This is a genomic window from Acetobacter sp. P1H12_c (assembly GCF_018811975.1).
GTDB lineage: Bacteria > Pseudomonadota > Alphaproteobacteria > Acetobacterales > Acetobacteraceae > Acetobacter > Acetobacter persici.
The window spans coordinates 1-57671 of the sequence record NZ_JACRVR010000014.1 but is presented as its reverse complement, the minus strand read 5'-3'; the positions used below and the strand labels follow the sequence as shown (position 1 = coordinate 57671).

Sequence of the window (57671 nt, the reverse complement as noted above, 5' to 3'; positions counted from 1 at the left end):
TCCAGAATGTTCCGCTGGATAACGGCAGGCAGGATGGTGCCGTAATAGCCCTGCCCGATGAGAGACGTCATGACCTGATTCTGCCCGGCCAGTTCCCGCAGGCGGGCCAGCACGGCACTTTCTGTCCAGCCTGCACCAATACCCATCGGCTGTGTAGCGCGAATGGCGGCCGGAATGGTTTCCGCCGTCAGAGCCTCCAGAGAGGACGCCCCCACAGTTTTGAGCATAACGGCCAGATCCGCCTCTGTCGGGCCGATATGGCGCCCCACAAACGGCCCGGCCTCCGGCTGAAGGCCCGCGAACGCTGGCAGAGTATCAACAGAAGGACCAGTCACGCGGGCCGAACCGGAAGCAATGGAAAACATGCGGGGGTATCCTGAAAAAGCTGAGCAGTAGTAATGACGTTTCCCGTGGCAGCCTGATCAGGCGATCAGGGCGGCGTAGGCGTCTGCATCCATCAGGGCGGAAAGCTGATCCTGGTTGGACAGACGGAATTTGACAATCCAGCCTTCGCCTTCCGGGTCGGAGCTGACGCGGGCCGGGTCATCAGAAAGCTGCGGATTGTTGTCCAGCACTTCCCCATCCACAGGGGCGTAAATATCGGATGCCGCTTTTACGGATTCCACAACAGCAATGGAGTCACCAGCCTTCACCACGGTGCCGGCATCGCGCGCTTCAACAAACACCAGCTCACCCAGCTCTTCAGCCGCATGTTTGGTGATGCCAACGGTGGCGGTTTCGCCTTCTACGCGGATCCATTCGTGGTCTTTGGTGAAATACAGGGTCATTGTCTCAGCACTCCATAAAAACAGATAATTTAAAAACCTGAAGGAAAAATCGTGCCCTTACCGTTTGAAACGGGCGGGAACAAACGGCAGGGCCTGCACTACAGCCGGTACGGCACGGCCACGCAGTTCCGCCACCACAGATGTCTGCGGTGCAGCGTAGTCTGTCGCGACGTAGCCCATGGCCACCGGGGCTTCCACCGTGGGGCCAAACGCGCCGGAGGTCACTTTGCCCAGCGGCGTTGCAAATTCCACATCCGCATAAAGCGGCGCACCACCGCGCACCGGAGCGCGGCCTTCAGGCAGCAGCCCCACGCGGCGACGGGACACGCCCTCTTCAAGCTGTGCCAGAATCACATCCGCACCGGGGAAGCCCCCTGCGCGCGCGCCATCCCGGCGGCGGCTTTTCTGGATGGACCATTCGAGCGCGGCTTCAACCGGCGTCGTCGTCTCATCAATATCGGAACCATACAGGCACATCCCGGCTTCCAGACGCAGGCTGTCCCGCGCGCCAAGGCCGATCAGTTTTACCGCGGGCTGTTCCAGCAGCTTGCGGGCCACGCGGGAGGCATCCATGGCGGGCAGAGAAATTTCAAACCCGTCCTCTCCGGTATAGCCGGAGCGGGAGATGGTGCAGAGCGCGCCATCCACATCCACCTCCAGCACATCCATGAACTTCATGTCCCGCACGGCGGGTGCCAACGCTGCAAGGGCGGCTTCTGCTTCCGGCCCCTGCAGGGCGAGCAGAGCGCGATCTTCCAGCACTTCCACAACGCAGTCAGCCAGTTCATCCTGAAGATGCGCGATATCGGCATCCTTACAGGCGGCGTTGATCACCAGCAGCAGGGACTCCCCCATCCGGGCGACCATCAGGTCATCCAGAATGCCGCCTTTTTCATTGGTGAACTGCGTGTACCGCTGTTTGCCATTTTTCAGGGAGGCGATGTCGGCGGGCACAAGCCGTTCCAGCGCGAGGGCTGCGGCCTCACCATCCCCGGAGCGGGCACGCAGGCGCACCTGCCCCATGTGGGAGACATCAAACAGGCCCGCATGGTCACGCACATGCCGGTGCTCCGCCATAATGCCATCGGCATAATTCAGCGGCATGGCATAGCCTGCAAACGGCACCATTTTGCCACCGGATTCGGTATGCAGGGAATAAAGGGGGGTGTGAAGGAGAGTATCAGCGCTCATGGCCGCAGCCTTCCGTAAGAGGACGGGGCCGTTTTCCACACGCTGCAAAGAGACATACGACGTAAGACAAAATAAGGGCCCCGGACCAGGATAATCCGTCTGCCCCTTCTGTTTTTTTGCCTGAGATCGCTATCCCGTCGGCGGACGCACAGGCGCCTCTCTCCAGAAGTTAACCGCGCAGGGTCCTTTTGCCTGAGAGTTTCCGGGGCGGTTGCTCCTTCGGCGCCGGTGCAGGACCGGTCTCTCCCTCTGCGCGGTCAGAACCGTGACATCATTGCGTTAGCAAGTCAATCAAGGTTCCCGTGAGTCTCTGGTAATTTTTACGCCTTATCCGCAGGCAGGTGCTTTGCGATATAGGGCGGCAGATTGAACGCGCCAACATGGATTTCCGGCGTCCAGTACTGGGTTTTTCCCAAAATACCGGCAGCCTCGGCACGGGCGCGCACGGCCGCGACATCCTGCCCGGCAGGGCTTTTGCCCTTGGAGGCAATCCCCAGCGTCATGAAGCCGCCAACATAGGTCGGCACAGCCGCCACATAAGCAGACACATGCGGGAAGAATTTGGCACGGCGCAGGCTGGTTTCATGCAGTTCATCCGCCTGCATGAAGGGCACGCCACACTGATTGACGATCAGCCCTTCCGCCGTCAGCACACGGGCACAATGTTCATAGAACGAGTCTGTGAACAGGACTTCCCCCACGCCGATCGGGTCGGTGCTATCAACAATAATGGCATCGAAGGACGCATCCGCGGCACGGGCCACGTAATCAATCCCGTCGCCCACAATCACTTCGGCCCGCGGATTGTTCCATGCATCGCCCGCAATGCCCGGCAGGTGCTTTTTGGAAAGCTCAATGACAGCGCCATCAATTTCCACCATCACGGCCTTTTCCACGCCCGGATGTTCCAGAACGCGGCGCAGCACCCCGCCATCCCCCGCGCCGATAATCAGCACGTTACGCGGCGCGGCATGGGTGAACAGCGGCACGTGGGTGAGCATTTCCTGGTACACGAACTCATCGCGTTCCGTAATCTGCACCACGCCATCTAGCAGCAGCACACGCCCGTGGGACTCGCTTTCAAACACCACAATGTCCTGAAACGGACTGCGGGTGCGGGCAAGTTCCTGCGTGACACGGAAGCGCTGGCCCCAGTTGTCATACAGGGTTTCTTCAATCCATTGATCGGCCATGGTTTTTTAGTCCTGATTCAGCGGTCAGGGGCCAGAACATCTGCTCTGGCCCCTGCCGGAAAAACACATCACACAGGCTGAGCTGTGCCGTGTTTACAGGGCGACGCATCCGCGACGCTGTTCATCCACTTCCAGACGCTTGGCCTGAAACAGGCGCTGCATCACGGGAATCGCCAGATTGGGGTCGCATGCCCCGCACATGAAGATATCCACAGCGGCGAAGTCACGCTCCGGCCATGTGTGGATGGAAATGTGGCTTTCGGCCAGCACAACCACGCCAGACACGCCGCCATTGGGCGTGAAGTGGTGAAAATGGCTGTGCAGAATGGTCGCACCCGCAGCAAGCGCTGCTTCACACAAAGTGCGGTCGATCTTTTCAGGATCGTCCAGATTTGTGGCATCCCACAAATCAACCAGCAGGTGTGTACCTGCAAACTTCTCGCCATCTTTTACGACGAAGTAATCCTTGCGATCATCGTCAGACGAGACCGGAACAGAAATTGCCTGGTTATTGCTCGGGTGTTCCGAGACCATCCCCAGTTGAGCAAGTGCGTTCATCGACGTACCCCCAAACCAGTAGATAGCCTGTTGGGCGGGATCGCCCCCTTGGGCCAAGGCGCGAGTAACTACGGACTCGCGCCCCCCCTGACAAGTCTTATCTTGTTCACAACCGTTTTTTTTCTAAAAACTGTCAAAAACGTGCTTCAGCCCTTCTCAATGCGCAGGACTGAGGGGCTTGATGCTCCGTATCTGCATGGCAAACCGCTCATCCCGCTCTGCCCCCAGCGTGCGGCCTGCCAGCCAGCCCTTGAGCCGCAGCAGGGTTGCCGAATCCTGCGCCGCCGCCGCATCCGTTGCCAGACGGGAAACGAGTGCCTGCTGCGGTTCCGTCAGAACACCGTCTTCCGGCACGCTGCGGGCAGCCAGACGCCCCAGAACCAGCACAGCCTCCGGCCAGCGTTTCTGAGACTCATACACCTGCCCGCGTAACTCCAGCCCGGCATCTGTCTCATCCCGCTCAAGCAGGCTCAGCGCCCTGTCCGGGTCCCCCAGAGCCACAGCCAGACGGGCAGCATCATAGGCACACTGCGTCGCCAGATCCTCCGGCAGACCTGGATGTCGCGCGCGGTCCAGTGCCCTTTGCGCCACGTCCAGCCGGTGGGCCTGCAATGCGGCCTGCGCCAGCAGATCCTCCGCCTCAGCCTTTGCCACGGGGTTATCCTGCAACAGAGCCGCCTGCCCGAAAGCCGCCATTGCCGCATCCAACCGCCCGCCTGCCAGCAGCAGACGGCCATAGCCAGCCAGCAGCTTCGCTTTGGTGGGTCCATCCTCCACATGCGGCAGATGGGCGGCAATCAGCCCGGTACGATCAGCAGCGGACAAGGGGGCCGCCAGCGCCGCTCCCCCGGCAGGCGCACCGCGCACCGTCTCCGGGAAAACCAGCCCGCGCAAAATCGCCAGATAGGCGCTGGACAGCACATCCTCCGGCACATCCGGCCCGGCCAGCACCCTATCCAGCAGGGCCAGAGCCGCCTGTGGCTGCCCGGCGAGGGCAAAGGCATGCGCCTGCCCAAGCCGGATGGTCGCCTTTGGCCCGGATGGGAGGGCGGCGGGTTGCCCCTCATTTTCCAGCAGCTTGCCATAAGCCTCCACCGCGGTAGCGGGGGCGAGCATATCCTTCTCCAGCATCAGCCCGACCAGTGCCGCGCGGGCATAGGCTGCCGTCTGGGCAGAGGAGGAGGCTGTCAGATTTTCCAGCGCCACGCGGGCGGTTTCCGCCTGCCCGGCTCTTGCCTGAAGCAGAGCACGGGCAAGATCGTAAGCGGACTCATCCGGCAGCGGATCAAGCAACGCTGCTGACGCAGCATCCCCGAACCGGGCCACATAAGTTGCCGCCTGCGGCACCATCAGGGCACGCACGGCGGCTGGATAAGCCTGCATCTGCGCAAAGCCAGCCGCCAGCAAGGTGGAGGCCGTCTGGCTGTTCTGGCCGGTCTGCATCAGATACAGGCCGCGCCAGACCCGGGTGGCGGGGGCATCCCCAAACCGGGCGTCATTCAGATCCTGCGCCTGCCCGGTGTGCCCTGCCAGCAGAGAGGCCGCAGCACGCAGAAATGTCCCGGCAATTTGCGCTGTATCGTTTCTTGCCGCCGTGCTCGTGCTCGTGCTCGTGCTCGTGCTCGTGCTCGTGCTCGTGCTCGTGCTCGTGCTCGTGCTCGTGCTCGTGCTCGTGGCTGGTGCCTCTGATGCCGGTGTCCTGTCCAGCACACGCAATGCCTGCCAGGGCTGACCTGCGGCAAAGGCGGTCTGCGCGGAGTCCAGCCGGGAAGGCTGACGGGAAGAAGCCTTCTGACCGCCCCCAGCCGACCCGAACCCAAGCCATCCCCAGTCTGCCCCATGCATCGCGACGGAAGCCGGTGCGGGCGCAGAAGAGGCCTCTTTCTCGCCGACAGGCAGAGGGTCGAGCGCGACGGCATCCAGCACCACACCCTCCGCCGTCCCACGCAATGCGATCTGCGGCGAGTCAGCAGCAATCACAAGGCCTTCCAGAGAAGGCCGGATGCTGTACCCCTCCGCGCGCCGCCCCTGCGGCACACCACCTGTCACCCCCAATGAGGGCGCAATCAGCAAACGCTGGCCGGACGCAGGGTCTGGCAGCATCAGAACTAGGCCGGCCTGCTTTTGCGGAAAGAGGACTGCCCCCGGCATGAATACCGGCATGCTGCCAGCGGACGGAGTTGAGGAAGAACCCGCATGGCCTGATACGTCCGTTTGCAAAATCCAGCCGTCCGACTGGCGGGAAAACGAAAGCTGCGGATGGGCCGGCAGATACAGGCGGATAACGGTTGCTCTCTCCAGCACCGTTACATCCGGACTGGAAAACAGACCAAGATCGCCGGACAAATGGGAGAGTGCTGGAAGAGGCTGGTCGGCCACCACAACAAAATCCGGACCAGACCAGAACGCGGCCACAGCGGTTCTGGCATCAAACGGCAAAAGCAGACTGGCGTGGGGAGAAGGAGGCACCGCCGCATAGGCCGCGCGTAAAGGGGCCAGCACCGTCTGCGCAGCCACGCTCTGCATCAGCACAAGGCAGGCGGCAGCTCTGCGCATCATTCTGTAATCCGGCACCGCTCTTCTGCCACCCTCAGCCTGGTCCGCCCCAACGGCACGACACGCCTCTTTTTCGCACTTTTCCCAACGGCTGACAAAAAAAGCCGTATTCCGCGCAACAAAACTGTTTTTTGTTGCGTCCTGTTTCAATCTCTCAAACAATGCCGCAGGATTGCCGCGATTACGGTGAACTCTTGTATTTTATGGAGAGTCTTATGAAACGTCTCTTTTTCACACTGTGTCTCATGTCTCCGCTGACCCTGCTTACAGGGTGCGGGGGTGGCTATGATCACCATCATCACGGGCCACGCCCTGACTGGAATCATGATCATCACGGCCATAACGACCATGATCGTCCGCCGCCGCCACGCCCCATGCTGCGCTGACCGCCAGAAGTCGACTCACGAGAGTTCTGATTTCTGTAAAAACCCTCTTCCTTTCTCCGGGCGGTAATCTGCCACATCGCCCGGCTTTCCTCTTTAAACCTGTGAGTGTTTCATGCTGGACCGCATTACAAGCATGCAGGTTTTTGTAAAAGTTGTTGCAACCGGCAGCTTTACCGGGGCCGGGCGTGCGCTCTGCCTGTCCCAGACGATGGTGACCAAGCATATCAATGCGCTGGAAACCCGGCTTGGCAGCACGCTGTTTCACAGAAGCACACGCAAACTCTCCCTGACGGAAGCCGGACGCCTCTTTCTGGACGGATGCCAGAAAATCCTGCCCGAACTGGAAGAAATTGAGCAGACCGTTACGGAGCAGCGGCGGGAGCCCCGTGGCCGCCTGCGCCTGAATGCGCCGGTTTCCTTCGCTATCCGGTACGTCGCACCGCTTCTGCCCGACTTCAGCCGCCGCTACCCACTGGTAACAGTCGAACTCGGCGTGAATGACCGCACGGTTGATCTGATTGAAGAGGGCTGGGACCTCACGCTGCGCATCCGCTCGCTCACACCCAGCAGTCTGCGGGTCCGTAAACTGGCCGATATTCGCATGGTGGTTTGCGCAGCGCCGTCTTATCTGGAACAGGCCGGAACGCCGACCACACTGGCAGACCTCAGCCAGCACGCCTGTCTGGGGTATACGCTGGGGGAAACAACCGCCAGCGCATCCCGCTGGAGCTTTGGCGCGCAGGGCGAAAAATCCGTGACCATTTCCGGCCCGCTCTGCGCCAATAATGGCGATGTGCTGCGTGAGGCTGCTATTGCCGGACAGGGGCTTGTCTACCAGCCCACCTTTATTGTGGCGGATGCCCTGCGGGCGGGCACGCTGAAAGCCGTAACGCTGGATATGCCGCCCACACCCGGCCCGCCGCTACACGCTGTTTATGCCCCCGGCCTGACCATACCGTTAAAAGTCCGGGCAATGATTGATTTTCTGGCTGCTCAGTACGGTCCTGTGCCGCCGTGGGACAAAGATGTCCCCTGAGCCGCGTTGCCACATTGACGCAACGCGCACCGCCAGCTTTCTCCGGTTCTGGCACCTGCAACAGGCATCACAAGGCATCCCCCTGCCCGACACATCCCTGCCGGATAAAAACCAGTCATGCTGTTTGCGTCAGACACAGCCTGAACAGAGACAGATCTGGTTTTCAGCGTCATAATTTAAGATTTTGAGAAAAAATAGCCTTTTGCCATTTTGTATCAATGGTGAGCCGGGAGGGACTCGAACCCTCGACCATTCGATTAAAAGTCGAATGCTCTACCAACTGAGCTACCGGCTCACACCATTGGTTCACAAACCATCGCGGCAGACTGAACTGCGGGACGTGTTTGCTGGAGGCTGTCTAAACGGATCGTTCCCGGTGTGTCAAGCGATGAGACCACATTCTGACCAGAAAAGAGGATTTTTCCCTCTCTTCCAGCCTTTTGTGAGACAGCTAACCTCTTCCGGGTGCAAAGTATGGGCAAGAGCAGAACTGACCATAAAGGCGTGCCGCCGTGTTTCTCGCCCACAGACTCTGCTGGGCGTTTAAAGATCCAACCCGCCCCGCAAGAAGCGGCACATCCTCCCGTTTTGTCCGGGCTTACACCAAAGTCGTCGCCCATAAAAAAACGCGACCTCCGGGGAGGCCGCGCTTTTCAGACATCAGAAAAAAACTTCTGAAATCAGGCGTTTTCAGCAGAGGCCGGACGCATGCTTTTAATCCGGTCGGGATCTTTCACCATGCCAGATCCACCGGAACCGCGTTTGATTTTGTCGATATGTTCCATACCTTCAATCACGTCACCCACAATGGTGTACTGACCATCCAGATGCGGGGAAGGTTCAAACATGATGAAGAACTGGCTGTTGGCGCTGTTCGGGTCAGACGTGCGGGCCATACCCAGCGTACCGCGCAGAAATTTGGCATCCCGCGTGAATTCAGCCTTCAGGTCCGGCAGTTCGCTCCCGCCCATGCCTGTGCCCGTCGGGTCACCCGCCTGTGCCATAAAGCCGGAAATAACGCGGTGGAAAGGCACGTTATCGTAAAAGCCCTGAGCAGACAGCGTACGGATACGCTCCGCCGCGAGAGGAGCAATGTCCGGACGCAGGCGGATGACCACGCGGCCTTCGGGCACATCCATATAAATCAGATCATTTTTATCTGTGTCGGCAGTCATAAAACTTCTCCTTGAACACTTGGGTCACAGAGCCTGAGGCCTGTCACCCCGCCGCCCGCGCCTTGAGCCGGGCGAGCAGGCGTTTCTGGGTGCCGGGAGTCACAAATTCGGAAATATCTCCGTGATACCCGGCAATTTCTTTCACAAGACGAGATGAAATGAACTGTGTTCGTTCAGACGCCATGAGAAAAACGGTTTCAATGCCCGGAGCCAGACGGCGGTTTACGCCGGACATCTGAATTTCATAATCAAAATCCGTCAGCACCCGAAGCCCCCGGAAAATGAGGGACGCGCCCTGTGCCCGGACGGCTTCCACCAGCAGGGAATCGAAGGAAACCACCTTGAGATCCCCTCCCACCCGGCTCGCGATGGCGGGCAGGGCTTCTTCCACACAGGCCACGCGCTCATCCAGCGGCATGAGCGGGTTTTTGCCCGGATTTTTCGCAACGCCGATCACCAGACGATCAACCAGCCGGGCCGCACGCTCAATCACGTCCAGATGCCCGGTGGTCACGGGGTCAAACGTCCCCGCGTAAAAGCCTATGCGCCGGGGTTCGGCACATATGCCCTCACTCACGCTTCGTCGTCCTCTGCTGGCGTGGCATCTCCGCCCCCGGAGCCAGCCTGCGGAGCGGCATCAGGCACGGATGCAGCGGCTGGAGCCGTTCCACCCACAGCCGGAGCCTCGCCCTCGTCTTCATCCTCCATTACCGGGAAGACGCTGGTAACGCGCTCGTCCTCATTCAGGCGGAACAGCGTCACCCCACTGGCCTGACGCGCCATAACGCGGACCTGATCAACCGGCACACGGATCAGGCGGCCAGCATCCGTCACCAGCATCACATCCGTGCCGTCCAGCACCTGCAACGTGGCGGCGACTTCCGTCCCGCGCTTGTTGGTGGAGAAGGTCATGTTGGTAATACCCTGCCCACCACGCCCGCTCACACGGTAATCATACGCGGAAGACCGGCGGCCAAACCCGCCATCACTCACCACCAGCAGAATTTCTTCAGCGGCTTCAAGCTGGGCAAAGCGCTCCGGGGTCAGCAGAGCGGTGCCGGAAGCGGCGTCTTCCTCATCCGCCTCAACCACCGTATTTTCGGAGTCGTCCTCGACCTCGGCAGCGTTCTCAGCCCGGCGTTTGGCATTGGCCATCCGCAGATAGGCCGAGCGTTCTTCCACCGTGGCCTCAACATGGTTGAGGACGGCAAGGCTGATCACCTCATCCCCTTCCGCCAGACGGATACCGCGCACACCGGACGAGCCACGACCTGCAAACACGCGCAGCGTTTCGTCCGTAATCTGGAAGCGGATGCAGCGCGCCTTGCGGGTTGCGAGGAACACATCCTGCCCTTCCCGACAGGTGGCAACACCAATCAGGCTGTCCCCTTCATCCAGCTTCATGGCGATCAGGCCGGAAGAGCGGATGTTGCGGAAGTCACTCAGGCGGTTACGGCGCACCCCACCGCTTGCTGTTGCAAAGACGAGGTGCAGGGATTCCCACAGTTCCTCATCATGCGGCAGCGGCAGCACAGCCGTAATGGTGTCCGAGCCGAGGTCGGGCAGCAGGTTGACCAGTGCGCGGCCTTTCGCCGTGGGGCTTGCTTCCGGCAGACGCCAGACCTTCTCCCGGTAGGCCTTACCGCCGGAGGAGAAGAACATGACCCACTGGTGCGTATGCGCATTAAAGGAGCGCACCAGAATATCATCGCCACGTGTGCCAGCCCCCGTGCGGCCACGGCCACCCCGGTTCTGGGCGCGATAGACATCCAGCGGCGTGCGTTTGATAAAGCCTTCGCGCGTGATGGTGACAACCATCTGACCCGGTTCAATCAGGCTTTCATCATCCTGATCCCCGGCATAATCGGAAATTTCAGTTGCGCGCGGGGTGGCCAGCTCAGCGCGGGCCGTCATCATTTCCTCGCGCAGCACTTCCATGCGGCGAATATGGCTGCCGATAATTTCCAGCAGTTCATTGATACGCTTTGCAACGTCGGACAGTTCACTCTGGATCTTGTCCCGCTCAAGCCCGGTCAGGCGTTGCAGACGCAGTTCCAGAATGCCACGAGCCTGTGCTTCCGTCAGGCGAACCTTGCCGTCAATAATCTCGTTGCCGTCATCATGGATCAGCGCCAGCAGCGGTGCGACATCCCCGGCATCCCAGCTTGCGGCCATGAGGGATTCACGCGCTGTGGCGGCATCCGGGGCGGCGCGGATCAGGGCGATCACGGCGTCAATATTCGCGACCGCAATCACCAGACCCACAAGGATATGCCCGCGATCCCGCGCCTTATTCAGCTCAAAGCGGGAACGGCGGAGAATCACTTCCTCACGGAACGCAATAAACGCCTGAAGAACGTCCTTCAGCCCCATCAGGCGCGGCTTGCCGCCATCCAGCGCCAGCATGTTCACACCAAAGGAGGTCTGAAGCTGCGTGAAGCGGTAAAGCTGGTTGAGCACGACTTCCGGCGTGGCATCGCGCTTGATTTCAATCACCACGCGCATACCCGAACGGTCCGACTCATCCCGGATGTCGGAAATGCCTTCAATCTGCTTGTTGCGCACCAGATCGGCAATGCGCTCCTGCAGGGTGGCCTTGTTCACCTGATAGGGAATTTCCGTGACCACAATGGCCTTACGGTCCTTACGGATTTCCTCAACCTCGGCACGGGCGCGGATAATCACCGCGCCACGGCCGGTGGCAAACGCGCTGCGGATGCCGGAGCGACCAAGGATGATGCCGCCGGTCGGGAAGTCCGGCCCCGGCACATGCTCCATCAGTTCGTCCAGCTCCATCTCGGGCTTTTCGATCAGCGCAAGTGTCGCATCAATCACTTCCGACGGGTTATGCGGCGGAATATTGGTAGCCATCCCCACGGCAATACCGGTGGCGCCGTTAATAAGCAGATTGGGGAACGCAGCAGGCAGAACCGTCGGTTCATGCTCGCTTTCATCATAGTTGGGCTGGAAATCGACCGTATCGCGGTCAATATCCGTCAGCAGGAAGGTGGCTGCCTTGGCCAGACGCGCTTCCGTATACCGCATGGCCGCCGGACTATCGCCATCGACGGAGCCAAAGTTCCCCTGCCCGTCAATCAGCTTGACGCGCATGGACCAGGACTGCGCCATACGCACCATCGCATCGTAAATCGAGGCGTCACCATGCGGATGGTATTTACCCATGACCTCACCGACCGCACGGGCCGATTTGCGGTAGGGTTTATCGTGCGTAAAGCCGCTTTCATGCATGGCGTAGAGAATGCGCCGATGCACGGGTTTCAGACCATCGCGCACATCCGGCAGGGCGCGGCTGACAATCACCGACATCGCATAAGCGAGGTAGGAGGAACGCATTTCCTCCTCAATGGTGACGGGGAGAAGGTCAGAAGGTACCGGCGATCCCGGCTGGTCAGAAATCTCGGTCAAGGTCCATCCGTCTTGTCATGGCCGCGCACCCTGCCCAAATGCCGGGCACGCCTTGAAATACAGGCGGGCAAACATCCGTCTGCCCTGCGGTTTTCTTCTAGCACACAAAGGCTGAGGCACCTAGGGCTTGCGCTCCGGGCTTGTTTTCCGCCCCCGGCCCCGCCATCCTGTCTGGCAGTTACGTCATGCCTGCTTACGGGAGACCCTGCATGCGCCTTCTTCTTGCTCTGCTGCTGCCCTGGCTTCAGTTCTTTACCATCGGGCGGCCTTTTGCGGGTCTGATCTGCCTGATCTTGCAGATTACGGTTATCGGCTGGATTCCGGCAGCCATCTGGTCTGTCTATGCCCTCAGCCAGTATGAAACCGATAAAAAAATCGCCCGCTCCCGCCGGTAAGACCCGGCGGACATAGGGCGACTGACCCGCCCGGACGGGAGACAAAACCGGCTACGCAAAAAGGCCCGCCAGAGTGATCTGACGGGCCTTTTTGATTTTCAGTGTTCAGAACCAGCTTAACGCCCGCTCATAATCCGTTCGATCAGCTGCGCGACTGTCGGCACAAAGCCGTTGGCGTAGAACGGATCTGTTGCAAAGCGCCAGGCATTGGTGCCGCCAAACATCAGATTATGGTCCAGAACAGTCGCCGCATCCGGACCGCTGGCATGCGCCGCGGTCTGGAGCGTTTTCTGAATGCAGAAGGACCGCGGGTCTGCTTTATGCCCGTTGCTGTAATCCGGCCCGCGCTGGCTCCAGTTGGAGAATTTGCACTCGGACAGGCAGCCCATGCAGGCCACCTGATCCGCAATGATTTCCCGCGCCCGGTCCGGCGTTACAAAAATCAGCGTGGAATCCGGGGTGCGCATGGCTTCCGTAAAGCCCTGAGCCTCCCAGTTGTGAATGCGCTGAAGGTCCTCCTCCGCCACAAACACTTCCCGCTTGCGGGCCCCGACGCCATACGATGCGGTGTGCGCACCCAGCGCCTCAGGTGAGAACGCCACCTGCCGTTCTGACCGGCCGCGCAACTCCTGCAGGAAGCTGTTATTGACAGCGGAGGAGTAAAAGCCGGTCGGTGAGAAACGATTGAGGTAGACATCCCCCTCTTTCAGGGTGAGCAGCCGGTCTTTCCATGCCTGCGGGATCGGGCTTTCCTGCGTCAGCAGCGGACGGGTGCCAAACTGGAACACAATCGGCCCCAGTTCCGGGTTATCAATCCAGTGTTCCCATTCTTCCAGCCACCAGACGCCACCCGCCATGATAATGGGGGTTTCATCCAGACCGAAGCTGCGCATGAGTTTGCGCAGGGCCGCCACGCGGGGGTACGGATCTTCCGGCATCAGCGGATTTTCCGTGTTGGACAGGCCGTTATGCCCGCCAGCCCGCCAGGGGTCCTCATACACCACGCCGCCCAGCAGATCAGCACTCTTGCTGTAAGCCCGCTTCCACAGGGCGTTGAAGGCCCGTGCGGAAGACACGATGGGGTAGTAATAAACCCCATATTCCACAGCAATATCGGACAGACGGTACGGCATCCCCGCACCACAGGTCAGTCCCTGAATCAGGCCTTTGGCCCCATCCAGCACGCCACGGATCACGCGCTCGGCAGACCCCATTTCCCACAGGATATTGGCATGGATACGCCCACGGCCACCCGCGATATCATGCGCAATCTGCGCCTGCGCAATGCCACCACGAACGGCGTAATCCACCAGTTCTTCATGCCGGTCCCGGCGGGTCCGGCCATGATAGATCTGCGGGACCGGGTTTCCGGCTGCATCGTAACTGTCCGCATTCACAATGGAGACCGTACCGGCCCCGCCCGCTGCAGCCCATGCTCCGGCTGAAACGCCTGTTGAAACGGAAACCCCCTTGCCGCCTTCTACCAGCGGCAGGACGTCCACGCCCCCCATGCGAACTGCGTTGATCGCCTTCATAACTGTCCTATCGTCTTATCTGGCAAAAGCCGGATGCTGGTCAGAAACCGCCTGAGGGATGCTTATTCAGCATCCCGGCGCGGTGCGCGTGCAGGCTTTGCACCTACAGTTTCCGTAATGTCGGCACCCGTTTCCTGGTCAACAACGCGCATGGACAGCTTCACTTTGCCACGGTCGTCAAAGCCGATCACTTTCACCTTCACTTCGTCACCCTGCTTGACAACGTCGGTCGTCTTGCCAACGCGGCCCTGCGTGAGTTCAGAAATGTGAACCAGACCGTCCCGTGCGCCCATGAAGTTCACGAACGCCCCGAAATCAGCCGTTTTGACAACCTTACCGTTGTAGACACGACCCACTTCCGGTTCGGCCACAATGCCGTTGATGCGGTCAATGGCCTTCTGGGCCTGCTCGTCAGACATTGCGGCGATGGTGATGGTGCCATCATCCCCGATATCGACCTTCGCGCCGGAATATTCAACAATCTCACGGATAACTTTACCGCCTGAGCCGATCACATCACGGATCTTTTCACGCGGCACCGTCAGGGTGGTGATTTTCGGAGCGGTGGAGGACACGTCCGTGCGGCCTTCCGTCAGCGCCTTGCTCATTTCACTCAGAATGTGCATCCGGCCATTGCGGGCCTGACCGAGCGCGATCTTCATGATTTCCGGCGTGATGGACGTAATCTTGATGTCCATCTGCAGGGCGGTCACGCCCTGTTCGGTGCCAGCCACCTTGAAGTCCATATCCCCGAGGTGATCTTCATCACCCAGGATGTCGGACAGAACGGCGAAGTCCTCGCCTTCCTTGATCAGACCCATGGCGATACCGGCCACCGGGCGCTTCAGCGGAACACCGGCATCCATCAGAGCCAGAGAAGAGCCGCAGACGGTCGCCATGGAGGAAGACCCGTTGCTTTCCGTGATTTCAGACACCACGCGCAGCGTATACGGGAATTCCTGACGGGAGGGCAGCAGCGGGTTGATGGCGCGCCATGCCAGCTTGCCATGCCCGATTTCACGACGACCCGGAGACCCGATACGACCACATTCCCCCACAGAGAAGGGCGGGAAGTTATAGTGCAGCATGAAGTTGGTGCGGTATTCGCCCTGAAGCGCGTCAATTACCTGCTCGTCCTGCCCGGTGCCCAGCGTCGTCACGACCAGCGCCTGCGTTTCACCACGGGTGAACAGGGAAGAGCCATGAGCGCGCGGCAGAATGCCAACTTCAGACACAATCGGACGCACCGTGACCAGATCACGCCCGTCAATCCGCATGCCGGTCTTCAGCACGGATGTGCGGACCACATCGGCTTCCAGATCCTTCAGCATCGGCTTGGCGGCATCCACGTCCAGCTCTTCTTCAGCCAGTTTGGCCAGAATCGCTTCCTTGGCAGCGCCGATCTTTTCGTAGCGGGCCTGCTTCTTCTTTTCCTTGTAGGCGTCAGCAATCAGCTTGCGGCCCACTTTATCAACGCGGGTGCGGAGCTTCTGCGCTTCCTTGGAGACTTCCGGCAGAGCCCACGGTGCTTTGGCAGCGTGTTCGGCCAGAGAGATAATGGCTTCAATCACCGGCTGGAATGCCTTGTGACCAAACGTCACGGCGTCCAGCATCACATCTTCAGACAGTTCAGACGCTTCGGATTCGACCATCAGCACGCCTTCTTCCGTGCCGGCCACAACCAGATCCAGAGCTGCATCGGCCATCTGCTCAAGGGTGGGGTTCAGGATGAACGCGCCATCCTTAAAGCCAACGCGGGCCGCGCCAACCGGGCCGAAGAACGGAATACCGGACAGGGTCAGAGCCGCAGAGCAGCCAATGAGCGCCGGGATGGACGGATCATTTTCCATATCGTGCGTCAGCACGGTGGCGATCACCTGCACTTCATTGCGGAACCCTTCCGGGAACAGCGGGCGCAGCGGGCGGTCGATCAGACGGGAAACGAGGGTTTCGTTCTCGGACGGACGGCCTTCACGCTTGAAGAAGCCACCGGGGATCTTGCCGGCAGCGTAGGCTTTTTCCTGATAGTTGACGGTCAGCGGGAAGAAATCCTGCCCCGGCTTGACGGATTTTGCGCCAACAGCGGTACACAGCACAACGGTTTCACCATAGGTGACAACCACGGCGCCATCGGCCTGACGGGCAATTTTGCCTGTTTCCAGCACCAGCGGGCGACCGCCCCATTCGATTTCTTTACGGTAGTAATTGAACATAAAGTTCTGCCTCATCTTCACTCAAGGCCACATGAACAGGCGGGGGGAGAACCGAAAGAGCGGACAGCGCCTCGGACGGCATGGTGACTGGTGGCAAAACCACCCAGGCGCCATGTGGTCGGAAACGCCGTGGCCCGCCGGGATCATGATCCCGCACTCAGACCTGTGGCCGTTTATTATCAGACGCAAAGACCAGCATGGCCTCTGCGCGCAGGGCTATCATCACACAACAGCCCCAAAAAGGGAAAGGGTGCGGCTTGCGGCATAACCCGGCAACCGCACCCTTTGACACCTTTAACTCTGGTCTTAGCGACGCAGGCCGAGACGACCGATCAGCGTTTCGTAGCGGCTCTGGCTCTTACGACGCAGGTAGTCGAGCAGGCTGCGACGACGACCAACGAGGATCAGCAGACCACGGCGGGAATGGAAATCCTTCGCGTGGGTCTTCAGGTGCTCGGTCAGGTTAACAATGCGCTCGGTCAGAATTGCAATCTGCACTTCCGGTGAACCCGTATCCGTGGGGGTGGTCTGGTATTCACTGATAACTGCCGTGCGGCGTTCTGCGGTAATCGACATCACTGTCTCCGTACAAAGAAGGTTCTAGAGAATCCGCACAGGGCGCAGGAAGCCGTCTTCCCGACGGCACAGGCCCAGTACGCGCCCCCCTTCCATGGCCCGCACAGGCGCATCTTCATCATCAATCTGAGGGAGACGATCCATCAGATCGACAAGGCTGATCGCCTGTCCGTGCAACAAGGACACTGCTTCATCTTTGGTCAGGGCCACCGCCGGGATGTCGGCCAGCGCGGTCGAGACCGGACGCAACAGCTCCGGTGAGGCATGGGGGTTTTCGTCGTTTAGGACAATTTTGTCCAGAACAATCGCATCGGCCTCGGTAAAAGGCCCCACGCGCAGGCGGCGCAGCGCGGTGATATGCCCCACGGTGCCGCAGGCCAGCGCCACATCCCGCGCCAGAGCCCGCATATACACCCCTTTGCCGGACTCGACCTCAAAGATCGCGGTATCCGCATCGGGCCGCTCAATCAGTTCAAACCGGTCAACGCGGGCGGGGCGGGGCGGCAGTTCCGGCGGGCGGCCTTCCCGCGCCATGTCATAGGAGCGCTCCCCGGCCACTTTCAGCGCGGAAAAGACCGGCGGCACCTGCATGATGTCCCCCGTCAGGGCAGGCAGAGCGGCGCGGAGCTGCTCATCCGTCGGGCGCACGTCGGACACGTCCGTCACGTTGCCGTCAGCATCGTCACTATCCCGCGCTTCACCCAGCTTCAGTGTAAAGCGGTAGATCTTGGTGCCATCCATAATATACGGCACGGTTTTGGTGGCCGCGCCAAAGGCCAGCGGCAGCAGACCGGTGGCCAGCGGGTCCAGCGTGCCGCCATGCCCGACTTTCTGCGCATCAAAAATCCGTTTGGCCCGACCCACCATCTGGGTGGAGGTCACCCCGGAAGGCTTGTCGATCACCAGCCAGCCATCCAGGGGGCGGCCGCGTCTGCGTCGCATGAAGAACTCCCGTCGTAAAATTCAGAAAACCGGCCGGAAGACCGGTAAAGCAAGGCTGCATCTAGCGGACCCGCCTCCCCGCCGCAATGGTCGGGCCACCTCAGCTCTTCTCTCAGAACATGGCCGCCACACCCCCTGCCGGGGCTGGTCAGCCCGGAAACCGTGCCCTAATGTCGCCACACATCATGACTGATCACACCGCCCACGCCGCCCCTCCGCATCCGGCACCGCCTGCTGAAAAACCTGTCTGGACGCTGGAAGGGGACACAAACGCTCCTCAGCTTGTACTGCGGGGCACGTGGACTGTACAAAGTGGCGGCATGGCCCCCTTCCCTGCCGACGGGCTGGCGCAGGGCCGGGACCACAGCACCCTGACTTTTGATACGCAGGGCGTAACTGGCTGGGATTCCGCCTTTATTGCGTTCCTGTGGGACGTCAAGCAGGCCGCAGGCCACGCCGGGATGCAGTTTGACCCACAGGGTCTCCCCGCCTCCGCCCAGCGGCTTCTGGCCCTGCTGCCGGACGCCCCCGCCTCCGGCAAGGCCGCAAGCCACAAACCGGCTCCGTTGCTGGAACGTGTGGGCGGCAAGACTCTCTCCGTCCTGAATGAAACCGGAACGGTGACAGAACTGGCGCTGGAAACCGCGCAGGGGGCCTGCAAAACCCTGACCGGCAAAAGCGGGATGCGTCTGAAGGATCTGGCCTCTGATATCTGGAATGCCGGCCCCTCCGCCCTGCTGATTGTCGGCGTGGTCAATTTTCTGGTGGGCGCGATTCTGGCCTTTGTCGGGCTGGTGGAACTGCGACGCTTTGCGGCAGAAATCTACGTTGCCAATCTGGTGGGCATTGCCTGCGCGCGGGAAATTTCCGCCATCATGACCGCCATCGTCATGGCCGGGCGTACCGGCGGGGCCTATGCCGCCCGCATTTCCACCATGCTGGGCAATGAGGAAATTGACGCGCTTCAGGTGTTCGGTATTCCGGTCTCCAGCTACATCCTGCTGCCGTCCATTCTCTCGCTCGGGCTGATGATGCCGCTGCTGTATATCTACGGCACCATCATCGCCATTTTCGGCGGATTTGTTGTGTCCGTCAGCATGATGGACATCTCCCCGCTGGGGTATCTGAACACCACCTTTGACGGCATTGCCCTGCGGGAATTTGTGTTCGGCTTTGTTAAATCCTTCTTTTTTGCCAGCTTTATCGCGCTCGCCGCCTGCCGCGTGGGTCTGCAAGCCGGACGGAGTGCCGCGGATGTGGGGATTGCCGCCACACGGGCGGTCGTGATCGGCATTGTCGGCATTATCGCCATGGATGCGGTGTTTGCCGTTATGGCCACGGCGCTGGGGATCTGAGATGAACGAGCCAGAGACCATCATCCCAGAGACCATTATCTCCGTGCGGGATCTGGGCCTGTCCTTCGGCCCCAAGGTCATTCAGCAGAATGTCTCCTTTGACCTCAGACGCGGGTCTATTTTTGCCGTCATGGGCGGGTCAGGCTGCGGAAAAAGCACGCTGCTGAAAAGCATGATCGGCCTGTTACGCCCCACCGCCGGGCAGATTCTGGTCGGGCAGGAAGATTACTGGGCGCAGAACGACAAACGCCGCACGGAAATCAATCACCGCTTTGGCGTGCTGTTCCAGAGTGCGGCTCTGTGGAGTTCCATGACCGTGGGGGAAAATGTCGCCCTGCCCATGGAAATGTTCACCAGCCTGCCGCCCGATGTCATCCGCCGTCTGGTGGAACTCAAGCTCGGCTTTGTCGGCATGGAACAGGCCATTGACCTCATGCCCTCTGAAATTTCCGGCGGGATGCGCAAACGGGCGGGCCTTGCCCGCGCCATTGCGCTGGACCCGGATATTCTGTTTTTTGACGAACCCTCCGCCGGGCTGGACCCCATTACCTCCGCCCGGCTGGATGACCTGATACTGACCCTGCGGGACGGACTTGGCGCAACCATCGTGATTGTCAGCCACGAACTGCCAAGCCTGTTTGCCATTGCGGATGACGGCATTTTTCTGGACGCCAAAACCCACAAACCCATTGCCCGCGGTTCCCCGCGGGATTTGCGGGACCACAGCACCATACCGGAAGTCATGGCCTTTATGAACCGTCAGGCAGACATTCCCCCAACAGATGAGACAAAGGGCTGAACGATCATGGCTGAAAGCACAAACCGTAAAACCCTGATCGGCGCATTTGTTCTGGGGGGTGGCGCGCTGGCGCTGGCCGTGATCATGCTGTTCGGGCACATACGCTTCTTCGCGCCCTCGCGCGAGGCTGTGGTGGTATTCCAGAACTCCATTACGGGGCTGGCCGTGGGCGCACCGGTCAATTTCCGTGGCGTGAAGGTCGGGTCTGTCAAAAGCATTACCCTGCGTTTTGACCCGCTGGACCGTAAAGCCTACATCCCCGTCCAGCTTACGCTGGAGCCGGACCAGATCCATATCGTGCGGGACGTGCCGGGGGGCACCAAAGTCAGCATGCAGGAGATGATTGCCAACGGCCTGCGGGCTGAACTCAATCTGCAAAGCTTTGTCACCGGGCAGTCCAATATCGAGCTGGATTTTGATAAGTCCGCCCCGGCCATCCTGCATCCGCGTATTACAGGCGAGCTGGAAATCCCCGCCCGTCTGTCCACCATGGAAAAACTGAAAGACACGCTGAGCGATCTGCCCGTGAAGGATATTGCGGGCCACGCCGATGCCACGCTGCTGTCCATCAAGACGCTGAGCGACAAGATGAACACCGACCTGCCGCCGCTTCTTGCCAGCGTGAAAATCACCACAGACCGCTCTCATGACACTGTTCAGGCCGCAACCGATGCCATCCGCGACCTTCAGGCCAAGCTGGATGTGACACTGCTGAAAATGGACAAGCTGCTGCAAACCAGCACAGACCAGCTCACCAACCGCGGTGCCGATATGCACGCGACCCTCGCCTCCGCCACCAAGACGCTGGACACGCTCCAGACCATCCTTTCCCCGCGTTCCATAGATCGCGCCAATCTGGATGCCGCCCTGCGCGATATTGCCGCCGCAGCGGCCTCTCTGCGTGGCTTCTCCAGTGATGTTGAACGCAACCCGCAACTCCTGCTGATGGGACGCCGTCCATGATGCTTTCTCTGCGCCGCCTCTCCTGTGCTGCTCTGCTGTGCGGCTGCGCGCTGCTGACGTCCTGCGCCTCCCCGCCGCTGCGGCTTTATACGCTGGGTATGCCGTCTGATCAGGCGGTAAGGCAGCCGCATCTTTCCCCCCGTGCGAGCACGATTGAAATCAGCCGCACCGTGATTCCGGATTATCTGGATTCGCAGGATATTGTGCTGCGGAACGGGGAAGAAATTGTGCGCAGCCCCAAATCCCGCTGGGCGACACGCCTGTCTCTGGGCATTACAGATCTGATCACCAACCAGATTGCCACCTTCCACCCGAACGAGCTGATTACCGACCAGCCTCTGGCCGATGCCGCAACGTTGCGGGTGCAGGTCAATATCTCGCGTCTGGATGTAGATGCGAACGGCTCAGTCGTGCTGGACGCCAACTGGGCGGTTCTGCCGCAAGACCCCAACAAACCGCTGATCCGGGACCGTGTGCATCTGTCTGAAACCGGCGATGTCAGCACCGATGCCGCCATTGCGACACTGATGCGCAAGGTGATCATTGAGCTGGCAAACCATGTCAACCAGTCAGTCCCGCCTCACGCCTGAACAGGCTGAGAGGCGGCCCGGCTGGTCAGCGAGTCAGGATGACGCCAGATCTGCTCTTTTCCTGCGTCCGGCGGTCCGCTTTACCGAGGCAGACCTCACTGCCGCGCCCTTCGCAACACGCGGAGCAGCCTGAGCGGCAGATTTCGGTGTGCGCACGGTTTTGGAAGACGCGGATGCCACCTGTTTTGCTGCGGCCCGAACAGGGGCCGTTTTCCGGGCGACAGGCTGACGCGGTTTTTTAGCCAGTGTAACAGGGTCAGCTTTTACGGCATCCGGCTTATTAGTCTTCAATGCCCCTTTGGCCTTGCCACGCTTTGGCACAGTACCATTCCGCGGGGCATCGGCCTCAGCCGCGATGTCCTGCAAAACAGGCGCCGCCTTGTGGGCGGTTATCAACTGGCTGATCAGGTCTTCATACCGCGCCAGATACGCCTTCATGCACAAGGTGCGCTCTGCCTCAGCCCGCGCTTCCTGCCGCATTTTTTTGGCGGTGCGGGTGTCGTTCAACAGTTTCAGAACGCCCTCAGCAATCCGGTCCGGCTCCGTAAACGGCACCAGACGGCCTGTTACGCCATCTTCAATAAATTCTTCAACAGGCGCTGTGGCACTTCCCACAATCGCGCACCCGGCCGCCATTGCCTCACGCAGAGACCATGACGCCACAAACGGATACGTCAGATAGACATGCGTATCTGACCGCTGAAGCAGCCTGAGAAAATCGTCGTAAGAGACTTTGCCGACAAAATGGATGCGGGAGAGATCAAGCTCTCCGGCCAGTTCTTCCAGCATCCGCTCCCGCCATGACCCGGACGGCAGACGCGCCCCATAGCTGACGCCATCGCCCCCAACCATAATCACCCGGGCGTCCGGCTGCTCCCGCAGAATCCGCGGCAAAGCGCGCATAAAAACATGGAACCCGCGATACGGCTCCAGATCACGGGAGACATAGGTAATCAGTTTCTCCTTGGGAGAAACATGCACATCCTTAATGCTGAACTTGCGACGATGCGCCGTGGCGTCCGGGCGGCACAGTTCCAGATCCACCCCTTCGCGCAGAACAGTAATTTTCTCCCGCGCCCAGTCAGGATAAGCACTTTTCTGAAATTCCGTAGGCGTCTGTCCGTAACCCGGAGAGGTCAGGGCTTGCAGATTGATGGCGTTTTTCGCCCGGACCAGCGGCATCATGACGGGCTGCATGGGGAATTCCGGGTCAAACCCGACGTCAAACCCCGGTTCATCATGATAATAAAATTCAAAATAGCCCAGCACCGGCACGCCGGGGAACACATCCTGAATATTCAGCAATTCCCCCCAGCCATGATGGCCGATGATGATATCCGGCTCAAATCCAAGGTCCCTGAGCGTGCTGGCCGCTTTTGCCACAGCATCCGCCCGCACAAGCCCCAGATCAAACTCCCGCGCGCCGGGATGCGTCTGCTCCGTGGCGTGGCGGGGCATCCGGTAGATTACCCGCCGCACGCCGGGAATAAGGTTGGCGTTATCTTCACTGATAAAAACAATCTCGTGCCCACCGGCCTGCACCAGATGACGCACGAGATGAAGGTACTGTCCGGGGAAGTTCTGGTGAATAAAAAGATACTTCAAGGGATTACCTGTATTGCTATGCCACCACGTTCCCGGACTGGCCCGGTTTTTTCAAACCGGACCTTCAGGAGTTTTTAGCGCCGGGAAGAGGGTTTGCGGCCACGGCCACGCCCTGTGGGCGGAGCTTTGGCCGGGGCTGCTTTTGGCGCTGCAACCGCTTTGCGCGGGCGCCCTGCGGATTTGGCAGGCACAATCTCTGGCGCTGCATTTTTCACAGCGCGTCCCTTACCCGCGGGACGACCAGCACGCGGCTTGCCCGGCGTTTTACGGGCCGGACGCTCTTCTTCTATAAATAATTCAAACTCTTCAGCCGTATCCGCCTCAGCTTCCAGTTCTTCAAGGTCTTCCAGAAGTTCGGCTTCTTCAATTTCTTCTTCTAAAAGTGCGGCAAGATCGGCAGCGGCCTGGGCTTCCGCAACTGCGTTGCGGCCTTTGCCACCCCGGCGGCCCTTCCCGCGGCCACCCTCTTCTTCACGCGGCAGGATTTCCAGCAGGAAGGCCTCCAGCGGTGCCAGACTGGCGGATTCAATCGGCTCACCACTTTCAACCGGCCCAACGCGTGTGCCATCGGTAAAGGTCGCGGTCACCCGGCAGATAAATTTCTTTGCGGCTTTGCCTTTCAGACGGATGCACAGACCCAGAATAGGCAGCGCCATCCCGCGACTGCCACAATATTTGCCGCCTTCAACCCACGGAGAGAGCCAGCCTTTGCCAAGAACGGCCTGATATTCAATATCATCAGCGCCAATCTCTTCAGACGGTGCAATTCCGAAACCTTCAATCCACGCATGGCTTCCGGGCTCACCCATCCACTCACCCACGCGGGACATGACATCGCCACGGCGCTGAATATGCGCACCAATTTCTGCCGCATAGGGACTGAGGGCTGCCGCAGGAGCAGGCGCGGCCTGAGGCACGACAGGAGCGGCCACGGGAGCAGACGCCGGACCTTCCGGCGCAACAGGCGCATGCTGCGCAACCGGACCAGCGCTTGCATCATGGCTTAGCTGCACAACCTGCAAACGGGGTGCGTCATGCGGGGAACCGAGTTCCTGATACACCGTGACCAGCACCTGCGCGGGGCCACGCTGCACGCGGATCAGTGCTGCGCCATTCTGGCCACCCAGCCAGCCATCTTCATCAAACGTCACGATGCTGATGTTGCCTTCATCCCGCACAGGCGGCTGAGACAGGCGGACTCCGGGCAGACCGGCCGCCGTGGGCGCCTTTTGTCCGGGAGCGTGAAACACGCAGAACAGGCCTGTCTGAAGCGTCATCAGATGGCCCGATACCTTAAGATCAGAAATCCGCTGAGGCGCAGGCGTCTGGGTAGTCTGTGACATAAAATTTCTTCCATCGTGACGATACAGGAAAACTGTAAATCAAAAAATCATGAGCCAGTAAAGAAAAGGTTATTATGCAGACACACCCCGGCCCTCAGCGACAATGCGTCCGAGTTTTATCAATACGTCATTCAGACCCTCTTCTAAAAGATCTGTCTTTAACAGCATACCCTGTTTTGTGGCCCGTATCCGTTCAGCCGGGGCTCCAAGGTCAAATGCTGCAACTTTCAAACCCGCTCTCCAGGCCAGTCCGAGCGTAAAACACCAGGTTTCCGGCCAGACAGAAGGTAAAAACGCATAATCCGCCTGCACGGAGGCAATCAGCGGGATGGCGTCCTCCTCCTGATATTCTCCGGTTATAAAAATATGGCCGGTGCGCATCAGCGCCTCATCATCTGGTGTGTGCCCCACAATCACAAATTCGAGCGGCAGGGCCCGCAACGCGGCGTCCCGTGCGGCAGCAAGCAGCACATCATACCCCTTTTCCCGCCCGATACCGCCAATAACACACACCCGGACACGCTCACTCCGGGAGGCCCCCAGAACAGCCACACCGGGAATGCGCTGTTCCGGCACCGGAAGCGCCTTCTGCCGGAATGCTTCCCCTTCCGCACAGAGCGCTGCATCGTCTTCCAGAAACCGCACCTGGCAGGTCAGGCTGGCATACTGTCGCTGCATCCGCCGGGCAGTATCCTGTGACGGGACATAAACGGCCTGCGCAGCGTTCAGAAAAGCTTCTGCGCGTGTGCGATAAACCGTAACGGAAACATCCTCCTCCATCTTGCGGCCCAGCAGCGCGAGACACATCTCGCACCCTGCCACATCCGGCTCACCACAATACCGGCCCTTCACCCCCATCAGAGAAATTCTCTGACAAAACCACATATAATCATGAATATGGACAGTATAAGGGCAACCCAATGCCTCAGGCAGACCGTAGAGCATCGGACTGTGCCCGGCCAGATGGTGCACTTCCACCTCTGCTGCTCCTTCCGCCTTTAACAGGCGGGTCAGCAATGCCCACTCATCCGGCAGCCTGAAACGCAGAGACGGATAGGCATCAGCCCCCCCCTCCTCCAGCACACACCCTCCGCCTGTGGGACGAAGAATAAGAGGCCGTACGCCCTGCGCGGTGAGAGCCGTGACGCGCTCACCCACCACACGCTCAACGCCGCCGCCATAATCATGCGTGACAAGCACCACGGCTCGTCTCTTCCGGCTTTTCCGTCCGGACGCGCTCTGCGGTGTGGCCGCACGGAACCGCACAAGATCAAGCCGCCGACGGGCGTTAAACAGAGGATTTTTCTCAATCCAGGCCGCAATCATCTCATGATAACCGGGATGCAGGCGGTTGAGAATCGCCTCGTTCCGGCGCATCAGTCCGTTGCGGGTTCCCCCGAAAGATGCCGACCCGACATGCGCAACATACGCGCCGGGCGCCGCCTGATGCCGCCATCCCAGAGCGCGGGCGCGCATGCAAAAATCATTTTCTTCTCCATAGCCTTGCGCAAACACATCGTCCCGCAGCAACCCGGTCTGCGCCAGACAGTCATGCCGGATATACATGCAAAAGCCGTTAGCAGTCGGGATTTCAATCGCGTGCCCGGCATTGGCGGCCTGCGCCTGCGCCATCAGATCCTGCGTCTGCGCAAGGTCGGGCACAGGATTTTTCTTATCGGGAGAAGGGTAAGACAAAATACTGGCGTCATTGGAAAAGGGTGTGACCGTCCCGGTCTCGGCGGACGCATAAGCAATACGCCGCAGTTCTTCCACCCAGCCTTCGGCTACCAGCGTATCACTGTTCAGCACAATCACATCATGCCCGGCCACCTCCCGCAAACCGGTATTAACGGCTGAGGGAAAACCACAATTACGCGCATGGGTCAGAACACGAAACCCGGCCTGTTGCGCAAAACGTGTCACGGCCAGAACCAGATCCGGGTCCGGGGCATCATCATTCACAATGACAACCGGAACGTCAGCAGACAAAACAGTCCGCTGTACCGCTTCAAGGCACGCCAGCGTGCGATTTTTGTCCCGATAAACCGGGATAACAACAGCAACCCCGGCCTGCTGACCAGAAACACACGGGGTTCCTGCCACAGCCTCCCGCACAGGGACCGGAACAAAACTGGGAAACCCCTTTATTTTATGAGGTGTTTTCCGAGAAAGGAAACTGGCTGCAAGAGCCTCCGCAACGATCCTGCCTGAGCGCCGTTCCAGCCCGACATCCAGAGGACTACCCGCAAGATCTCGCCCATCAGGCCCGACCACCCGCACCGGTGCATCCGGCAGAGCATCAAACGGCAGCGATAAAGCGCGATAGCGGGCCAGCGGCACATCAGAGGAAACAGAGTCACTCACGTTTTCTGCGGTGATTGTATGCAGAACTTTTCCTGTGGAAGCATCCTGTATCTGCACAACAGGCGCACGATCCGCATCATGGGGCAGCCAGACCCAGCCCGTCAGCCCGTCCGGCCCCGCCTCAACCAGCCCCTCACTTCGCGCAATTGCAAACGGCTGAACCGGATTACCCACTAAAAAAGGCAGGTCTTTCAGACGAACTTCCAGAGAGCGCGCCGTCTTCCAGCCAGCAGGACAGTACCAGCCTGTTTTTTTGCGTACCATTTTGACCGCGTGCGCATCCAGCCACACAACCGGCGTCTGCCCAGCAACAGCACCACCCAGCAGCAGCGTGCCATCCCCCTGCAAGCCACACCAGCCCGCAAGGCCATTCAGCCTTGTGATCTTATCCGCAAGTTTTGCAGTATCAGACCTGCAGGAAAACCGGGACAAAACCTGCCCCAGTGCTGAAACAGCGGCAGCGCCATGACCAGCCGCCTGCTGAAACGTAGCCAGAAGAACCCAGCCCTCCCGAAAGTCGAAACGCTGCAGAAGGGTTTTCAGAAGCTCAATTGCCCCACCAACATCCCCGACAGCCTGCCGCACCAGTGCAAGAGCGAGCATGACATGAGGGTTATCCCGGGCCTGCCGGTTAGCGCGTTCCAGCCAGTCCCAGGCTTCCGACCCCCGTCCGGCCTGCCAGGCTTCATTGCCGCGCTGAAACGTCGCCTGCGCCTGCGCGCTCGCCCATACCTGCCAGGCCGCCCAATCTTCCTGCGTCACAAAACCAGAGAGCGCGCCTTGTGTTTCATCTGACTGCGCCATCAGCGAACCCGCTCTCTGCTTACCATCGCTACGCCTTATAACGGACTATCAGCTCTCTGCGGGCAAAGGCACTGTACCGCCGGTACCGATGCTTGCCAGTTCCGCACTTGCCTGTGCAAGATTCTGTGCTTCGGCCTTCCGGTACCAGATACGTGCCTGTTCCAGATCCTTTTCACCCCCCAGACCATTGGCGTAGTACCGCGCAATCATCAGCTGGGCTGCCGGATGCTCCTGCTCTGCCGCCCGGAGGAACCATTCCCGTGCGAGAACCCGGTCTTCCGGCACATCATGACCACCGCCATAGAGTGCCGCCACGGAGAACATGGCTGACGCGGTGCCCCGCTCTGCTGCCTGTTTGTAAATCCGCAGGGCTTCCGGATGATTTTTCGGACCACCAACGCCCGTGACCAGCAGATCAGCATACGCGATCTCGGCTTCTGCCATACCTGCTTCAGCGGCTTTCTGAACCCACGCCCGGCCTTCCACAGGGTTCTGTGCAACGCCACGCCCCTGCAACAACATCTTCCCGTACCAGTACTGGGCGTTGACCACCTTTTCTGCGGCTTTATGCAGCCAGAGGAGAGCTTCCTCTTCATCCCGCTCAACCCCGACGCCCTGTGCAAGGCAGACACCAAAGTTAAACGCGGCCAGCAGGTCGCCCTCTTCGGCGGCATGCTTGTAGAACTCCATGAGCACCCGGCCGTCTTCTCTGGGCGCATCGCCTTCAAGCACCAGATTAGCAAGATCAGCCGTGGCTTTCTTATCGCCCTGCTCTGCTGCCAGCTTAAACCAAGAGGAAGCCGCTTCCGGATCTTTCGGAACACCCACACCCGCCATGTAAATGGTCCCGAGTGTGTGGCTTGCAGCCGCATGCCCGTGCTCGGATGCAAAACGATACCACGAAATCGCTTCTGCATAGTTGGGGGGAAGGTCTATCCCACGCCCATACCAGTCACCCAGAATAGCTGCGGCTTCGGCATCACCCGCCAGCGCGGCTTTGCGCAGCCAGCTTTCACCCCGGTCGCGGTTCCGCTCAATCCCTTTGCCCGCCATAAGGGCAATGCCGTATTTTGCCTGTCCACCCCGGACATTCTGCTCGGCGGCCCGGCCAAAATAGGCGGTCGCCAGAGCATCGTCCTGCGGAACGCCGGTGCCCCGCTCGGCCATCACGCCCATCAGATAGAGCGCTGTGCCCAGCCCACCATCCGCGGCTTTCTGCAACTCCACTGCTGCCTGAGCATACTGCTCATACGTCTGCGCGCCTTTCAGCGCCGCAAGACCAAGCCCCAGATGCCCCTGTAAACATCCTGCATCTGCTGACTTCTGATACCAAAGCAATGCCTGATCCGGGTCCCGAATATCATCCGGTCCTGCACTCAGGATATAGCCATACAGAGCCTGCGCATCGGGATTACCTGCCTCTGCGGCCTGTCTGGCCCAGCGAGCCGCTTTGTAATAATCCGGCTGAGCTTTTTCCCGCTTTTTGTAGTCCTCAAAAACAGAAGAGAGGCTCTCGCCTTCTTCTACCTCGGGTGGCAAGCCATGCAGATACAAGGTCGCCAGAATAAAAGCCGCCCGGTCCCAGCCTTTCAAAGCAGCACGCCGGGTCCAGCGCGCCCCTTCAATCAGGTTGGGAGGGGCTCCCTGAGCGTTCAGATAAGCCTGCCCGACCAGATACTGCGCTTCCGGCTGCCCTTCTCTTGCAAGGATAGTCAGAACCGTAAAGGCCTTGGAGTGCTCCCCTTGCTCAAGCAAGCTTTTGGCCTGAAGCAGCCTGTTATCGGCTGCTGGCTCGTTGCGCTTTCCAAAGAGGCGGCTAATCAGATTTTTCAGCATACTATGCCCCTTCCCCCGACAAGACTCAGCTATCCGCGGCTCCCCTCAGGGCTCACGCATGCCGTCTGTCATCAGCGGCATAAAGCTGTTCAGCAGATATTGCATGACAGTCCGCTTACCAACACGAATATCAGCCGATACCGGCATACCGGGCTGGGGATGGAAGAAACTCGGCACCCCATGCAGCGTATAGCGATCAACGCGCAGACGAACGCGATAAAACTCTTTGCTGCTAGTCTCCGGTGTTACGTCACTACTGTCTTGTTGGCCGCCACCAGCCGGATCTCCAACAAAGGAATCTGCACTAATCGTTCTTACAGTTGCATCCGCACCGCCATATTGTTGGTATGGGAATGTTGCAAATTTAACGAGCGCCTTATCTCCAAGGCGAACAAAACCAGCGTCTTTGCCGGACATAACGGTTTCGATTTCAAGCCCTTTGCCCACAGGTACCAAAGTCATCAACTTTTGGCCGACTGTCAGGACGGCCCCGACAGACACTTTGGAGATATTGAGTACAACAGCATCTTCATCTGCCTTTAATGTCACCAGACTGTTATGCAAGACGGCTTTTTGATAAGCACTTGTTGCTTCTGAAAGATGATGCTGTGCAGTTACAAGATCACGATAAGCTTCCGCTTTCCAGTTCTGGATATAGCCTTCTTTTTCAGAAACCTGAGCTGCCAGTTTATTCCGCGTACTGCCTGCCAGTTGCTGCGCTGAAATCTGGGAACGCTCGACTTCCATCAGGTCATTCTGAGCACTTAAAGTGGAAAGCTTGCTCCCGACCTGATCTTTCTGCAACTGCATCCGCATTTTATGCACATCGGCCGCCACTTTGGCGCGTGCCGCATACATGGCAGCGCTGGCCTGAGCACTCTGCAGTTCATTTTGCAGGCTGGCAATTTGCTTGTCATAATTCATGACTTTGGCATCAAACTCAGCTTTGCGCCTGAGAAATGCTTCGGCCTGCTGAACAGAAGGCGGATTCTGGGGATCGGCCACGTAAGTCTTCCCCTGCGTCTCTGCGATAAGACGATCAACTTCGGCCTGATACTGGTCATTCTGGGTGCGCATGTTGTCGATATCCGCACCTGACGTCGTCGGATCAAGATGCGCCAGAACGTCGCCCTTATGAACAAAATCCCCTTCCCGCACATCAATGGAACGGACAATAGACGTATCCAGTGGCTGAACCATAAGGGTCTGTTCTGTTGAAACCAGACGACCTTCTGTTGAAACCACACGGTCCAACGGAAAAACAGTCATCACGGTGACAGATGACAAAACCAATGCCCCAACCAGCCACGTAATATACTGCGCTGATGGGGTTGGTGGCATATTGACCAGTGCGGCAGTAGGAGAATGAAACTCCAGCAACGCCACGGGCATATCGTCCTGTGCATACGGATCATCCGCCTGACGCAGGAAATCTGGCTCCTGCCCATGATCCACTTCAGAACCAGCCGTCTGACCTGAGGCCACAATATCCTGTTCACTCATGGCTTACTCTCCCTCAGCGACCAGAGAAGACGCGCTGGGTTTGGCTCTTCCTTCCGTATGACGATTTTGCTGCATCCACAGCGTGCGATAAATATCGCACCGTTCAAGCAGGACATCATGCGGAGCAATATCTGCGACAGATCCGTGGTCCATCACACAGATCTGGTCGCAATTTACGAGAGAAGACAGGCGGTGCGAGACAATGACCATCGTGCGCCCTTTGCCAATCCGCTCAAGATTGGCGTTCACCAGTGCTTCACTTTCAGGATCGAGTGCAGAGGTCGCCTCATCCAGAATCATCAGCTTGGGGTCAGTAATGACTGCGCGTGCAATCGCCAGCCTCTGACGCTGCCCACCGGAAATATTAGTCGAGCCTTCTTCAATAAAGGTCTCATACCCGGCAGGCATCCGTTCAATAAATTCTTCCGCGCCGGCCATACGCGCCGCACGCACGACGTCATCAATCGTATATCCTGGACGACCTGCCGTGATGTTTTCGCGGATAGTACCACGAAACAGGAAGTTATCCTGCAACACCACACCAAAAGACCGTCGCAGATGGGTCAGATTGATTTCACGCAGGTCAATTCCGTCCAGTTTCAGATAACCTGTATAGGACCGACTGACGCCCTGAAGCAGCCGCGTGATGGTAGACTTCCCGGAACCGCTTCGCCCCACCAGACCGAGCATAGTTCCTGCAGGCACTTCAAAGTTTACGTTGTTAAGAGCTTTGGCCGTGGATCCCGGATAGGTAAAATCCACCCCGTCGAATGACAAAGCTCCCTTGATTACAGGACGCATCCCTGTTGTCAGCGCTTTAGTCTCAGTGGGCTGGTTCAGCACAGAAGCGGCCTCACTGAGAGACGTCATGACTTCGTTAAAATCGTCAAGCAACTTTGCAAAGCCAACAAGAGGCGAAGCCACACGCCCACCAAGCATCATAAATGCCACTAACCCACCCATCCCAATAGAAGATGGACTAACTAAGGCCAGATAAGCCCCAATAAGAATAATTCCACGGTTAATAAAGAGATCCAAAGGCATGACAAGCGTCTGCGGCCAGTTGGACATTCGACCCACGGCAAGCTTCCAGCGAATTACAACGGCCGTTACTTCATCCCACACCTGCTTGCGCATATTTTCCAAGGCCAGTGTCTTCAAAGTTCGGATGCCGGCAACTGTTTCGTACAAAATTGCCGCGCGTTCACGTTCCGCGTGCATTTGCGCACTCATGACCTTGGCTACGGGCCCCATGAAAACCACAACGATCAGACCAATACAGCCCGCTGCTGCAACCGTCATCCACGCAAGAGTCGAACTGAGATAAAACAAAAAAGGTAAGATAACGACAAGAGTGAAGAGATCCAGAAAAGTCGTCATAAGCTTTCCGGTCAGAAAATCTCGGACCTTGTAGATCGCCATGACACGGCCAAGCAGGTTACCCGCCTGCTGCCGTTCAAAATACTCCAGTGGCAATGCCACCAACCGACTGAAAACGTGTAAGGAGATGCGGGAATCAACACGAGTTGTCAGCACCATGGACAACTCACGACGCCCATAGGACAATAAAACTTCATATAGAGAAAAAACGACGATAATCCCACTGATCGAAATTAACGTGGACATAGATTTGTAATTCACCACCCGGTCAATAACCTGCATGACAATAAGAGGGGGGAAAATCTGCAGAATACTCAGTGTCATGGATGCAATAGCAATATCGCGCAGAGACCGCTTTTCCCGCAAAACGATCTTGGCCAGCCAGGCCAGATTGATCGGGGCATCAGCTTCAGACTGGTCACGGCGTCGCTTGATCAGCAAAACGTCACCAGTCCAGATCCGGCTCAGACGCAGTTCATCCACCGGCACGGGTGCTGTGGCTTCGTCCTTTAAGGGATCACGGAGCCAGACAACACCTTTGGCCGGGTCTGCCCCCACCATCACTGCAGCGGAACCGTCCCGGAACATCAGCACAATCGGCGGGGAGTTGGTCATTTTGACCAGATACCGCCACTTGATGCGCATCCCCTTAGCGACAGCACCCTGCTCCTCCAGCCAGCGCACCAGAGTGGCCGGAGACGGACTTTCTTCCCCGGGTTCTGCCGCGAAATCACGGACATCCAGTTCCAGCCCATGGAAGCGGGCCGCTGCAACAACCGCTCTCAGGCGAATCATCGTGGGGCTGACGCGGGAGGCACTTTCACGGCCTGGATCAGAAGAAGGGCCAGAAACATCAGGCACATGATCAGTCTGGTTCACGAACAACCCTTTTGACAAACCTTAATACGCCGCCCGACCGCCTCAGAATATTTGGCTCCCGGACAAAAGTCCTTATGACAGGGAGTGCAGGTGACCTCAAAGTGTTTCTCTGCCTGAGGGGCGGGAGAGCGTGTTATTTTTTCAATATTCGCAGGAAAAACGGCTGGAAACCGCCTCCATCCCGCAAAGAGAAAAAACCAGAGGATCAGCGTGAATCACCCGCAGCAGACCCGCCATGTCCTGCGCGGGACAAATCAGACTGACTTTAACAAAAAAAGCACACTCCCCGCGGGCCCGCTCCTGTATCAGGCGCAGCAGCAACCGGCCCAGATACCCTCCGCCCTGACAGCAGGTGCATCCACCGCCATGAACACCCTCGCCAGCCGGTGAGGGGCATACACGCACAGCGCTCCATCCGCCCTGCTGCGCTGCGGTGGGAGAACCGCCGAGAAAAATGGCAAGACTGTCCAACTGCGCCTGCTGCACGGCCTCTTCCAGAGACACCACTCTCAAAGGAATACGCTGGTCTTCAGGCCCCCTCCAGAGCAGAGGACTGGTGGACAGAGATGCCGCTCTCTGGAATAACACTCTCCCCTCCGGACCGGCGTCCGACCGGAGCTCGTCTTCCCGTTTTTTGTGATTTATGGGTGCCATGTCTTCTCGTATTCCGCTTCTCGATGCTCTGCGCAATCAGGTCCTGCTGTGTGACGGAGGGATGGGCTCACGCATCCAGATGCTCGACCTGGATCTGAAACGGGATTACTGGGGGCAGGAAAACTGCACGGAAATCCTGACACTCTCGCGCCCTGAACTGATCCGGGAAATCCACCGCGGCTATTATGAGGCCGGGGCGGACATGGTGGAAACCAACACCTTTGGCGGCTCTCCGATTACTCTGAGCGAATTCGATCTGGCTGACAAGGCGCGCGAGATCAACCGGAACTCCGCCATTCTGGCGCGGGAAGCCGCGGAAAGCTTTGCGGACGGCCGCACCCGTTATGTGGTCGGGTCCGTCGGGCCAGGGACCAAACTGCCGTCTCTGGGCAATGTGGATTATGACACGCTGGAAGCCGCCCTTGCCGAGCAGGGGCGCGGTTTGATTGAAGGCGGCGTCGATGCGATCCTGATTGAAACCTGTCAGGACACGCTCCAGATCAAAGCCGCCGTAAACGGCATGAAAATTGCCCGTGCGGAGATGGGCACCACCACGCCAATTTTTGTGCAGGTGACGGTCGAGACCACCGGCACCCTGTTGGTCGGGCCGGATATTGCCGCCGCAGCCACCGTTATCCACAGCCTTGATGTGGACCTGATGGGCCTGAACTGCGCCACCGGACCGCAGGAAATGGCTGAGCATGTCCGCTGGCTGGCCGAAAACTGGCCACGCCTGACCTCCGTCCAGCCCAATGCCGGCCTGCCGGAACTTGTCGACGGACAGACCCGCTACCCGCTCTCCCCGGAAGATATGGCCACATGGGTCGAACGCTTTATTGTGGAAGACGGGCTGAACATGGTGGGCGGGTGCTGTGGCACCTCCACACCGCATATTGCGGCACTGGACGCCATGCTCCGCCGCCGTGCGGAAGGAACCGACCAGCATCGCCCGGCCCCTGTACCCAAAACATCCGTGTGGATTCCCTCCGTTGCCAGCCTGTACACACAGGTCCCGCTGCGGCAGGAAAACGCCTATTTCTCCATTGGCGAGCGCTGTAACGCCAACGGCTCCAAAAAATGGCGCGAACTGCAGGAAGCGCATGACTGGGACGGTTGCGTCGCCCTTGGGCGTGAACAGGCAAAGGAAGGCTCCAACGCGCTGGATGTCTGCACGGCCTTTGTCGGGCGGAATGAACGCGCGGAGATGGATGAAGTCATCAAACGCTTCACCTCCTCCGTCAACGCACCACTGGTCATTGATTCGACCGAAACCCCGGTGATTGAAGCGGCCCTCAAGCTGCATGGCGGCAAGCCAATCATCAACTCCATCAATTTTGAGGACGGAGAAGGCCCGGCGTCCGACCGCATGGTTCTTGCCCGCAAGTTTGGTGCGGCAGTCGTGGCGCTGACGATTGATGAAGTCGGCATGGCCCGTCGCCCGGAAGACAAGCTGCGCATTGCCACCCGCCTTGTGGAGTTTGCCTGCGAGAAATACGGCCTGCCGCAGTCGGATCTGATGATTGATCCGCTGACCTTCACCATCGCGACCGGTGCTGAGGATGATCGCAAGCTCGGTCTGTGGACGCTGGAAGGCATCCGCATGATCCGTGAAGCCTTCCCCGATATCCAGATTGTGCTGGGCCTGTCCAACATCTCCTTCGGGCTGAACCCGGCGGCGCGCGCGGTGCTGAACTCCGTCTATCTGGATCATGCCGTCAAGGCGGGCATGACGGCCGCCATCGTGCATGTCTCCAAAATCCGCCCGCTGCACATGATCGCCCCGGAAGAAGTCAAGGTTGCGGAAGACCTGATTTTTGACCGCCGGACGGAAGAGTACGACCCTCTGCAAAAGCTGCTGGCCCTGTTTGCCGACCGCAAGGCGTCTGAAGCCGTGCAGCGCAAGCGGGCGGAAACGGTGGAAGAGCGCCTGCGGGACCGTATTGTGGACGGAGACCGCAAGGGGCTGGAAGCCGACCTTGATGAAGCGATGACCAAAATGCCGCCCCTCGAGATCATCAACACCGTGCTGCTGGATGGCATGAAGGTGGTGGGGGAACTGTTCGGCTCCGGCAAAATGCAGCTTCCCTTCGTGCTGCAATCCGCAGAGACCATGAAAGCCGCCGTGGCCCATCTGGAACCACATATGGAGCGCACGGAAGGCCAGCATCGCGGCACCATGGTGCTCGCCACCGTTAAAGGGGACGTGCATGATATCGGCAAGAATCTGGTTGATATCATCCTGACCAACAACGGCTATCGCGTCATTAATCTCGGCATCAAGGTGCCGGTGGCCGACATGATTGAAGCCGCACGGAAAGAAAAGGCCGACGCCATTGGCATGTCCGGCCTGCTGGTGAAGTCCACCGTGATCATGCGGGAAAATCTGGAAGAAATCTCTCGCGCTGGTCTGGATGTGCCGGTGCTGCTGGGTGGCGCGGCCCTGACCCGCAACTATGTGGAAGAAGACTGCGTGGCCGCCTACGCGCCCGGTGGCCGCGTGGCCTATGCGCGCGATGCGTTTGACGGCCTGACGCTGATGGACCAGATCGCCCAGAAGGGCTTTGACGATTATCTGGCCGCTGTTGGCAAAAAACGTGAAGGCAAGGCGACCCGCCGCAACGTCCGTGCGCCGGAGCAGGCGGAAACCCGAGGCTTTACGCCTGTTGACCCTTCGGCTGCACGCGCCCGCCGCACCCGCCTGACAGCCGATGAACCTCAGCTGATCCCACCCTTCTGGGGCCCGCGCGTGCTGACGGCTACTCCGGAAGCCGTTCTGCCCTTCCTGAATGAACGCGCTCTGTATCAGTTCCAGTGGGGCTTCAGAAAGCAGGGCCGCTCACTGGAAGAGTTCCTGAAATGGGCCAAGCAGGATCTGCGCCCCATTCTGCGCCGGATGCTGGACCTGACTGCTCAGGAAAACATCCTGAACCCACAGGCCTCCTACGGGTACTGGAAAGCCGCTGGGGACGGGAATGACCTCGTGCTGTTTGAAGAAGACGGCACCACGGAAGCCGCCCGCTTCACCCTACCGCGCCAGCCGCGGGACGATGGCGAGTGCATTGCCGACTTTGTGCGCGATATCAACGATGCCGAGCGCGATGTTGTCGGCCTGCAGGTGGTGACTGTCGGGCAGAAAGCGTCTGACATGGCGCGCGACTGGTTTGAAGAAAACCGCTATCAGGATTACCTGTATCTGCACGGCCTCTCGGTCGAGATGGCGGAAGCCATGGCGGAATACACCCACAAGCGCATCCGCTCGGAGCTCGGCTTTGCCGCGGAGGATGCGCGGGACATGGATACCCTGCTCCAGCAGGGTTATCGTGGATCACGCTATTCCTTTGGGTACCCGGCCTGCCCGCGTCTGGAAGACCAGCACCCTATCCTGCGGTTGCTGGACGCAGAGCGGATCGGTGTTTCCCTGACAGACGGGGACCAGCTCCACCCGGAACAGTCCACCTCCGCCCTTGTTATCCTCAACAAACACGCGAAATACTTCACCATCTAAGGCCTGTCCGGGTCTGTAACGCCCCTCTGGTCAGGGGTAAGCCGGGCACCCCGGTCCTGACCACTGCACCAGAAGGGAGCTGCCACCTTGGAACTGCTGACACTCGTTGATCTTGCCGGAAGCGTCGCCCTGCTGCTGTGGGGCGTGCATATGGTGCAGACCGGCGTGCAGCGGGCCTGTGGCGCACGGCTGAACAGCCTGCTCTCCCGTATGCTCGGCAACCGGTTTCAGGCCTTTCTGACAGGCCTTGGCATTACCGCCGTCCTGCAATCCTCCACCGCCACCGGGCTGATGATTACCGGTCTGGCCGCCCGTGGACAGCTTGAGCTGGCCCCGGCACTGGCGGTCATGCTCGGGGCCAATGTCGGCACGACGCTGATTGTCCAGCTTCTGTCTTTTGATGTTGCGGCCATTGCCCCGGTTTTTGTGCTGACAGGCGTCATGCTGTTCCGGCGTGGGCAGGGGGCATGGCGGGATTCGGGGCGGGTATTTATCGGTCTGGGGCTGATTCTTATTTCCCTGCGGCAGTTTCTCGTGCTGCTCGGCCCGTATACACACCGGCCGGAACTGACGGCCATGCTCGGCGCCATGAGCTCGCATGATCTGGCCGCCGTCCTGCTGGGCGCGGTGCTTACATGGATCAGCCATTCCTCCGTCGCGACGGTCATGCTCGTCACCACCTTTGCCACCAGCGGCACCATTCCGGTGGAAACCGCTCTGGCGCTGGTGCTGGGGGCCAATATCGGCACCTCCATCAATCCTGTGGTGGAAGGTAGCCGGACGGACCTCACAGCCCGCCGTATTTCCATGGGGAATCTGCTGGTGCGCGCCGTGGGGGCCGGGCTACTGCTGCCTGTTCTGCCCTGGCTGAGTGCGCTTGTGGCGCGGATGGAGCCAGATGCGGCCCGTCAGGTGGCGGATTTCCATACGCTCTTCAACATCCTGCTGGCCCTGCTGATGCTGCCGCTGCTCAACAGCTATGCCCGCCTGATGGTACGGCTGATCCCCACGCCACCAAAAACCGCGCAGCAAACCCCCGGCACCCCGCTGTATCTGGACCGGCTGCTGCTGGATAAAGCCCCGCAACTGGCCGTGGGCAGCGCCACGCGGGAAGCCATGCGGCTGTGTGACCTTCTTGCGGCCATGCTGCATGCCCTGCGAGAGGGTCTGACCCTGTCCGACCCGGCGCGCACCGGGGCCGCCCGGCCTCTGGGGAACGCCATGGAAGATCTGGGCAATGCCATCCGCTCCTATCTGGCCGGACTGGACCCGGAGACAGCAAGCCAGAGAGAAATGGACCGGGCGGAAGATATTCTGGCTTTTACCACCCAGCTTCTGCACGCCGAGGATATTGTGGAACGCAGCCTTGTGCCCATGGTGCAGAAAATGGCGCGCCAGCGTGTCCCGCTCCCGCAGGACCTGCTGGCCCCGGTGCTGACCATGACGACGCAACTGACTGCAAACCTGAATATCTGCGCCACTGTCCTGCTGGGCACGGCGCACGGCAAGCCCAATCCGCTCAGCGGCCAGAAGGATTTTTTCCGTGATCTGGAGATTGAGGCCACAACGGCCTACTTCGAGCGCCTGCGCCGCCAGACGTCTGAAACGCCCGCTCCTGTAAAGCCGGGTGACGTTTCTCTACAGGATGAAGAGGTCACGTATCAGCTCACGCTGCTGCGCGATCTGCGGCGTGTGAACACGCATATTGTCGCGGCCTCGACCTACCCCATGACCCCTGCCGAAGACGATCTTTTCGTGCAAGGTTGACCAGTCTCACTTCTCCTGCCCATCATGCCAGAATGCCGCATGTGTCCGACCCTAACGCCCGTCCCCCTCTTGCTTCCGGGCAGACCTCTGCGCCGGCAAGCGCGCGCACGGCCCCAGACCAGACGCCCCTCCCGCCGGAACAGCGGGCTGTTATCAAACGCCTGAGCCAGGAGATGGGCCTGCACGCCACAGCCTGCACGGCGGCGTTCATTGCCGGGAATCATCCTGATATCATCCGGGAAAGTGCTGCCTTTATCCGCAGTCTGGAAGCGATCTGGGCCGAAGAGGGAGTGGACCCGACGGACGTCTGGACTGAACTGCTGCGCCGTATTGAGGTTGGGGATCTCTTCCTGCGCCTCAATCAGCCACCGCACCGCAAAAAGCAGAATGGCAAAGCCGTGCGCCCCTGGTGGGTTGCCACCAGCAAACTGCCCTGAAAGACACGAGCCATTATGGCGGCCATTGATATCATTTCCCTCGTGATTGTAGGGCTTTCCGCCCTGCACGGCCTGTGGCGCGGCTTTACCCGGCAGGCGCTGGGTCTTGGCGGGTGGATTCTGGCCATTCTGCTGGCCTGCCGGTTTTATCCGTTGCTGATCCCGTGGACGCAGCCGTACCTGTCCAACCATCTGGCCGCGGATGCCGCCGCCTTTGTCATTCTGCTGCTGGCACTGCTCATTGCGGCCTCCCTGCTCTCAGCTTTTATTGTCCGGCTGGTACATCTCACCGCCCTCAGCGGTCTGGACCGCACGCTGGGGTGTGGCTTTGGTGCCATACGGGGCGCCTTACTCGTTGTGCTGCTTTTTATGGCCGCCCAGTGGTTCATGATGCCGGAAGATATGGCCAGCCTTGAGGCAAACGGGCGGCTGACCCCTTATATTCGTCTCGGCGCAACCTATATCCAGCCATTCCTGCCGGTTTTCAGTGCGAAAGGGGTTGCACCGAATCTCTCCACGGGTCATGACGCCACCTTGTGATCTCTTGCGGCCCTATGCCGGCTACTTGCGGAGGCCCTGCGCACCGATGCTCGCCCACCCGACCCTTCCTGACGCACCTGCGGGTGCGGCCTGCCATGATGACGACCACCCGCATGAAGAATGCGCCGTCTTTGGTATCTGGAACGCCAAAGATGCTGCCGCGCTGACGGCTCTTGGCCTGCACGCTCTGCAACACCGGGGGCAGGAAGCCGCCGGCATTGTTTCCTATGACGGACGCTTCCATTCCCATCGCGGGCTGGGGCTGGTGGGGGATGTGTTTAATGACCCCCGCGTAATGGCAACCCTGAAAGGGGACCGCGCCATTGGCCACAACCGCTACGCCACAACCGGGGCCACGCTGCTGCGCAACGTGCAGCCGCTGTTTGCGGAATTCGCCTTTGGCGGTCTGGCCGTGGCCCATAACGGCAACCTGACCAATTCGGACTCCCTGCGGCAGGAGCTTATCCGCCGTGGCTGCCTCTTCCAGTCCACCATGGATACGGAAGTCTTTGTCCACCTCATTGCGATCTCGCTCTACGCTACGGTGGAAGACCGTCTGATTGATGCGCTTAAGCGCGTCACGGGTGCGTATTCCCTCGTCGTGCTGTCTCAGGACGCGCTGATGGGCGTGCGGGACCCCATGGGGGTGCGTCCGCTGGTGCTGGGCCGCCTGCCGGGTGAAGACGGCAAGGACGGAAGCTGGGTTCTTGCCTCTGAAACCTGCGGTCTGGACATTATCGGCGCTGAGTTTGTGCGCGATGTCGAAGCCGGTGAGCTGGTGATTATCGACGATAACGGGATCCGCTCATTGCGCCCCTTTGGGGACACCAAGCCGCATTTCTGCGTGTTTGAATATATCTACTTCGCCCGTCCGGACTCCGTGCTGGAAGGCCTGCCCGTTTATGCCGTACGGAAGCAGATTGGTAAGGAACTGGCGCAGGAAAGCGGTGTGGACGCTGACGTGGTGGTTCCGGTGCCCGATTCCGGCGTGCCCTCTGCCATGGGCTATGCGGAGGCCAGCGGCATCCCGTTTGAACTCGGCATCATCCGTAACCATTATGTCGGCCGTACCTTTATTGAGCCGACAGACCAGATCCGTAATCTGGGCGTGAAGATGAAGCATTCCACCAACCGCCCGGCGCTGAACGGCAAACGGGTTATTCTGGTGGATGACTCCATTGTGCGCGGCACAACGTCCCGCAAGATTGTGGATATGGTGCGCGCCGCCGGGGCCAAAGAGGTGCATATGCGCATCTCCTCCCCGCCCACCAAACATTCCTGCTTCTACGGGATTGATACGCCGGAACGCAGCCACCTGCTGGCCGCCCAGCATGATCTGGCCACCATGGCGGAACTGATTGGTGTGGACAGTCTGGCCTTTATCTCACTGGACGGTCTCTACCGCGCCATGGGGCATGAAAGCCGTGACGCCTACCGTGAGCGCTATTGCGACGCCTGCTTTACCGGGGAATACCCCATTCCGCTGATTGACCATGATCGGGAATTTGGCCCCGACTCAGCCTGAGGCTGGAAGCCGGAACAAGAAAAGGCGGCCCCGGTGTGGGCCGCCTTTTTTTGTCCGCTCTCAGACCTTATTTCCGGTGATGCGACCCTGCGGCGGAAGCTGGCGCCGGGCTGCTGTCCAGTGGCACAGGCGGCATCATCCGCAACTGTGCTGCGGCCTGATCGGCCAGTTGCCCGAGAAGCTGGCTGAGGGTTTCCACCATCGCCATGGTGCCGGAGGAGACCGCCGGAGCCTGCACCAGCACACGCTGCATATAGAACTGCCCGCTGGTATCCGGTGCGCCAGCCTGCGCGCCTTTGACGGACAAGGCTGCCTCAATCTGCACTGCGCCGGAAGGCCCGGCTGAAAAGCGGGTCACGGACAGTTCCACATAAGCCTGCGGCTCTGTGGAAACCGCGTCATTTTCCGCAAACACACTCGTACCCGGCAGGCGCTGCGCCAGATCCCCCGCCAGTGTGCGGCTGATCTGCCCGGCCAGTGAATCCCCCCACGCATCATTGGCGGAGACGGTCAGCTTATAACCGCTATCCGCTGTCACAATGCGGTCCCGGTCCAGCCCGGACGCAATGGTCGGCTGACGCACCTCCACAAAGCGCGGGCCACCCGGCGCAGGCTGCCCCGGCACAACGGAGAGGGTGTAGAGCGTCGGCCCCGCCCCGCTGGAGCAGGCCGTCAGGGTCGTCGCCATAACACCCAGTCCGGCCGCGCCCAGCAGCAGGCTACGGCGGGGAAGAGCCGCCTGAAGGCGACGTGAGGAAGGAGAGAGCGTCATGCTTTATCGTCCCGATATCAGCGCAGTGGGATGGTTGGTCAGGAACTCGGAGAGGAACCGCAGAGACCGCGCCGCCTGCCCAAGCTGAATGACCATAGCCTGAAGATTCCGGTGGAAATCACTGTTCCCGCCATACCCTGCCAGCAGGTAGTTGGCATTTTGCAGGGTCTGGTCAAGCTGGTTCGTCATTTCCGGCAGGCGCTGCATGAGCGGCCCCATGCCACTGCGGAGCTGAGCGCTCATGGCCTGAAGGTTCTTCAGCGACTCTTTCAGGCTGGCCAGAGACTGTTTGACCTCCGGGCTGGTCAGCGTTTTGTCCGCATTGGCCAGCAGGTTGTTGGCGTTTACGCCAATCTGCTCAAACGGCATGGCCGCCAGACGGGACGCCACGGTGGAAAGGGAATCCATAATCCCGTTCATGCCCCCGGCCTGACTGGGGATCACCAGCGTCGGCCCTTCCATGGACGTGGTGGCTGGCGGTGGATTTTTTACAAAGTTCAGCGAGATCATGGTCTCGCCCGTCAGCAGGCTGGCGCTGTCGGTCGAGGCCCGCAGGCCGTTATCCACCAGCGTTTTGAACATATCCGTCAACGCGCCATGCCGGATTTCATTCGCGGCCAGCACCCGTTCCGGCTGGATCTGCATGCCAATACGCACACGCGGATGCCCGGCCTTCTGGTCCAGATCCAGCTTGACGCTGGTCACGCTGCCAATCTGAATCCCGAACATGGTGACCTGACTCCCCGGAGCCAGCCCCTTGACGGAGGACGTCACATACGTCGCCAGCGGCACACGCTCATGATACCCGGCACTCTCGGAATCCGCCTGACTGTCATACAGTTTAAAGACGGTATCTGCCGGGGCTTCATCCCGCGCGGTTCTGTTATTGTCACGCGGCAGACCAAAGGCGACCCCACCGGAGAACAGCGCCTGAAGGGACTGCATCTGCACCTTCAGCCCGCCAGCTCCAAACCCGACCTGCACGCCCGACACGTTCCAGAAGCGCGTATCCGGATACAGATAATGGTCGTACGGCTCGCGCACAAAAAGCTGGATCAGGATCGGGCCGCGGCCACCCGGCGGCATGGTGTAGCCCAGCACTTCCCCCACATCCACATCCCGGAAGAAGACAGGTGCCCCCTGCCCGATGGAACCAATAGTGGGGGTAATCAGCGTATAGGTCCGGCCCGGCTGGTCAGACCGCACACCGGGCGGAGCTTCCAGCCCGCGGAACTCGGTCTTGCGGTGGCCCTTATCTCCGTCATTCCCCTCCGGACCGGGGTCAAACGCAATATACGCGCCGGACATCAGGGTCTCCAGCCCGGTGATGCTGGCACCGTTAATACGCGGGCGCACCACCCAGAAGCGGGCCTTGTCCGTCAGCATAGGGCTGGAGCCCGCGTTCATGCGGATGCGTACATTAACGTGCCGCAGGTCATCCGTCAGGGAGATGCCCTGCACGGTCCCCAGCACCACGGCCTTGTTCTTCACCTGCGTCTGGCCGCTGGTCAGGCCGTCTGCCGTGTCAAACATCACCGTAATTTCCGGCCCGTTATTGGCAAAGCTCTTCCAGATCAGAAAGCCCGCAATCACTACGGAAAGGACGGGAATAATCCAGATAATGGAAAACCGGATACGACGCACAACAGCATCCGGCATGGTGCTGTCATTCTCGTCGGGAGACTGATGATGATTCTGTCCGTTCACGCCCTGTCCGGCTCCCTGTTATCCTGATACGCGCTGGTCTGCAGGGCAGCAAAGCCACCCCTGCGGCGTTTGCCGCCGGTGCGGGCCAGCGCCGCATCCCCGTTTTTGCCCGCGGCATCCCACATCAGACGCGGGTCAAATGTATGGACCGCAAAAATTGTCAGCACCACCACAGCGGCAAAGCACACCATGCCACCGTTGGCTGTAATACTCGCCATATGGTTGAACCGCACCATGGCGACAAGAATAGACACCATGAACACGTCAATCATCGACCACCGGCCGATAATATCAATCACACGGTAGACTTTGGACCTGAACCGCAGATGCCGGTGTGACTTCTGCCGTGTTGCCTCGACCATATAGGACAGGCCGATCACTTTAAGCACCGGCACTGTCACGCTGGCAAATATGACCAGCAGGGAGAGCGGGATCATCCCGTCCACCCACAATTCTATCGCGCCCTCCAGAATGGTATGGCCGGTTCCGGCGCCCATGCGGATAACGGTCATGACCGGATAAATATTGGCGGGCAGATAGAACACAATGGCGGAAACCAGCAACGCCACGGAGCGGCTCATGCTGTTGGCCTTGCGGTGCCGCACCACATGCCCGCAGCGGGGGCAATATCCGGAAGGTTCAGTGGGGTGCAGGGGGTGGTCAAACTCCAGAACCAGCCCGCAGGATAGGCAGGACACCCGGTTGGCCGAAGGCAGCAGAGGCTCATCAGCACTGGCCGCTACAAACGTCAGCGGCAGGCGCGGGCCGCGCATGGGCCGCATGAAACTATCAATCTTGCGGTGCCGCCAGATAATTTCCGTGTCCAGCGTAGCATCTGTCGCAGCCATGGAGACCATCAGCCCAGCCACCAGATAGACTGCCGCCCCGACCTCCACAAACGCCAGATCCACCAGCTTGGTGTAGGCCACAAACACGCCCAGAATATAGACTTCCACCATGGACCATGGGCGCAGCGCCTCGTACCACTTCATCAGATGTGGCACCCAGGCGGGCAGACTGGGCCGGAGCGATGCAGTCAGAATCATCCCCATCATGGCGATGACAATGCCGGGGGCGAGAATGGTGGCAATGGCCACCAGCACGCCCACCTCACCCCAGCCTTCATGCAGGAGTTCGATGGGCCCGGTGAGAATATCTACCGTGCGCTGCCGCCCATACAGGTCCAGCATCATGAGGGTGGAAAACAGCATGGCCACATACAAGGCGGCCGAGGTAATACAGAACGCAAGCGGTGTGGCAATCGGCGCGGTTTTGTTCCGCCGGTCCAGAGACTGGTCACACCGCGGGCAACGGGCCTGCGTGCCGGGCGCAAGCTCGGGAAGTTTCTGGATCAGCCCGCAACACGGACACTCCATAACACCTTCAAGAACCTGAACGTGCCGGGTGTTATCAACCGATGTATCCTGAACAGGCATCACGGCGTCACGCATCAGGGCGGTAAATTGCGACACGCTCATGCCCGCAATCTTAGAACGAAAAAAACCCGAGCGTAATAGTCATGTCATAAGATTGCAGCCATGCGGGCCGGGAACCCGTCCTGCGGCCCCGCAAATATCTTTTGTTTTCCGCACTCTCCCCCGTTGCGTTTCCCGAACTGCTATGATACCCAGCCTTTCGAAAGTGAGTATGCCCGCTTAGCTCAGTTGGTAGAGCACGTCATTCGTAATGATGGGGCCGGTGGTTCGAATCCTCCAGCGGGCACCACTTTCGGTTTTCCTGAAAATTTTTAGCCGTCACGCTGCAACAGATGCAGAGCCTCGGGCTTGCGTTGCTTGTGCGTCAGTCTGTCAACAGACTGGCCCTCTGCTTCTTCAGGCAAGAATGATCCCGGCAATCGCAGCGCTCATCAGGTTGGAGAGCATGCCAGCCATCACAGCCCGCACGCTGACACGCGCCAGCTCCGCGCGCCGTTCCGGGCACTGGCTTCCAAACGCGGCAACAAGAATGCCGATCGAACTTAAATTGGCAAAACCACAGAGAGCAAACGTCGCAATAGCACCGCTCCGCACGGAAAGAGCGCCGTTCTGCAAAGACGGACCAAGATGCAGATAGGCGACAAATTCGTTAATCACGAGCTTCAGCCCCAGAACAGAGCCAACCAGCGTACATTCCCCCGCAGGCACACCGAGGAGCCAGGCAACGGGCGAAAAAAGCAGGCCAAAAAGATATTCCAGTGAAAGGTAAGGCATGCTGATTGCCTGCCCCAACGCCTGAAACCCGCTATTGATCAGAGCAATCAGCCCGATAAACGCCACCAGTGTTGCCGCCACAGCCACGGCGGTTTTCGTGCCTTTCAGCGCCCCTTCGGTAATCGTTTCAAAGAGTGCCTGATGATAGGAGGCGCGTCCGGCGGCCAGCGTATCCACCGCACCACCCGCAGGGCGGGGGGCCAGAATTTTGGCAAACATCATGCCACCGGGAATGGCCATGAAGGACGCGGCCACGAGATAATGGGCCGGCACCCCCAGCCCCACATACCCAACCAGCGTCGCACCGGACACGGAAGCAACACCGCTGCACAGCACGCTGAACAGCTCCGTCGGTGCCATCGTGCTCAGATACGGCCCCAAAGCAACCGGCAGTTCACTCTGGCCAATAAAAATGGTGATAACCGCACCAAACGATTCAAGAGGCGACGTGCCGAGCAATTTTTGCAGGATTTTCCCGGTGCCACGCGCAAAGGCCTGCATGAGGCCGATGTGAAACAAAATAGCAATCAGCGCGCTGACATACACCAGAGAGGGCAGCACCCGGAACGCAAACACAAACCCTTCATGCGGGAAGACGGCGTCCATTTTATCGCCCGCCAGAGGGCCAAACAGGAAGCGTGCTCCTTCATCCCCGCAGGAAAGGATATTGGTGACAAGCCGGGACAGGGACCACAAAACCTGCTGCCCCGCAGGCACACGCAACACCAGAAGCCCGATGGCAATCTGCGCCAGCAGGCAGCTCAGAACCGTGCGGAGGCTGATATTTTTACGGTCTGTTGAGAAAAAGACCGCAATGCCCAGCAGCAGGAGAATCCCCAGACATCCACGACTATGCACTCATTGATCCTTCTCTTACGCTCTGCATGGCCGCCTGCCCTGATGTTATCACCACGTAAAACGCCCCTGCTTTCAAGCGGGCAAAGCCGGGCTTACCGCGCAGCGCCGCCCACAGCCCCGGCTGTGGCCCATTGCGGCACCAGAAACTGTGCAGGGCAGTTATCCTGAAGTTGCGGGCTGCTCAGGAATGCATCCGTTTTGGGAAATTTGTCTAAAGACGCAGGTTTAAGCGTAAACCAGATCTGCGAGAGAACAGCCTCCCCTGTCGGGGTCTTGTTACACTGGAACTGCACGCCCCGGTTGGGCAGGGGGCCGGTATCGGCTTCGATCTGACGGGTCAGGTCGGCTTTTGCAATCCGGGTTCCGGCTTCCGTCAGCAGGTGGGCGGCTGCGGGAAGTGCCGCAAAACGGTCCCGCAGGTGCGTGGCAACGGAGAAGAACTGCTCTCCGTCCATGCCAAAACACTGCACATGCTTTGTGTATTCATGCGCGACAAGGCTGGAGTGGGTATGGGCCACAATCTCTGACAAGCGGTGCGTCAGTGCATCCGACAATGCGGGCGCGGCGGAAGGGGCTTCTCCATCATACAGGCTGCACCCTTTACGCCACCATGTCGTCACCGGTACCTGCGCCTGTATCAGATCAGACGGGCGGGACGCCCAGAGCCCGTGCAGCCCGATAAGAGGCGTGTGCGGCTGATCCGCCTGACAGCTATTACCCTCCGGCCCGGTGCAGAACCCCGGCTGCCATGTCAGCGCGAGGGTATAATGCCCAAAATCCCCGTGCCGGGGGGCGGCAAGCGCAAGCGCCTCCGTGGCTCCGGCAGATGAACTGGACGGCGTAGAGGACGATGGAGCAGACGGCTGATGCGCACATCCGGACAGCAGAAAGCAGGCAGCCATCATTCCCGTAAAAACATACTGTACTGCCCGCATCGTCTGTCTGCCCCCTGCGCAGAAAGGTTAAGAGAACAGGCTCTATCCTGCTGATATGCAAAGGTATTACTGTTGCTTACATCTTGTGCTGTGTCTATGATTTTTATAATGGAAATGCACCGTTTCTCATAACTTTCATCACATTCTGCACGCGCCGGAACAGCAGCGTGAGCCTCTGAACAGGGAAGACTTCATGGCCGATCCTCTGAATTACCCAAGGGTTTACCTTGGGGGAGACCTTGTTTTCAGGAACAACGCTCAGCAGCTTTTCAAAGCGTTTAAAGAGGTCTGTCTGGAGGTGCGTCTGCACGGTGTCTCCCCGTTTGACGGGCAGGAGGAAGTAGACGCACTGCCACCCGGCAAGGAGACCAGTCTGCTGATTGCACGGCTGGATCGGGGCCTGATGGACAAATGTGACGCCGCCCTGTTCTGCATCAACCCCTTCCGCCGCGCTGCGGATATGGACCCCGGCACAGCGGTTGAAATTGGCTATATGGCAGCCCAGAACAAGCCTATGGCGGGCTACACAACCGATGGCCGTTCCTACCATACAAAAGTACAGACCTATTTTGAACAGGCCTGGCACACACCGCTCACACAGGAGCGCCCGCACACGGCCGCCAGAGTGCGCTGGCTGGATGCCGACAGCATGATCGTACATTCAGAAGGTCTGTTACAGAATGCCATGGTGGAAGGGTTCATCAGGCAGGCGGGGGGAGACATTGCCATTGCTGAAGACATTCTGGACGCTTTCCGCGCTGCCGCTGTTACTCTGGCTGATCTGATTTATGGCGCAACGCAGCAGGAGGCAGCCTCTCATGGATAACAAAACCCTTTCAGACCTCACGCAAAAAGCTTTAGCGGCCCGCAGCAATGCCTACGCCCCTTACTCCCGCTTTCACGTTGGCGCTGCGCTGATCACGGAAGAGGGTCAGGTCTTTGCCGGATGCAACGTGGAAAACGCTGCCTACCCGGAAGGCGTGTGTGCTGAGGCCGGAGCCATTTCCGCCATGATTGCGGCAGGCGGTTCCCGCAAAATTGCAACAATTCTGGTCGCCGGCAAAGGGCCTGCCCCCTGCCTGCCCTGTGGTGGCTGCCGCCAGAAAATCCGGGAATTTGCAACACAGCGCACCTGCGTTCTGGTGGTGGATGAGGACGGCAAACAGCTTTTCAAAGATAATCTTCATGCGCTCCTGCCCGCATCCTTCGGCCCGGAAAATCTGGAAACCGGCACAGACAAAACCTCTTCTTAAAATCTTTTGAAACTCTACATATTTTCGCGATGGAGCATGCATGAAGATTATTATTGATACCGACCCCGGTCAGGATGATGCGTTGACCATCCTGCTGGCCCTCGCCAGCCCGGAAATCGAGCTTCTGGGGGTCACAACGGTTGCCGGGAATGTGCCGGTTGCACAGACGACAGAAAACGCCCTGAAAACCCTTGATCTTGTCGGGCGCACGGATATTCCCGTTCATGCCGGAGCAGACCGCCCGTTATTACGCCCCGGCGTAACGGCAACGCATGTGCATGGCAAAACGGGTTTTGAAGGTGTTGACCTGCCGCCCCCAAGCCGGGAAGCCACCCCCGGTCACGCGGTTGATTTTATCATCCGCACGGTCATGGAAAACCCGCCGGGCACAATCACGCTCTGCACAATCGGCCCTTTGACCAACATTGCCCTCGCTCTGGCCAAAGAACCTGCCCTGCGGGAGCGTATTGGCCAAATTGTCACAATGAGCTGTGCATTTTCCGAAGTGGGGAATATTACCCCCACGGCGGAATTCAATATTTATGTGGACCCCCATGCTGCGCGGATGGTGTTTGAATCCGGCATCCCGCTGGTTGTGTTCCCGCTGGATGTCACGCATCAGCTCCATACCAGCAAAGCGCGCCTTGAGCGCCTTGATGCCATTCCCAACCGGGTCGGTCCGGTTGTGGCGGCATGGCTACGGTTTGAAAAACGGTTTGAAGCCACAAAATACGGGACAGACGGCGGCCCGCTGCATGACCCCAATACAGTCCTGTGGCTGCTCAGACCCGACCTCTACCGTGGGCGGGAAGTGAATGTTGAAATTGAGACTGAGAGCGCGCTGACAATGGGTATGAGCGTTGTGGACTGGTGGGGCATTACCGGAAAAAAGAAAAATGCCCTGTTCATGCGCGAAGTGGATGTGGAAGGCGTTTACGATCTGGTTATCGAACGCCTGTCTGCCCTGTAACTCTGCGCAGACCAAAGCAGGTTTGCAGGTCCCTCTGCCCATACGGATCATTCCCGTATGGGCAGAAGCAGGCCTTTAACACTTAGCCTTCTCTCGGCCCTGCCCGCCGTTGAGACCCGGCCTTTAGTGCCGGGTGCCCAGCCAGTCATGCAACTGCGTCTGTGCCGCCTGCATGGCTTCTTTACGGGCCCCGATTTCACTTAACGCTTTTGCCGTTGCGATCTTAGAGCCGGTTGTCTTGCCGGAGAACGGATCAGCTTCAAGCGCCTGCGCAATGGCCGGATTATCAGAATAGGCCGCAATAGCCGCCAGAAAGCCATCCTGAGACCAGGGGGCGAGATGCGTGCGGATTTCAGCCTCGTGCTGTTTGACGAGTTTCCACACCAGATCAGGGTTTTCACTCTCCTCCGCCACACGGCCCAGCGCCATGGCAATACGCCCGTTGGGAATGGCCCCGCTGTAGGTCAGCGCGACGTTTTTCTCAATCAAGGCCGGGTCTGTTGCACCCGCGAGTGCGTTAAACAGACGGAGTTTGACCTCAGTTGCCTGCGTTGTGCGGACTTTCTCTGCCATGGCATTGTAAGTTTTCTGGTCTGCATGGGTCATGGCAATCCGCGCGACAACACCGACCAGATCAGGCTTTAAAGATGCCGGATCAGCCTGCCAGCGGGCAAAGCGCCTCCCGGCTTCTGCAACTACGCCCGGATCTTCAAAGGTGCCGAGGGCCGCAATAACAGATGGGCGCAGCATGGTGTCCAGCACGCTTTCATCCGCTTTCTGATCCCAGCCCAGACGCGCAAGAACAGGTGCCAGTTGCTTGCGGGCATAAGCCCGGAACGGGGCACGGTCGGGGCTGCCTTTCAGATACTGGTCCAGCGTTTCAAACCGTTCGATAATTTCCTGCAAAACAGCAATATCGCTCTCCTGCGCCGAGAGCAGACTATCCGCCAGATCCATATAGGTAGAGAGCGGAGCCTGACCGGAGCGGAACAGGGCAAACTGATCCCCCAACAGGTTGGCTCTGTCCACCGGAGCAAAATGCTGTGCGTTCTTCAGCAAAGAGGCAAAGGCCGGTGCACTGTACTGCACACGGTAATAGCCGCTTTCTCCCAGATTGAGCTTGAGGGGAGCATCACATCCTGCAACGCTGAGCGTCTGCGGCGCTTTACCCAGCAGCAGTTTTTGTGTTGTCAGACCGGGGCCACCCGCCACAACCGGGATCATCCACGTCTGGACCGCCGGATGCGGGTCATGAATGGTAAAGCGGCTTTGTGTCAGAGTATAAACCGTTTTTCCAGCTTTGCAGGCAGAGGCAACATTCACCAGCGGGATACCCGGCTGTTCTGTAAAGCTCCGGGCCGCCGGACCAACATCCAGACCGGACGTTTTGGAAAGCGCCTGCCACAGATCCTGACTGGTTGTGCTGCTATAGGCATGGGCCTTCATATACAGGCGCATCCCATCGCGGAAATGATCTTCACCCAGCCAGCCTTCCAGCATACGGATCACAAGTTCGCCTTTGCCGTAGCTGATACTGTCAAATGCCGAGTTGGCTTCACTCACATTGTGAATAACCTGCTGGATGGGGTGCGTGGACGGCAGAGCGTCCGTCGCCATGGTTTCCTCACGCGTTTCATGCTGACGGGGCCAGATGTCCCATTCCGGGTTCATCTTGTCTGTGGCCTTGATCTCCATCCATGAGGCAAAGCCTTCATTCAGCCAGATATTATCCCACCAGCCCATTGTCACGAGGTCACCTGACCATTGATGCGCCATTTCATGCGCCACAACTTCATAAATCAGTTCGCGCGTACGGGGGGTGCTGTTTTTCGGGTCAAACAGCAGGACGTTATCAATATAGGTCAGAAGGCCCCAGTTCTCCATGGCACCAGCCTGATAGTTGCCGGGAATGGCGACCATATCCATTTTGGGCAGAGGATATTTTACGCCAAAATAGCTGTTGTAATAGGGAAGAATCTTTTCTGATGCCTGCAGGGCGTAACGCCCCTGCTCTTCCAGACCAGACGGCGCATACACAGCCAGTGGCGTGCCATCTGCCTGCCCCTGCACGGATTTCATATCTCCCGCCACCAGCGCCAGCAGATAGGTGGACATGCGCGGCGTTGTGCCGAAAGAGACTGTCTTGGCCTCAGCACCATCCGCCACCGTCTGGGTAACCGGCATATTGCTGACAGCAACGGCCTCTTTGGGGAGCGTGACGTTCAGCTGGAACGTGGCCTTAAACGCGGGCTCATCCCAGCCGGGGAACATCCGGCGGGCATCGGCCACTTCAAACTGCGTGACCAGCATCCGCTTTGTCTCGCCAGAGGGCGCAGTATAATCATCCACATAGATGCCATTAGGCGTTTTCAGAATGGGACCGGAATAGGAAATAACCAGCGTATGCGCGCCTTTTCCCACTTTAGCAGGGAAATGAAGGGTTGCCGTTTCGGCCGCGTCATCCTGCGTAATCTGCGCCTTCACGCCGTTATCCAGAACAGCGTCGGACAGGTGCAGGCCAGCCTGATTCAGCGTCATATCCGCCGTAGGGGTGCGCACATCAACCCGGATGCTTTCCTGCCCGGCCAGGGTCAGGGCCTGCATATCTGTGGAAAGCTTGATGGTGTAGGCAACCGGCACCACTGTTTTGGGTAACTGCCCGGCAGCCCGCTGGAAAGAAAAGACCTGTTCCGCACACACGGGGCCAGCCAGCGGCAAACCTGCCAGCAGGGTGGTAAAAGCTAGAAGCCGACGCATCCCTCAATCTCCTAAAAAATCGCTGAATCTGATCACATCATTTTTTCTTCGGATTATTCCGATCGCGCTATTTTTAGCATAGTCTCACGCCCGTCAACGATGCGGGAGAACGGGACGCCTCCCTCATGGCGAGGCGCCTTTCCCTTCTTTTGTGTGCATATAGAAATACTGATCTTATTTTGACCTTATTTTGTCAAAACTGAAATAAAAAGATGATTCTCATTTTTTATCATTCCCCAATCTGAGTCCTGTGCGTTACAACAGGCTTCTCTCTGGAGTCTTTTATTTCCGGTAATTTATCTTTTACCAATAAAATAAAATGACACTCTGAATCCTGTTGTTTTTTACTGGATACGCGGCATGTCTTCTGCTTTTTACACTCTGCGAGAACAGATTCATGAAACGCGAAAAAAGACGATGGAGCAGTTGTGCGGCGTCACCCTGCATGGGGATCTACAGGAACGCTATGTGGACTGGAGGCTCCCCCTCCCCTTAAGCAAAAAGCGGCAGGAGCGTCTGGCCACCATCCGCAAGGCAGGCGTCCTGTTTATCCACGTGCCCAAGAACGCCGGAACGGCCATCTCCGAGGTGCTGTACGGGTGTAGCATGCGGCATGAAAGCATTCGCTATTACCAGAAACACGCACCGGATGTTGTGCGCTCCATGCCCAGTTTTGCCCTGTGGCGTGACCCTGTTGAACGCTTTCTCTCGTCCTATGACTTCATCCGCAATGGAGGCGGCAGCCATGTCAAGCTGCATCCCGGTTTTGTGGAACGCTACGCGGATCTGACCACTCTGGACCGGATGATTGAGTATGTGGACGGTGCGTCATCCATCTATCAGCTGGACCATGTTCTGCGCCCGCAACACTGGTATCTGACAAACCGGCAGGGGGAAATGGCTGTTAAAATGCTGTTTGACCTTAAGGATATTGACCGGATTTACCCCTTTATCCCCGGCCTGCATGCCGGAGAAATCCGGAAAGTCAACACAACCCGGCGTTTCACCACAGACCTCAGCGCGGCTCAGAGGCAGAAAATCCTTACTATTTATAAGGAAGATTATACACTCCGGAGCCACATGACGCAGAGTGATGCTCTGCCCGAGACTTTCTACGCGCAGCACACCACCAGACCACAAAAGAGCACCATGGGCCGTTTCCAGCCTGCTCTGCAGGTCAGCCTTTAAGCAGCGTTCCGAAAAGCATGATGCATCGTCGGTCCCTAACAGATCTGCAAGGCGTTACCGAGCACCATCCGCCCGTTTAAATCGCCAGCAATCCTATAATACTTATTTTCTATTTTTATTATTTTTCATAACTGACATATTGCCGCTCTTTTCCAGTTTTTCTCTTACGACCGCCAGTTTTTCTCCTATGTTTTCCTGACAGGCGAGAGGAAGTCTTTTCCTCCCGTCCTGCACAAAAGGTTTTATAGATGATGAAAAAAGCTCTTCTCCTCGTCGCTGCTCTGGGTGTTGTGGCACCTGCCCTGTCTTACGCAGACGGACACAGATCCCACCACAGCCAGAACAGCGATAATGACAGCAACAGGGGCCCATCTGACAATCAGGACTCTGGCCGCAACGATGATGGTGGCAGCCACCGCCGTGGCGGTGAAAACCGTGGCCCTCATGGCCGCTCTTCAGACTCTGATACTCAGAATGACAGCCAGAACAACGGCAGCCGTCATCATGGAGGTCAGCGCGGCTCACGCGGCCAGTCTTCCAGCTCTGATGATCAGGACAATACCCAGAACGGGGGCGGGCATCGCCACGGCGGCAACCACGGTGGCGAAGACCGTGAGGGCGGGACAGACCGTAACGATAATCAGAACTGATCTGGTTTCCAGCCCATAGAACAGACAGGCGCATCCCGTGGTGCGCCTGTCTTCATGCTTCCAGTTTTTACTTGCTTTCTTTTACAAAACCACAATCTTAAGAATACGATTCACGAGGCCTGACTGATACGAGAAGAACGCATTTGTCTTCACACACTTCCTCCCCTTTACCAGCAACCACCGAGGCACATCCCGCCATGACCAGTGCCGCGCAGGCCATCCATGTCCTGATTGTGGAAGATGACCCCGAAATTTGCGGGTTGTTACAACGCTATCTTCAGCGGCTGGGCTATAAAGTTTCAACCGCGCTCAACCGCGCGGGCATTGATGCGGCCGAAAAGCAGCAACCGCTTGATCTCACTCTGCTTGACATCATGCTGCCGGGGGAAGACGGGCGCAGTCTGTGCCAGCATATCCGCCAGACATCTGCCTCACGCATCATTATGGTCAGCGCGCTGAGTGATATTGATGACCGGATTTCCGGGCTGGATCTGGGCGCGGATGACTATGTTTCCAAACCGTTTGATCTGGAAGAACTCGCCGCCCGCATCCGGGCCGTGTTACGCCGTGCACAGCCAGAAACCACCCCTGCGGAGGCGCAGGGTGTTCTGCACTACCGGTTTGATAACTGGCTGTTTGAGCCCGCCAAACGCGCCTTATACGGCAAAACCGGAATCCGTGTTGCTCTGACAGGCTCGGAGACTGATCTGCTGCTCACCTTCTGCCAGAACGCCCATCATGTTTTTAACCGGGCGGAACTTCTGGCCCGGATTCATGGTGATGAGAAAAATGTGGACCCCCGCGCTATTGATCTGCTGATCAGCCGCCTGCGCCGCAAACTCTCGCATGAAGGGCGACAACTGGAACTGATCCGGACCATTCGCGGCGGCGGTTATATTTTTGACCCGGACGACCGCAAATCGTGAGGAAACTGCCTCGCCTCTACCCCAGAACCATTTATGGCCAGATGGTCACTCTCGTGTCCGTCTGCATGTTTCTGACGCTGAGCATTACCCCCTTTCTGCTCTATGCGTTCCGCCCGCTGGTCCCGCCCCTGCCGGGCGGCCCCTGGACCAATATTCTGGCCATTGAAACCGGGATTGAGGCCCTTCAGGCCGCACCGCCCCAGTTCCGGGAGGCGATTGCCCAGAAGATTTCCGGCAACGGGCTGAATTTTAGTGTCGGCCCCTCACCAGCCTGTGCCGTCGTGCCAACAGACCCCATGACCGGCTTTATCCAGCATATGCTCGTCTCCCGCGGCAATCTGGGGAACCATGCCCTGCGGGCCAGAAGCTGCGCCGGGCATGATGAGCATATGCCGGTGTCTTACCTTTCGCTCTCTCATGAAAACATCAGTGTTCTGGTCTATAACTCTCACAATCATCATATTGGCCATATGATGCACTGGACCATGCCGCTCACGGTTTCTCTGGTCTTTCTCGTTACCATCACTTTGTCGCTCACCTTCTGGAGCATCTGGCATATCAGCCGCCCGTTACGGAACATTGCTGCGCAGGCCGATGCTTTTGGGTATGACAGCACGCCCGACCCATTGCCGGAACATGGCCCGACGGAAGTGAGGCGGCTGACGCATGCCTTCAACCGGATGCAGGCCCGGATTGCCGCCTCGGCCGAAGAACGCACCCGGATGCTGATTGCCATTGGACACGATCTGCGCACGCCTCTGACCCGCCTGTTCATGCGGCTGGAACTGGGGGGCGAGGAAGCCTCTCCCGCCGCCATGAAGCATGACCTCACGCTGATGAAAAAAATGCTGAACGGGACACTGCATTTCCTGCGTGAGCAGACGCATGCAGAAAAGGCCGAAGCGATTGACCTTGCCTCCCTGCTGGAAAGCCTGTGCCATGAATTCAGTGTGGTTGGCCATAGTATCCACTATTCAGGCCCGGCGCAGCTCATTTGCATCTGCCAGACCACCCCGCTGGAACGCGCTTTTAGTAATCTGATTGAAAATGGCCTGAAATACGGAACGGACGTGACTGTCAGCCTGAAAAGCGAGGGGCACCGCGCCTTGATTGATATCCGCGATAACGGCCCCGGTATTCCTGACAACCTGCTGGCTTCAGCCCGCCTGCCGTTTTACAGGCTGGACCCGGCCCGCGCTTCCGATGGAGGGCTGGGTCTGGGGCTTTCAATTGCTGATGCCATTATCACCCGCCATAACGGGCAGCTTTCCCTCAGCAACATCAAGCCGCATGGCCTGCGTGCCCATATTGCGCTGCCACTGGGCATTGTCTCCAAACCCTGAAAACCGGGACGCCTATAATCCAGCCCCTGTCTTGGCCGCAGCGAGAAAATTAGTTCTGCGGTACCCCTGTCTCCTGCGGAGCAGACTCTCCGGCAGGCGTTGCCGTGGTGTGTGTCACGGTAGGGGTCGCAACAGAAGTGGACGCCGGATTGGCCGGAGTTGTGCCGGCGGCACTTGTCGGGGCTGACGCAGAACCTGTCCCTGACGCGGCGGGCGTTACAGCAGGAGACGTAGCCGGGCTGGTTGGGGTTGGGGTTGGGGTTGGGGTTGGGGTCGCTGTAGG

Annotated in this window: 45 protein-coding genes, 2 tRNA genes and 1 riboswitch (1 of these 48 running past the window's edge); of the genes, 19 read left to right on the top strand and 28 right to left on the bottom strand. The window is 59.0% G+C overall.

Annotation, left to right across the window (positions count from 1 at the left end; genetic code table 11):
• The 7 genes from gcvP to KP699_RS09145 all read right to left on the bottom strand — a co-directional run.
• A protein-coding gene (gene gcvP, locus KP699_RS09175) for an aminomethyl-transferring glycine dehydrogenase (RefSeq protein ID WP_215762385.1) crosses the window boundary here: on the bottom strand, positions 1-365 show its start. The gene continues 2554 nt to the left of window position 1, outside the view; the window shows 365 of its 2919 coding nt (coding positions 1-365); the start codon lies at positions 363-365; its stop codon lies beyond the left edge, outside the window.
• Between the two features lie 57 nt (positions 366-422).
• The gene (gene gcvH, locus KP699_RS09170; protein ID WP_215762384.1) at positions 423-788 is read right to left on the bottom strand and encodes a glycine cleavage system protein GcvH; all 366 of its coding nucleotides are present in this window, start codon (positions 786-788) and stop codon (positions 423-425) included.
• Positions 789-845: 57 nt separating this feature from the next.
• Positions 846-1979: a glycine cleavage system aminomethyltransferase GcvT gene (gene gcvT / locus KP699_RS09165; protein ID WP_215762383.1), complete on the bottom strand. Its 1134-nt coding sequence runs from the start codon at positions 1977-1979 to the stop codon at positions 846-848.
• A gap of 170 nt (positions 1980-2149) precedes the next feature.
• A riboswitch (glycine riboswitch) is annotated at positions 2150-2239 on the bottom strand.
• A gap of 60 nt (positions 2240-2299) precedes the next feature.
• Positions 2300-3172, bottom strand: coding sequence for a polyamine aminopropyltransferase (gene speE / locus KP699_RS09160; protein WP_077930919.1), 873 nt, complete (start codon positions 3170-3172; stop codon positions 2300-2302).
• Positions 3173-3265: 93 nt separating this feature from the next.
• Positions 3266-3730: an adenosylmethionine decarboxylase gene (gene speD / locus KP699_RS09155; RefSeq protein WP_215762382.1), complete on the bottom strand. Its 465-nt coding sequence runs from the start codon at positions 3728-3730 to the stop codon at positions 3266-3268.
• A 156-nt stretch (positions 3731-3886) separates the two neighbouring features.
• The gene (locus KP699_RS09150; protein ID WP_215762381.1) at positions 3887-6289 is read right to left on the bottom strand and encodes a hypothetical protein; all 2403 of its coding nucleotides are present in this window, start codon (positions 6287-6289) and stop codon (positions 3887-3889) included.
• 261 nt (positions 6290-6550) lie between these two features.
• Positions 6551-6691, bottom strand: a complete 141-nt coding sequence (locus KP699_RS09145) for a hypothetical protein (protein ID WP_215762380.1) — start codon at positions 6689-6691, stop codon at positions 6551-6553.
• A 93-nt stretch (positions 6692-6784) separates the two neighbouring features.
• Between KP699_RS09145 and KP699_RS09140 the strand changes: the two genes are divergently transcribed.
• Complete coding sequence (locus tag KP699_RS09140; protein WP_212376616.1) at positions 6785-7708, top strand: LysR family transcriptional regulator; 924 nt, start codon at positions 6785-6787, stop codon at positions 7706-7708.
• A 219-nt stretch (positions 7709-7927) separates the two neighbouring features.
• On the opposite strand, the gene KP699_RS09135 is transcribed toward KP699_RS09140, so the two are convergent.
• The 4 genes from KP699_RS09135 to gyrA all read right to left on the bottom strand — a co-directional run bounded on the left by KP699_RS09135 (position 7928) and on the right by gyrA (position 12309).
• Positions 7928-8003: transfer RNA gene (locus KP699_RS09135), tRNA-Lys, on the bottom strand.
• Positions 8004-8388: 385 nt separating this feature from the next.
• Positions 8389-8883, bottom strand: a complete 495-nt coding sequence (locus KP699_RS09130; RefSeq protein ID WP_025825020.1) for a peptidylprolyl isomerase — start codon at positions 8881-8883, stop codon at positions 8389-8391.
• Positions 8884-8926: 43 nt separating this feature from the next.
• Complete coding sequence (coaD, locus tag KP699_RS09125) at positions 8927-9460, bottom strand: pantetheine-phosphate adenylyltransferase (RefSeq protein WP_025825018.1); 534 nt, start codon at positions 9458-9460, stop codon at positions 8927-8929.
• Positions 9457-12309: a DNA gyrase subunit A gene (gene gyrA, locus KP699_RS09120; RefSeq protein WP_252346903.1), complete on the bottom strand. Its 2853-nt coding sequence runs from the start codon at positions 12307-12309 to the stop codon at positions 9457-9459. The genes coaD and gyrA overlap by 4 nt, the downstream gene beginning before the upstream one ends.
• A gap of 209 nt (positions 12310-12518) precedes the next feature.
• Here gyrA and KP699_RS09115 point away from each other — a divergent pair, with 209 nt between their 5' ends.
• Positions 12519-12704, top strand: a complete 186-nt coding sequence (locus KP699_RS09115) for a YqaE/Pmp3 family membrane protein (protein WP_025825014.1) — start codon at positions 12519-12521, stop codon at positions 12702-12704.
• Positions 12705-12820: 116 nt separating this feature from the next.
• On the opposite strand, the gene KP699_RS09110 is transcribed toward KP699_RS09115, so the two are convergent.
• The 4 genes from KP699_RS09110 to truB all read right to left on the bottom strand — a co-directional run bounded on the left by KP699_RS09110 (position 12821) and on the right by truB (position 17970).
• Positions 12821-14239, bottom strand: a complete 1419-nt coding sequence (locus KP699_RS09110) for a nitronate monooxygenase family protein (protein WP_025825012.1) — start codon at positions 14237-14239, stop codon at positions 12821-12823.
• A gap of 62 nt (positions 14240-14301) precedes the next feature.
• A complete protein-coding gene (pnp, locus tag KP699_RS09105; RefSeq protein WP_215762395.1) occupies positions 14302-16452 on the bottom strand; it encodes a polyribonucleotide nucleotidyltransferase in 2151 nt (716 codons plus the stop codon).
• Positions 16453-16758: 306 nt separating this feature from the next.
• The gene (gene rpsO, locus KP699_RS09100; protein ID WP_025825010.1) at positions 16759-17028 is read right to left on the bottom strand and encodes a 30S ribosomal protein S15; all 270 of its coding nucleotides are present in this window, start codon (positions 17026-17028) and stop codon (positions 16759-16761) included.
• Between the two features lie 24 nt (positions 17029-17052).
• A complete protein-coding gene (gene truB, locus KP699_RS09095; protein WP_212355053.1) occupies positions 17053-17970 on the bottom strand; it encodes a tRNA pseudouridine(55) synthase TruB in 918 nt (305 codons plus the stop codon).
• 185 nt (positions 17971-18155) lie between these two features.
• Here truB and KP699_RS09090 point away from each other — a divergent pair, with 185 nt between their 5' ends.
• From KP699_RS09090 to KP699_RS09075, 4 genes are read left to right on the top strand one after another with little or no spacing between them, the layout of a single operon-like run.
• Positions 18156-19325 carry an ABC transporter permease gene (locus KP699_RS09090; protein WP_215762379.1) on the top strand — a complete coding sequence of 390 codons (1170 nt, stop codon included), beginning with the start codon at positions 18156-18158 and terminating at the stop codon, positions 19323-19325.
• A 1-nt stretch (position 19326) separates the two neighbouring features.
• On the top strand, positions 19327-20124 hold the full coding sequence (locus KP699_RS09085) for an ABC transporter ATP-binding protein (RefSeq protein ID WP_086656479.1): 798 nt from the start codon (positions 19327-19329) through the stop codon (positions 20122-20124).
• A 6-nt stretch (positions 20125-20130) separates the two neighbouring features.
• Positions 20131-21087 carry an MlaD family protein gene (locus KP699_RS09080; RefSeq protein ID WP_215762378.1) on the top strand — a complete coding sequence of 319 codons (957 nt, stop codon included), beginning with the start codon at positions 20131-20133 and terminating at the stop codon, positions 21085-21087.
• A complete protein-coding gene (locus KP699_RS09075; protein WP_035373237.1) occupies positions 21084-21677 on the top strand; it encodes a membrane integrity-associated transporter subunit PqiC in 594 nt (197 codons plus the stop codon). The genes KP699_RS09080 and KP699_RS09075 overlap by 4 nt, the downstream gene beginning before the upstream one ends.
• Positions 21678-21710: 33 nt before the next feature.
• On the opposite strand, the gene KP699_RS09070 is transcribed toward KP699_RS09075, so the two are convergent.
• The 7 genes from KP699_RS09070 to KP699_RS09040 all read right to left on the bottom strand — a co-directional run bounded on the left by KP699_RS09070 (position 21711) and on the right by KP699_RS09040 (position 33979).
• Positions 21711-23282 carry a glycosyltransferase gene (locus KP699_RS09070; RefSeq protein WP_215762377.1) on the bottom strand — a complete coding sequence of 524 codons (1572 nt, stop codon included), beginning with the start codon at positions 23280-23282 and terminating at the stop codon, positions 21711-21713.
• A gap of 74 nt (positions 23283-23356) precedes the next feature.
• Positions 23357-24625, bottom strand: a complete 1269-nt coding sequence (locus tag KP699_RS09065) for a hypothetical protein (RefSeq protein WP_215762376.1) — start codon at positions 24623-24625, stop codon at positions 23357-23359.
• 72 nt (positions 24626-24697) lie between these two features.
• Positions 24698-27793, bottom strand: a complete 3096-nt coding sequence (locus KP699_RS09060) for a glycosyltransferase (RefSeq protein WP_215762375.1) — start codon at positions 27791-27793, stop codon at positions 24698-24700.
• Between the two features lie 48 nt (positions 27794-27841).
• A complete protein-coding gene (locus KP699_RS09055; RefSeq protein ID WP_215762374.1) occupies positions 27842-29629 on the bottom strand; it encodes a tetratricopeptide repeat protein in 1788 nt (595 codons plus the stop codon).
• A 45-nt stretch (positions 29630-29674) separates the two neighbouring features.
• Positions 29675-31132 carry an HlyD family type I secretion periplasmic adaptor subunit gene (locus KP699_RS09050; RefSeq protein ID WP_215762373.1) on the bottom strand — a complete coding sequence of 486 codons (1458 nt, stop codon included), beginning with the start codon at positions 31130-31132 and terminating at the stop codon, positions 29675-29677.
• Between the two features lie 3 nt (positions 31133-31135).
• Positions 31136-33391 carry a peptidase domain-containing ABC transporter gene (locus tag KP699_RS09045; RefSeq protein WP_215762372.1) on the bottom strand — a complete coding sequence of 752 codons (2256 nt, stop codon included), beginning with the start codon at positions 33389-33391 and terminating at the stop codon, positions 31136-31138.
• 141 nt (positions 33392-33532) lie between these two features.
• Positions 33533-33979 carry a hypothetical protein gene (locus KP699_RS09040; protein ID WP_215762371.1) on the bottom strand — a complete coding sequence of 149 codons (447 nt, stop codon included), beginning with the start codon at positions 33977-33979 and terminating at the stop codon, positions 33533-33535.
• A 64-nt stretch (positions 33980-34043) separates the two neighbouring features.
• Between KP699_RS09040 and metH the strand changes: the two genes are divergently transcribed.
• The 5 genes from metH to purF all read left to right on the top strand — a co-directional run bounded on the left by metH (position 34044) and on the right by purF (position 41819).
• Entirely contained in the window at positions 34044-37550 is a 3507-nt protein-coding gene (gene metH / locus KP699_RS09035) for a methionine synthase (RefSeq protein ID WP_215762370.1), read from the top strand.
• Between the two features lie 87 nt (positions 37551-37637).
• Complete coding sequence (locus tag KP699_RS09030) at positions 37638-39317, top strand: Na/Pi cotransporter family protein (protein ID WP_215762369.1); 1680 nt, start codon at positions 37638-37640, stop codon at positions 39315-39317.
• Positions 39318-39349: 32 nt separating this feature from the next.
• Positions 39350-39754, top strand: coding sequence for a phosphoribosyl-ATP pyrophosphatase (locus tag KP699_RS09025; RefSeq protein ID WP_374196913.1), 405 nt, complete (start codon positions 39350-39352; stop codon positions 39752-39754).
• A gap of 15 nt (positions 39755-39769) precedes the next feature.
• Positions 39770-40294 (top strand): CvpA family protein, encoded by a 525-nt coding sequence (locus tag KP699_RS09020; RefSeq protein ID WP_025824992.1) that lies wholly within the window; start codon positions 39770-39772, stop codon positions 40292-40294.
• A 46-nt stretch (positions 40295-40340) separates the two neighbouring features.
• Positions 40341-41819, top strand: a complete 1479-nt coding sequence (purF, locus tag KP699_RS09015) for an amidophosphoribosyltransferase (RefSeq protein ID WP_077930905.1) — start codon at positions 40341-40343, stop codon at positions 41817-41819.
• 67 nt (positions 41820-41886) lie between these two features.
• On the opposite strand, the gene KP699_RS09010 is transcribed toward purF, so the two are convergent.
• Genes KP699_RS09010 through KP699_RS09000 form a run of 3 tightly spaced genes read right to left on the bottom strand, consistent with a single transcriptional unit; the run spans position 41887 to position 45776 of the window.
• Entirely contained in the window at positions 41887-42591 is a 705-nt protein-coding gene (locus KP699_RS09010; protein WP_215762367.1) for a membrane integrity-associated transporter subunit PqiC, read from the bottom strand.
• A 3-nt stretch (positions 42592-42594) separates the two neighbouring features.
• Positions 42595-44250 (bottom strand): MlaD family protein, encoded by a 1656-nt coding sequence (locus KP699_RS09005; protein WP_252346906.1) that lies wholly within the window; start codon positions 44248-44250, stop codon positions 42595-42597.
• A 44-nt stretch (positions 44251-44294) separates the two neighbouring features.
• Entirely contained in the window at positions 44295-45776 is a 1482-nt protein-coding gene (locus tag KP699_RS09000) for a paraquat-inducible protein A (protein WP_215762365.1), read from the bottom strand.
• A gap of 171 nt (positions 45777-45947) precedes the next feature.
• On the opposite strand from KP699_RS09000, the gene KP699_RS08995 reads away from it, so the two are divergent.
• Positions 45948-46023 (top strand) — tRNA-Thr (locus KP699_RS08995).
• Between the two features lie 107 nt (positions 46024-46130).
• Here KP699_RS08995 and KP699_RS08990 read toward each other — a convergent pair.
• Both KP699_RS08990 and KP699_RS08985 read right to left on the bottom strand, forming a co-directional pair.
• Entirely contained in the window at positions 46131-47366 is a 1236-nt protein-coding gene (locus tag KP699_RS08990; protein ID WP_215762364.1) for a nucleoside transporter C-terminal domain-containing protein, read from the bottom strand.
• Positions 47367-47458: 92 nt separating this feature from the next.
• On the bottom strand, positions 47459-48301 hold the full coding sequence (locus KP699_RS08985; RefSeq protein WP_215762363.1) for a ribonuclease T2 family protein: 843 nt from the start codon (positions 48299-48301) through the stop codon (positions 47459-47461).
• Positions 48302-48494: 193 nt separating this feature from the next.
• Between KP699_RS08985 and KP699_RS08980 the strand changes: the two genes are divergently transcribed.
• The 3 genes from KP699_RS08980 to KP699_RS08970 are packed head-to-tail and all read left to right on the top strand — an operon-like array spanning position 48495 to position 50524.
• Complete coding sequence (locus KP699_RS08980) at positions 48495-49127, top strand: nucleoside 2-deoxyribosyltransferase (RefSeq protein WP_215762362.1); 633 nt, start codon at positions 48495-48497, stop codon at positions 49125-49127.
• Positions 49120-49554, top strand: coding sequence for a cytidine deaminase (cdd, locus tag KP699_RS08975; RefSeq protein ID WP_215762361.1), 435 nt, complete (start codon positions 49120-49122; stop codon positions 49552-49554). Before KP699_RS08980 ends, cdd begins: the two co-directional genes overlap by 8 nt.
• A 40-nt stretch (positions 49555-49594) precedes the next feature.
• On the top strand, positions 49595-50524 hold the full coding sequence (locus KP699_RS08970) for a nucleoside hydrolase (protein WP_212376553.1): 930 nt from the start codon (positions 49595-49597) through the stop codon (positions 50522-50524).
• Positions 50525-50647: 123 nt separating this feature from the next.
• Here KP699_RS08970 and KP699_RS08965 read toward each other — a convergent pair whose 3' ends face one another.
• Positions 50648-53281 (bottom strand): M1 family metallopeptidase, encoded by a 2634-nt coding sequence (locus KP699_RS08965; protein ID WP_215762360.1) that lies wholly within the window; start codon positions 53279-53281, stop codon positions 50648-50650.
• Positions 53282-53641: 360 nt separating this feature from the next.
• Between KP699_RS08965 and KP699_RS08960 the strand changes: the two genes are divergently transcribed.
• From KP699_RS08960 to KP699_RS08945, 4 genes are all read left to right on the top strand, one after another.
• Positions 53642-54469 (top strand): sulfotransferase family 2 domain-containing protein, encoded by an 828-nt coding sequence (locus tag KP699_RS08960; RefSeq protein WP_215762359.1) that lies wholly within the window; start codon positions 53642-53644, stop codon positions 54467-54469.
• Positions 54470-54717: 248 nt separating this feature from the next.
• Entirely contained in the window at positions 54718-55119 is a 402-nt protein-coding gene (locus KP699_RS08955) for a hypothetical protein (protein WP_215762358.1), read from the top strand.
• 143 nt (positions 55120-55262) lie between these two features.
• On the top strand, positions 55263-56045 hold the full coding sequence (locus KP699_RS08950; RefSeq protein ID WP_244985137.1) for a response regulator transcription factor: 783 nt from the start codon (positions 55263-55265) through the stop codon (positions 56043-56045).
• Entirely contained in the window at positions 56042-57388 is a 1347-nt protein-coding gene (locus KP699_RS08945) for an ATP-binding protein (protein WP_308164902.1), read from the top strand. Before KP699_RS08950 ends, KP699_RS08945 begins: the two co-directional genes overlap by 4 nt.
• Positions 57389-57671 lie beyond the last annotated feature (283 nt).

Excerpts from the sequence above, each read along its gene's own strand:
- gcvH (WP_215762384.1), bottom strand. The coding sequence starts at position 788 with ATGACCCTGTATTTCACCAAAGACCACGAATGGATCCGCGTAGAAGGC.
- gcvT (WP_215762383.1), bottom strand. The coding sequence starts at position 1,979 with ATGAGCGCTGATACTCTCCTTCACACCCCCCTTTATTCCCTGCATACC.
- speE (WP_077930919.1), bottom strand. The coding sequence starts at position 3,172 with ATGGCCGATCAATGGATTGAAGAAACCCTGTATGACAACTGGGGCCAG.
- speD (WP_215762382.1), bottom strand. The coding sequence starts at position 3,730 with ATGAACGCACTTGCTCAACTGGGGATGGTCTCGGAACACCCGAGCAAT.
- KP699_RS09150 (WP_215762381.1), bottom strand. The coding sequence starts at position 6,289 with ATGATGCGCAGAGCTGCCGCCTGCCTTGTGCTGATGCAGAGCGTGGCT.
- KP699_RS09140 (WP_212376616.1), top strand. The coding sequence starts at position 6,785 with ATGCTGGACCGCATTACAAGCATGCAGGTTTTTGTAAAAGTTGTTGCA.
- KP699_RS09130 (WP_025825020.1), bottom strand. The coding sequence starts at position 8,883 with ATGACTGCCGACACAGATAAAAATGATCTGATTTATATGGATGTGCCC.
- KP699_RS09115 (WP_025825014.1), top strand. The coding sequence starts at position 12,519 with ATGCGCCTTCTTCTTGCTCTGCTGCTGCCCTGGCTTCAGTTCTTTACC.
- KP699_RS09110 (WP_025825012.1), bottom strand. The coding sequence starts at position 14,239 with ATGAAGGCGATCAACGCAGTTCGCATGGGGGGCGTGGACGTCCTGCCG.
- pnp (WP_215762395.1), bottom strand. The coding sequence starts at position 16,452 with ATGTTCAATTACTACCGTAAAGAAATCGAATGGGGCGGTCGCCCGCTG.
- rpsO (WP_025825010.1), bottom strand. The coding sequence starts at position 17,028 with ATGTCGATTACCGCAGAACGCCGCACGGCAGTTATCAGTGAATACCAG.
- truB (WP_212355053.1), bottom strand. The coding sequence starts at position 17,970 with ATGCGACGCAGACGCGGCCGCCCCCTGGATGGCTGGCTGGTGATCGAC.
- KP699_RS09090 (WP_215762379.1), top strand. The coding sequence starts at position 18,156 with ATGACTGATCACACCGCCCACGCCGCCCCTCCGCATCCGGCACCGCCT.
- KP699_RS09085 (WP_086656479.1), top strand. The coding sequence starts at position 19,327 with ATGAACGAGCCAGAGACCATCATCCCAGAGACCATTATCTCCGTGCGG.
- KP699_RS09080 (WP_215762378.1), top strand. The coding sequence starts at position 20,131 with ATGGCTGAAAGCACAAACCGTAAAACCCTGATCGGCGCATTTGTTCTG.
- KP699_RS09075 (WP_035373237.1), top strand. The coding sequence starts at position 21,084 with ATGATGCTTTCTCTGCGCCGCCTCTCCTGTGCTGCTCTGCTGTGCGGC.
- KP699_RS09065 (WP_215762376.1), bottom strand. The coding sequence starts at position 24,625 with ATGTCACAGACTACCCAGACGCCTGCGCCTCAGCGGATTTCTGATCTT.
- KP699_RS09060 (WP_215762375.1), bottom strand. The coding sequence starts at position 27,793 with ATGGCGCAGTCAGATGAAACACAAGGCGCGCTCTCTGGTTTTGTGACG.
- KP699_RS09055 (WP_215762374.1), bottom strand. The coding sequence starts at position 29,629 with ATGCTGAAAAATCTGATTAGCCGCCTCTTTGGAAAGCGCAACGAGCCA.
- KP699_RS09050 (WP_215762373.1), bottom strand. The coding sequence starts at position 31,132 with ATGAGTGAACAGGATATTGTGGCCTCAGGTCAGACGGCTGGTTCTGAA.
- metH (WP_215762370.1), top strand. The coding sequence starts at position 34,044 with ATGTCTTCTCGTATTCCGCTTCTCGATGCTCTGCGCAATCAGGTCCTG.
- KP699_RS09025 (WP_374196913.1), top strand. The coding sequence starts at position 39,350 with ATGCCGCATGTGTCCGACCCTAACGCCCGTCCCCCTCTTGCTTCCGGG.
- KP699_RS09020 (WP_025824992.1), top strand. The coding sequence starts at position 39,770 with ATGGCGGCCATTGATATCATTTCCCTCGTGATTGTAGGGCTTTCCGCC.
- purF (WP_077930905.1), top strand. The coding sequence starts at position 40,341 with ATGCTCGCCCACCCGACCCTTCCTGACGCACCTGCGGGTGCGGCCTGC.
- KP699_RS09010 (WP_215762367.1), bottom strand. The coding sequence starts at position 42,591 with ATGACGCTCTCTCCTTCCTCACGTCGCCTTCAGGCGGCTCTTCCCCGC.
- KP699_RS09005 (WP_252346906.1), bottom strand. The coding sequence starts at position 44,250 with ATGCCGGATGCTGTTGTGCGTCGTATCCGGTTTTCCATTATCTGGATT.
- KP699_RS09000 (WP_215762365.1), bottom strand. The coding sequence starts at position 45,776 with ATGAGCGTGTCGCAATTTACCGCCCTGATGCGTGACGCCGTGATGCCT.
- KP699_RS08985 (WP_215762363.1), bottom strand. The coding sequence starts at position 48,301 with ATGCGGGCAGTACAGTATGTTTTTACGGGAATGATGGCTGCCTGCTTT.
- KP699_RS08980 (WP_215762362.1), top strand. The coding sequence starts at position 48,495 with ATGGCCGATCCTCTGAATTACCCAAGGGTTTACCTTGGGGGAGACCTT.
- cdd (WP_215762361.1), top strand. The coding sequence starts at position 49,120 with ATGGATAACAAAACCCTTTCAGACCTCACGCAAAAAGCTTTAGCGGCC.
- KP699_RS08970 (WP_212376553.1), top strand. The coding sequence starts at position 49,595 with ATGAAGATTATTATTGATACCGACCCCGGTCAGGATGATGCGTTGACC.
- KP699_RS08965 (WP_215762360.1), bottom strand. The coding sequence starts at position 53,281 with ATGCGTCGGCTTCTAGCTTTTACCACCCTGCTGGCAGGTTTGCCGCTG.
- KP699_RS08960 (WP_215762359.1), top strand. The coding sequence starts at position 53,642 with ATGTCTTCTGCTTTTTACACTCTGCGAGAACAGATTCATGAAACGCGA.
- KP699_RS08955 (WP_215762358.1), top strand. The coding sequence starts at position 54,718 with ATGATGAAAAAAGCTCTTCTCCTCGTCGCTGCTCTGGGTGTTGTGGCA.